The sequence below is a fragment of the Oxalobacteraceae bacterium OTU3CAMAD1 genome (genome assembly GCA_024123915.1).
GTDB lineage: Bacteria > Pseudomonadota > Gammaproteobacteria > Burkholderiales > Burkholderiaceae_D > Rugamonas.
In genome coordinates, this window is the sequence record CP099650.1 from 6,216,180 (window position 1) to 6,273,850 (window position 57,671).

The window sequence follows — 57,671 nt, forward strand, 5'->3', positions numbered from 1 at the left end:
CACGTTTTTGTTAACGAACGGCTAACCCGAGCTGTTTTTGTGTGAGATTTTGATAGATTTTACACCTATTTCTTATGCTAGTAAGAAATTTGTTGCAAGAAAAGGTATAAAACATTGTAAAGATTTGTAGCAACTCAGTTGGAACGGCTGAGGCCGGAGGCGAGGAAACACCATTCGACGGCCATCAAAGTAGCCAGTTGCGCAATGGTGCTTGGGAGGAAGATCGTCGAGGTCGAGCCGAAGCCCGCACTGCTGGACGCGCAGCGCCAGCCCAACTGACGACGGATTTCTTCCGGCGTCGGTGGCGGACGGCGGTCGCACTCACGCAACTGCATGTAGGCACGGACCTGCTCTTTGGTCGGATGCAAAGTGGCTGGCATACGCGAGCTCCTCTTAGAGATAACAACAATATCGCATCAAGCGCCGCTTTTTTTGATGCGCGTCAAGCAAGTCATCTTAATAGTTTGACACAGAAAGCTGACATCGGGCTTGCACTGGTATAAGTCTCAGTCTCTTTTTACACCTTTTTGCTGGGCAACTACAAGCGCCGCCCCGCTACTATGTGCGAGTACCAACGCTCGACATGATCTGGTCGTTTAAAATGACGTTTTTCCCGCCTCTGGCCGGACCAACAACCGCAATCCAACAACACTAAGGCGCCCATGACCTACGAAGAATTCCTCGATGAGGTAACCACCCTGCTGCACGAGCTCTACGACCTCGACGACGCGGCCGCGATCAAGCTGGTGGTCGACGCCCAGGACGCCGATTATTTTGTCGCGCACGACGACAAGGAAGAGATGCGCACGGTTGAACAGGCGAAGAAAGACGCCACCGCGCTCTACGAAGCGAAGCAAAACCGCAATCAGACCCAGCGCAAGCAGCAGTTGCGCAAAGTGCAGCAGAAGAAGTAAGCAAAAGTACGCAAAAACCGGGCGGCCATGCCTTGTCCACCTTGCCGCCCGCCGACCTCACATCCCCGCCAGCATCCCCGCCACCGTCGGATAACGCAACCGCACGCCTAATTCCCGCTTGATGCGTCCGTTGCTCAGCCTGCGCGACTCGGACATGAACGACAGCAGCGCCGGCGTGATCACCTGTTGCAATTCAGCACGCGGCAAACGCGGCGGACGTTGCATGCCGAAAGCGTCCGCCACCGCGTCGAAATACTCCGCCATCTTCATATCGCTGTCATCGACCGCGTGGTAGATACGGTTTGGCAAGCCGCCAAACAGCGCGCTGACGATGATCGTCGCCAGGTCGTCGGCATGGATATGGTTGGTATATACGTCCTCGGCGGCCAGCAAGGCCGGCGTGCCCTGCTGCAAGCGCTTGATCGGCAGCCGCTCGGCCCCATAAATCCCCGGCACGCGCAGTATGGACAGGTCCGAACCGGCACGCACGGCCCAGCGCCGCAGCACGGCCTCGGCGTCGACCCGGCGCGTGGCCCGGGGGTTGCGCGGCGCCACCGGACGGCTCTCGTCAAACAACGCTCCGCCGCAATCGCCGTACACCCCGGTGGTGCTGACATAAACCATGCGGCCTTGCTCAGGTAAAATGGCGGTCAGGTTACGCGTGCGTCGGTCCAGCGCGCCCTCGGCCGGCGGCGGCGCCAGGTGCACCACGTATTGGGCCAGCCCGGCCAGGCGCCGCAAGCTGGCGGGATGGTCGAGATCGGCCACCAGCGGCACGGCGCCCAGCGCGCGCAATTCGGCGCGACGCTCGGGCTGGCTGGTGGTGGCGAACACGCGGAAATGGCGCCGCAGCAGCGGCACCAGGCGCATGCCGACGTCGCCGCAGCCGACGATCAGCAGACGCGGCCGGTTGAATGCGTGGGAATGTAGTTCGTGATTGATTAGCTTGATGTTTTTCATCTGAAGGATTGTATGACGTTTCAAATTACTGTACAGCCTAGCGGCCACCAATTCAGCTGCGAGGAAGACGAAACCGTCCTGGCGGCCGCCATCCGCGCCGGTGTCGGCTTGCCTTACGGCTGCAAGAACGGCGCCTGCAGTTCCTGCCGGGGCAAGGTTTTGTCCGGCTCGGTGACGCACAAGGCCCACCAGGAACGCGCGCTGAGCAAGGAAGACGAAGCAGCCGGCTACTCGCTGTTCTGCTGCGCCACCGCGCACGCAGACCTGGTCATCGAAGCGCGCGAAGTGGCCGGCAGCGACGACTATCCTATCCGCAAGATGCCATCGCGCGTCGCGACCCTGGAAAAAGTGGCGCCGGACGTGGTCGTGATGACCCTGCAATTGCCGGCCAACGAGACGCTGAAATTCCGCGCCGGCCAGTATATCGAATTCATGCTGCGCGACGGCAAACGCCGCAGCTACAGTATCGCTTCGCCGCCGGACCAGGGCCAGCCGCTGGCCCTGCACATCCGCCACATGCCGGGCGGCCTGTTCACCGACCAGGTGTTCACGACGATGAAGGAGCGCGACATCCTGCGCTTCGAGGGCCCGATGGGGACCTTCTTCGTGCGCGAGGATACCGACAAGCCGATGGTGCTGCTGGCCTCCGGCACCGGTTTCGCGCCGATCAAGGCGATCGTCGAGCACCTGCGGGCGCAGGACTCGCAGCGTTCGATGACCTTGTACTGGGGCGGCCGCCGCCCGCAAGACCTGTACATGGACGCGCTGTGCCGCCAGTGGGAAGCGATCCTGCCCAACTTCAAATACGTGCCGGTGATCTCGGCCGCGCTGCCCGAAGACAACTGGAACGGCCGCACCGGCTACGTGCACGCGGCCGTCATGGCCGACCTGCCCGACCTGTCCGGCCACCAGGTCTACGCCTGCGGCGCGCCGGTGATGGTCGACTCGGCCAAGCAGGACTTTGTCGCGCAGTGCCGTTTGCCGGAGGAGGAATTCTACGCCGACGCCTTTACAACAGAAGCCGACATCAACAAACCGTAACAGCATCCAACCGGGAGCGGACTGGGATGCGGAGTCCCAGGACCCGCATCCCAGAAAGCCCCAATGTCCGACAGTTCCGCCTCTTCAAACGCTGGCAACGGTTTCAGCGTTCTGCGTCACCGCAACTTCACCCTATACCTCAGCGCGCGCACCCTCGCCACCCTCGCAGTCCAGATGCAAAACGTCGCCATCGGCTGGCAGGTGTATTCGATGACGCACAATCTGTTCGACCTTGGCCTGATCGGCCTGGCGCAGTTCGCGCCCTTCCTGCTGCTGATCCTGATCGCCGGCCACGCCGCCGACCGCTACGACCGCCGCAACCTGATCGCCATCGCGCTCGCCGCGCAACTGCTGTGCGGGCTCACCCTGCTCGCCTTCACCATGGCCGGCCTGAGTACCGTGTGGCCCGTGTTCGCCGTGCTGGTGCTGTTCGGCAGCGCGCGCGCCTTCATGGGGCCGGCCACGCAGGCCATCCTGGTCAACCTGGTGCCGCCGGAAAGCTTCAGCAAGGCCGTCGCGCTGAGCTCGTCGAGCTTCCACGTGGCCGTGATCCTCGGGCCGACCCTGGGCGGCCTGTTCTACCTGGCCGGCCCCAAAACCGTATATATCATTTCCTCGGCGCTGCTGGTCGCCGCCGTGGTCATGATGTGCATGGTCAAATCGGTCAAACAGCCGAGCAACCGCGAACCGGCGACATGGCACACGGTACTTGAGGGCCTGCGTTTCGTGCGCTCGCGGCCGGTGGTGCTGGGCGCGATCTCGCTCGACCTGTTCGCCGTGCTGTTCGGTGGCGCCACCGCGCTGCTGCCGGCGCTGGCGCACGACGTCCTGCACGTCGGCCCGACCGGCCTGGGCATGCTGCGCACCGCGCCCGGCGCCGGCGCCGCGCTGTGCTCGATCGCGCTGGCCTTCTTCCCGATCACGCGCCGGGTTGGCCAGTGGATGTTCGGCGGCGTGGCCGTGTTCGGCATGGGAACGCTGGTGCTCGGCGCCACCTCCACCTTCATCGTCGCGCTGGTGGCGCTGTTCCTGATGGGCGCCGGCGACATGATCAGCGTCTATGTGCGCCACCTGCTGGTGCAATACGAAACGCCGGACGCGATACGCGGCAGGGTCAGCGCCGTCAACTCGGTGTTCATCGGCGCATCGAACGAATTGGGCGAGTTCGAATCGGGCGTCACCGCCGGCTGGATGGGCCTGACGCGCGCCATCCTGTTCGGCGGCGCCGCCACCCTGGCCGTGACGGGACTATGGGCCTGGCTATTCCCGGTCCTGTCGCGCATGGACCGCTTCCCGCACGAGGATAAAAAATGACGCTCCTGTCGAAATTCCTGCCCAAGATAGCGCACAGCCGCCCCCACCTGACCCTAGCCATCGTGATCGGGGCCGTGGTGCTGCCCTTGCTGCCAGGCCATTGGCGCTGGCTCAGCCGCGTGCTGACGGCGTGGGACGTGGTCGTCTGGGTCTACCTCACGACGATGGGATGGATGATGCTGCGCGCCGACCAGCACGACATCAAACGCGCCGCCTGCCGCCAGGATGAGAAGGGACCGGTGATCCTGGCGACCTTGTCGATTGCCGTGATGATCAGCCTGGCCGCCATCGTCTCGCAGCTGACCACGCTCAAGGACGCGCCGCATGCCGACCTGGCGATGCACTACGGCTTCGTGGTGCTGACCTTGACGGGCTCCTGGTTCATGGTGGGCGTGATGTTCTGCTCGCACTATGCGCACCTGTATTACACCCATCCCGGCGGCGAGCCGGCGCTGGGCTTCCCGGACCGCCACCTGAAACCGAACTATTGGGATTTCCTATACTTCTCGTTCACGATCTCGGTGGCGGTGCAGACCTCGGACGTGACCGTGCGCTGCCGGCGCATGCGCAAGGTGGTGCTGGGCCAGTCGGTGCTGTGCTTCTTCTACAACCTGGCGATTCTCGGTCTTTCCATCAATATTGCAGCGTCTCTCATCAACGGTTAGCTACTTAACGAGAACCTAAGGCAAAAAGGAGTAATATTGATTCGCAGTTCAACAACACAGGAGCAAGCATATGCAGATCAATATTAATTCCGACAAAACCATCGATCGCAACGCGGGTCTGGACGAGCATGTGCAATCAGTCGTGAACAACGCGCTTCATCGCTTTGGTGAGCAGATCACCAGTGTGGAAGTGCACCTGAGCGACAACGTGGGTCAAAAATCAGTGGATGGCGACAACCGCGTCCTGATGGAAGCACGGGTTACCGGATACAAGCCGATCGCCGTGAGCGATCACGCAGCCACCTTGCACCAATCGATCGGCGGCGCCGCCGACAAGCTCAAACGCGCGCTCGACAGCGCCCTGGGCCGCCTGCACGACAAGGACAAGCGCCACGCGGCCGATCCTGTGGTCGCCACGGCCGATACGGACGAAGACGAGCAATAACCACGGAAACACGTAGGGCGGATTAGGCGGAACGCCGTAATCGGCCATGCATATGCCGCATGCGGCGCATACATGGCCGATTACGCTACGCTAATCCGCCCTACGTGTTTAAGACTATCTCACGAGCCGCTAGCGAGCGCGCGCAAATACCGCAGCCCCTGCACCGACCGGCTGCCATACCACGACATCATCTCTCCATCGACCAGCAGCACCGGCTTGCCCAGCTGCTTTTCCAGCGCAAACGCATGAGCTTCAGTGAATCGATACGGTTCGCTCGACAGCAGCACACCGTCGATGCCGGCCACCAACTCCGGAGACCATGCGAATTGCGGATACCGCACCTCGCCCAGGTCCGGCACGCTCCAGCCGATCTCTTCCAGCATGCGCGCGATATACGTATCGCGCGAAATCGTCATCCAAGGGTCCTGCCAGATACAGTACAACATCGTCTGCGCCGGCCCTTTCGGCGCCGCCTGCAACAACGCATACTCCGCCTCGAACGCCGCGCACCAGCGCTCCGCAACCTCCTCCCTGCCGAACACCCCGCCCATCAAGCGCGCCAGCGCCAGGTTGTCGCGCGGCCGCACCGGATGCGTGACGACGATATTGGGAATGAACTCGGCCAGTTCCTCGACGGTCGGCTTTTCGTTCTCGTCGATATTGACCACAAGATGCGTCGGCGCCAGCTTGCGAATCTTTTCAACGTTGACATCCTTGGTGCCGCCCACCTTGGGAATGGTCTGCACGACGTCGGCGGGATGGATGCAAAAACCGGTACGTCCCACCAGTTGCCCGGCCAGCCCGAGATCGCACAACAACTCTGTAATCGACGGCACCAGCGAGACGATGCGCGCGTTCGGGTCCGCCGGGTGCTCAGTGCCAAGCGCATCGATATAGGTCATGAGGTTTTCCGTCTTGATAGCAATGGCAATATTGAAGCACTCCACACCACAACACGCAACAACTACGTGACCCGGCCCCCTCGTTTGGGTATGATGTTTGAGTATCATAAGAATGCCTGCCAGCATAAATCGCTGCGCTATTGAAAGATTATCTTGAAACAGATCAGCACCTTCGGCACCTCCACCCACCAGATCGGCGACTTGCAGCTGCTGCGCAATGCGAATGATGACGCCGCCATCGCCAAACTGCTGGCGCACTGCCCCATCATGCGGCTGGACGCGGACGAAGCGGTCACAGACTCGAGCAAGGCGCGGCTGTATATCGTGCTGCGCGGCGCGCTGTCGGTGGCCACCGACACCCGCACCGGCATGGCCGACGGCACCGTCAGCAAGATCCTGCCCGGCGAAAGCGTCGGCGAGCAATCGGTGCTCGACGAGGAAGCCAATCTGTCGAGCATCACCGCGCTGGAGGAAAGCGACGTGCTGGTGATCGAGGCGGAGATCGTCTGGCAATTGATCGACGAATCGAACGTGCTGGCGCGCAATCTGCTGCGCCTGTTGTCGTTCCGCATACGCGCCGCCAACGCGCAGTTGCGCCGGCGCCAGAAACTGGGCGAGTTCTATCGTCAGTTGTCGATGATCGACGGCCTTACGGGCCTGTACAACCGCGCCTGGCTCAACGACCTGCTGCCGACAATGATCACCACCGCGCACGGCTCGAATTCGCCGCTGGCGCTGATCATGATCGATCTGGATCACTTTAAACGTTTCAATGACAGCCACGGCCACCTGGCCGGCGACCAGGCCTTGCGCTCGGCCGCGCAGGTGCTGAGCGGCGCGTTGCGCCCGACCGATTTCGCCGTGCGTTACGGCGGCGAGGAAATGATGGTGCTGCTGCCGGACACGCAGCGCAAGGTGGCGCTGGCGGTGGCCGAGCGCTTGTGCGAGCGGATGCAGCAAGCGGTGGTGTTCAGCGACATGCGCGCGCCGCTGCCGCACATCACCGCCTCGTTCGGCGTCGCGATATTGCAGCCTCAACAGAACGAACAAGACCTGATCGCCGCCGCCGACGCCGCGCTCTACCGCGCCAAGGAACTAGGCCGCAATCAGGTGGTGCAGGAAGAACTGGCGTAGTCCTTACTGCGCCGGAGCGATCAGCTCCACGTACTCATACAACTCCGCCAAAATCTGCTCGGCCCGCTCATCCGCATCCTGCTGCAGATGATCGATCTCGCCAAAGAACTGATCGATGCTGCGCGCACCGCCGGCCCCATCGTAAAACCGCGCCGCCCGATGCTGCTCCCAATGCTCCATCTCCGGCTCGGACAAGGTCTCCGGGAAGTTACGCGCGCGATATCGGAACAGCAATTCCACCAGGCGCGGATCATCGAACGACGGCGACGCCACCGCCAGTTTCGCCGGCGCCTCCTTGCGCAAGGACTCCAGCAAACGGCGATCCTCCTTGCCGATAAAGCCGTTATACAAATCCTCATCGACATCGAGCTCGGCGCCCGGCGGACGATAAAACACCTGCTCCCACTCGATATCCATATTGCGCCCGGCGGCGGCCAGCGCGGCAAACGCCTTGCCCTGCTCCAGATCGATACCCCACTGGGCCGCCATGGCCGGCGACAGCGTCTTCAGGTTCGACACCAGCATCGGCGATTTGTTCAGATGAATGCTCTTGACCGGCAGCCGCGTCATGCCTTCCGGCAGCGCGTCGGTGCGCGTGAAGATGCGCGTGCGAATCGTGTCCGCATCCAGGGTGAACAACTCGGTCGGATCGTAGGTGCAATCCCAGACAATGACTTCGTTCTTGTTGGTCGGATGCGTCGCCAGCGGCCACACCAGCGCGATGCAGCCGCGCTCGGCCGGGAACATGCCCGACACGTGCAGGAACGGCGCGCGCAGCTGCGGCGCCAGGTGCATGCCGATCTCGTCGGCTACGCGGTCCTTCTTGTGCAGCGCGAAGCAGAAGTCGAACAGTTTCGGCTGCTTCTGCTTGATCAGCCGCGCCAGCGCGATGGTGGCGCGCACGTCGGACAGCGCGTCGTGCGCGGCCTCGTGCAGCAGCCCGTTGGCCTTGGCCAGGTCTTCCAGCCGGAAGCTGGGCTTGCCGTCGGCCTTCTTCGGCCATTCGATGCCTTCCGGACGCAGCGCATACGTCATCCGCACCACGTCCAGCAGGTCCCAGCGGCCGCACTGGTTCTGCCATTCGCGCGCGTACGGATCGATCAGGTTACGCCAGAACATGAAGCGGGTGATCTCATCGTCGAAGCGAATCGTGTTGTAGCCGACGCCGACGGTGCCCGGCTTGGCAAACGCCTGCTCGATGGTGGCGGCGAACTTATGCTCCGGCACGCCCCATTCCAGGCACTGCTGCGGCGTGATGCCGGTGATCAGGCAAGATTGCGGATCAGGCAAGAAGTCATTGGCCGGCTTGCAATACAACATGATCGGGTCGCCGATCTCGTTGAGGTCGGCGTCGGTGCGGATCGCGGCGAATTGCGCCGGGCGATCGCGACGCGTCTGCGCGCCAAAGGTTTCGTAGTCGTGCCAAAGAAAAGTCTGTGTGGTCATAGAAGCGCATTCAGGGGTGCTACAGTTATTCTAAAAACTGCCGATAATTCAATGGTATTCCAACCGGAGCAACATCATGGCTACTCCCGTCTCAGTTACATCAGGCAGCACGGCCGCCAAGGCCGCACCACTCCAGGCGAAGGACGTCCAGGCCAAGGACGAGAGCACGATGTCGGTCGGCGCCAAGGCCAAGGCGCAACTCAACGCTTCCATCGTACAAGCTTCTTTGACGGTATCATTGAAATCTTCCAACGAACCGATGTCGGTCGTGCTGAAAACGGCGCTGACCGGCATTAACGAGGCGCTCAAGGACGACTTCGGCGACAACGCCATCCAGAACGCCGTGTCGCAGGACAATACGCCGGAAGGCACCGCGAGCCGCATTGTATCGCTGTCGACCGCATTTTACGACGCGTTCAAGCAGCAGAACCCAGGTGTGGATGAAGAGACGCTGCTTAACAAGTTCGTCGATACCTTGAAAAAGGGCGTCGACCAAGGCTTCGGCGAGGCGCGCGACGTGCTGGAGGGATTGAAAGTGTTGGGTGGCGAGGTCGCCAGCAATATCGACAAGACCTACGAACTGGTGCAGAAGGGGTTTGAGGATTTCATCGCCTCGCGCCTGGCGAAGCCGGCGGAAACAGAAAAACCGTAGGGCGGATTAGGCGGAACGCCGTAATCCGCCATTGCATGCGTCATCGGCGGCGCATGCAATGGCGGATTACGCTGCGCTAATCCGCCCTACGTATCTCCGTGAGCTGCACGCTCTGCGGCCAAATTAATCGCGATGCAAATTGATCGCGTCACGCGTTTCCAGCGCCACACGGCGCGCTGCGGACGCGAAATCCTCGCCCGCCTGCGGCGCCGCATACAAAATCTCTCGCGACGAGTTAATCATCATGCCAGCGCCAGCCGCCGTCTTGCCCGATTTAACGGTGGCCGCGATATCCCCGCCTTGCGCGCCGATGCCCGGCACCAGCAATGGCATATCGCCAACAATCGCCCTCACCTGCGCCAGTTCCTCGGGGAAGGTAGCGCCGACCACCAGGGCGCATTGACCATTGGCGTTCCACTTCTCCGCCACCAGACGCGCGACGTGCTGATACAGCGGCTTGCCGTCGACGTTCAGGAACTGCAGATCCGAACCGCCCGCATTCGAGGTACGGCACAGCACGATGATGCCGCGATCCGCCCACTCCATATACGGTTCCACCGAATCCGAACCCATATACGGGCTGACGGTGACCGCGTCGGCGCCATAGCGGTCGTAGGCCTCGCGCGCGTACTGGCGCGCGGTGGCGCCGATGTCGCCGCGCTTGGCGTCCAGGATCACCGGAATATGCGGATAGTTCTCACGCGCATAGGCGCAGATTTTTTCCAGCTGGTCTTCCGCGCTCAGGGCGGCAAAATAGGCGATCTGCGGCTTGAACGAGCAGGCCAGGTCGGCCGTCGCATCGATGATCTCGCGGCAGAAATGATAAATACCTTGCGGGTCGTTCTGGAACTGGGCCGGCAGCTTGGCCATGTCCGGGTCCAGGCCCACGCACAGCAGGGAGTCGTTGGCCGTCCACGCGGCAGACAATTTGTTGATGAAATTCACGACGCACCTTTTAATCTGTTGCAAACCCTCTATTGTAACGCGCCGCCAGCGGGCTGTTAAAATTTGCCCTCCATCCCAGAACGCTCAGAAAGCACTCCTATGAAATTATCCCAAAAAGTCGCTATCGTGACCGGCGCCACCCAAGGCATAGGCTTGGCGTGCGCCCAACGCCTGATCACCGAAGGCGCGAAAGTCATGCTGGTCGATATCAAACCGGAGGGCGAGCAAGCCGCCGCCGCGTTGGGCGAACAGGCCCGCTTCTTCGCCGCCGACGTCAGCCAGAAGGCCGATGTGGACGCGCTGGTCGCCGCCACCATGGCGGCGTTCGGCCGTATCGACATCCTGATCAACAACGCCGGCGTCACCCACGCCGCCGATTTCCTCGACGTCACCGAGGACGATTTCGACCGCGTCATGCGCATCAACCTGAAATCGATGTTCCTGTGCGGCCAAGCGGTCGCGCGCGAGATGGTCAAGCAGCAAAGCGGCTGCATCATCAATATGTCCAGCGTCAACGCCGAGCTGGCGATCCCTAACCAGGTGCCCTATGTCGTATCCAAGGGCGCGATCAACCAGTTGACCAAGGTGATGTCGCTGAACCTGATCCCGCACGGCATCCGCGTCAACGGCATCGGTCCCGGCACCATCCTGACGGAACTGGCAAAGAAAGCGGTGATGTCCAGCCCGGAAGCGCGCAACACCATTTTGTCGCGCACGCCTATGGGTCGTTGCGGCGAGCCGGAGGAAGTGGCGTCGATCGCCGCCTTCCTCGCCAGCGACGACGCCAGCTATATGACCGGGCAAACCCTGTATGTCGACGGCGGCCGGCTGGCCTTGAATTACACCGTCCCCGTCAAATAAACCGTCTCAAATATTGAGTTATGCGCCTGCCTGATGTCTGGTATCTGAAACAACAATTAGACACATATCTGATGGAGTCCCATAATTACACCTGTCTCCACTATTCTCCTCCAAGAAAATAGTTTTAAGCCCGCTTTAACCAGCGGGCTTTTTTTTGCCCTTTTTTCGCTGGTATTGTTTTTTGTCATGGCCGCGTCATATTGCCGCCCTATACTCATTACATCTTAAGTACATGCAACCGATAGGCATGACTGAAGAAAGGTGCACCGGGAACCCGGTGCACCACTCCCCATTTCGCGCAGTGCGTGGTATTGTCTGGCTTATGATCAAGCAATTACTTCTGACTTCATCCCACGCCAAACTGCGCTACCGAACTGCCATCTGCCTTTATCTGCTGATTCTGATTTTTGGCTCGATTCCGGGCGCCCGCCAGGATATCGGCGAGGTCGCGTCCGGCGTCATACTGCATTCACTGGCGTACGCCGGCCTGGCCTTCCTGATCTTTACCGGCGGCACGGGCAGCCCGGCACAACGCGCCGGCAAGGCCGTTCTCACGATCGCGGCCATGGGTGCCGTGGACGAGCTGGTGCAAAGCTTCCTGCCCTACCGCCACGGCGCCGTTTCCGATTGGCTGGTCGACTGCAACGCCGCCATTCTGACTTCGCTGGTCATGTGGGCCTTGTGGACGCGTTTCCGTATCCAGCCGCAAACTTAATATCGGGACTGACGTCAGCGGGAAAGCTTCTCCCGCCGCCGGTGGCCGACTCCACATCCAAACGCATTTGCTGCAATTGCTCGGCTTGGGCCACGCGTACCAATCCGTGCAATGCATGAGTGAGCAAATGCCTGCAGCGGGGATCCTGCTTTTCCCCACAGGCTAGAGTGATTAACTCTTCGATAATAGTATCTGTCACGCGTGTCAACATATCGATGTCCTTTAAAGTGATACCGAACAATTATTGTCTGTAGGTAGCATGTTTCAATTGATGTACATCAATTGTGGCGGGATAGTCCGGAACAAAAAAGCATTGCGCCTCTCTCACCCAAGTGGCTGGCCCACTTTGATTAACCAACGGGGAGGCAAAAAATGTACATCACTAAGCAAAATAAATGGGTTGCAGTTGTATGCATGGCGGCGTTGGCCGGATGCGCTTCGGACCGGATGTCCGACAGCTCGTCCAGTGCCAACACCGGCTATACCGCGCCGGGCACCACGGCAACGTCAAGCACCGCCGGAACCGGCAGTCCAAGTAGCACGGGGACCGGCGAAACCGGCAGCAGCACCGCTGGCACGGGCACGGGCAGCATGGGAAGTACCGGCAGCATGGGCAGCAGCGGTAGCAGTGGTGGCACGGGGAATTTGGGAAGCACTGGCGGCAGCACGGGAAGCACCGGGAGCACCGGCACCCTGGGCGGCACGGGTAGCAGTGGCAGCACTGGCACGATGGGTAGCACGGGCACGATGGGTAGCACCGCCAGCGCGGGCGACACCAGTTCCGCGCAAACCTCTTACGGAACGGTGCAGGCCATCGACCAGATGCAGCGTCAGGATGTGGGCGCGGGCGCAGTGGGCGCCGCGGCGGCGGGCGGCACCATGGCCGGTTCGCCGACCGACCGCGTGTATCGCGTCACCGTGCGGATGGACGACGGCAGCAGCCAGTTGGTGGTGGTCGATTCCATGCCTGGCTACAAAATAGGTGACCGGGTCCGCTACAACAACGGCACCCTGACGCCCTATTAATACAACTGTTCGACCTGATAGCCGCGCCGCTTGAGCAACTGCGGCAGGCCATCGTCACCCACCAGATGCAGCAGGCCAACGCCGACAAAGGCTACTTTGTCCTGCTGCATGATGCGTTCGATATTGGCGGCCATCTCGGGATTCCGCTTACCCAGCAGCACCCGCTGCATGAAGCCGGCCGAAATGGAATCGCCGGTGGTGGCCGAGTGCCACGCCGCCTTGATGCCTGGCGCGTCGGCCGAACTCCACGCGTCGATCAACGCCTGCGACTTCTTCAACGACGAACCGCTGGCCAGGTCGGCCAGGCTTTCCACCAAATATTGCTCTTGCTGGCGCGCGTCCAGCGTGTCGAACAAACCCAGCTGATATTCCGCGCTTTCCAGTTCCTGCACGGTCTTCTCCTGCTTCTGGGCGGCCGCCAGCAGCGCGTATTCCACCGCCTGGCTGCGTTGATATCCGTGCAGGTCCAACTCCGTCCCGACCAGCAGATTGGCGATCAGCCATGGCTTGTAGTGCTGCACCGATTGCAGCGACAAACCCGCCTTGGCCAGCGCCGCGACCATTTTGTTCAAAGTGGCCGGGCTCAAATGGTTCTGCACCACATCGCCGTCCGGATAGCGGCCATGGCGGGCCAACGCCTTCTGGAATGGCAAATCCTGGCGAATATCCAGTTCGATCACTAAAGTATTCGAATCAAGCAGCGCCCGCGACGTTTGTGCATCGAGCGGGTAAAAACCATCCTTGCCGACATGGATAGTGCCAAACAAATAACTTACTTTACCTTCATGACTAATCCGGTACAGCTGGCCACGACGCTGCGAACTTGTCTCGCTCACGCCCGCAGCGAACACAGCTTCGCTGACAAAACTGAGTAACAATGCAAACAAGATGACAAGTTTCTTAGGCATGCGAATTCCCGACGATAGCAGGAGATGCCATCGAAATAACATTATTTAAGAGGAGTGGGAGCAGCTCGGCGTGGCGCTTTACTGTTTCCAATAGTAAATCAGGAAGGCGCTGGAGAAAAACTTTTTGTGAAATTTGGCGCGACTGTCGGCAAATTAAACACACTTAAATAGCAGGGAAATAATAAAAGAGCTGTGCAAATATAAACAGTTTGTCGGTTTAACATTGGTTCAGTAAAACCACATCCGCTCCAAGGGCTTCATTGAAAGCTGTGCGGTTGGCCCGATATGTTATTCATGATCCCATTTTCCATACTCGACCTCGCCCCGATCGCCGAAGGCAGCAACGCTTCCGCATCGTTCCGCAACACACTCGACCTCGCCCAACACGGCGAGCGCTGGGGTTATCAGCGCTACTGGCTGGCCGAACACCACGGCATGCCGGGCATCGCCAGCGCCGCGACCGCCGTGGTCATCGCGCATGTGGCCGGTGGCACATCGACCATCCGCGTCGGCGCCGGCGGCATCATGTTGCCCAACCACGCGCCGCTGGTGATCGCCGAGCAGTTCGGCACCCTGGAGGCGCTGTATCCAGGCCGCATCGACCTCGGACTGGGCCGCGCGCCCGGCTCCGACCAGACCACGGCCCGCGCACTGCGCCGCACCCTGGAAACGGACGCCGACGCCTTCCCTCAGGACGTGCTGGAGTTACAAGATTACATGTCCGACACGCCGCGCCAGCGCGTGCTGGCCGTACCCGGCAAAGGCGCCAAGGTGCCGCTGTGGATACTGGGCTCCAGCACCTTCGGCGCGCAGCTGGCCGCGCACATGGGGTTGCCGTTCGCCTTCGCCTCGCACTTTGCGCCGCAGATGATGATGCAGGCGTTGACCTTGTACCGCGCCAACTTCCAGCCCTCGGCGCAACTGGCCAAACCTTATGTCATGCTGGGCTTTAACGTCTTTGCCGCCGACACGGACGAGGAGGCACGCCTGCGCGCCACCTCGATGCAGCAAGCCTTCGTCAACCTGCGTACCGGGAAGCCATCACGGCTGCAGCCTCCGCGACCGGGCTATCTGGAATCGCTGGGACTGCCGGAACGCGCGATGCTCGATTCCGTCCTGTCGTGCAGCGCGATCGGCGCGCCGGAAACGGTCGGCCGCCAGTTACAGGAGTTCATCAACCGCACCGGCGCCGATGAATTGATGATCACCTCGCAGATCTTCGAGCACGAGCATCGGCTGCGCTCGTATGAAATCACGGCCGAGGTGCATCAGTCACTGAAGCGCGCGGAAGCGGGGCTTTAATGAACCACGTAGGGCGGATTAGCGCGTAGCGCGTAATCGGCCCTACGTGTCTCCGGGGCATAGCTCAGTCCGACAAATCCCTCACGCTCAGCAGCATTTTGCGATCGCCGGTAAAATTGCCGCCTGCAAAATGAAGGAGCACCCGTGAGCCAGTCCCACGCCCAGCAAGATCTCTCCCCCGGCATGGTCTGGCTGTTCGCCGTCGCAACCGGTCTGATCGTCGCCAACCTGTACTACGCGCAAACCCTGATCGGCCCGATCAGCCGCGCCACCGGCCTCACCCCGAGCGCCGCCGGCCTGATCGTCACCCTCACGCAAGTGGGCTACTGCGTCGGGCTGCTGTTCATCGCCCCGCTCGGCGACCTGGTCGAAAACCGCCGCCTGATCTTCATCGCGCTGCTGACCAGCGCGGTCGCCCTGCTGGCCGCCTCCGCCACCAGCAACCCCAACCTGTTCCTGCTGGCCGCCTTCTGCATCGGCCTCGGCACCGTCGCCGCGCAAATCGTCGTCCCGTTCGCCGCCCACATGTCGCGGCCCGAAACGCGCGGGCAAACGGTCGGCAAGGTCATGAGCGGCCTGATGATGGGAATCATGCTCGCCCGTCCCGTCGCCAGCCTGATCGCCGACGCGTTGAACTGGCATGCCGTGTTCGTCATCTCCGCCGTCACCACCACCGCCCTCGCCTTCCTGCTGCGCGCCCGGCTACCCCAGCGCCATCCGAATTCCGGCCTGCGCTACTTTGAGCTGCTGGGTTCGATGTGGCACCTGCTAAACAGCACCCCGATCCTGTGCCGGCGCGCCGCCTACCAAGCCTGCATGTTCGGCGCCTTCAGCCTGTTCTGGACCAGCGTATCGCTCGAGTTGACGGGGCCGTACTTCCACCTCAGCCAAACCGGCGTCGCCATTTTCGCGCTGGTCGGCGTCGCCGGCGCGGTCGCGTCGCCGATCGCGGGCAAGCGTGCCGACCAGGGCAAAAGCCTGTCGACCACGTTTATCGCGTTCTCGCTGGCCGCTGTGGCGTTCCTGCTGCCGCTGGCGATACACGCCAACCGCATCGTCGATCTGGGCGTGCTCGTGCTCACTTCGATCTTGCTGGACATGGGCGTCTCGGCCAATCTGGTGACGGGACAACGGGCGATTTTCGCGCTGCCGGCGGAGGTCCGCGCGCGCCTGAACGGGCTCTACATAGCGTTGTTCTTCATGGGCGGCGCGATCGGCTCGTCGCTGGGCGGCTGGATGTTCGCCGCGCACGGATGGCGCGGCGTGTTGTGGGCGGGATTGGTGTTCCCGCTGGTGGCGTTGTGCGTTTTCGCCACCGAACCCGGGGTCAGGTTGATACGTCGGGAAAACACGTAGGCTATTATTTACGGTGCATTTTTCCGTCGGCGCTGTATTCGATTTCCTGTACCAGGATCGAGCGGCGATGGTCGCCGCCGCCGGGCAGCACGCTGTCGTGGTAGAACAGCAGCGTCTTGCCGTCATGTTCCAGGATTGCCTGGTGATTGGTAGATATCTTCAGGAAGTCGATCAGCACGCCGCGATATTCGAACGGTCCCAGCGGCGACTTGCCGGTCGCGTAGACGATCTGCCCCGGCCAGCCGGTCGAGAACGAGAAGTAATAGACGCCCTTGTGCTGATGCAGGAACGGCGCTTCGCCGTACGCGGTCTTGGCCGGGAACTTGTCCACCACCACATTCTTGATGCCGCCCACCGCGCTCTTGAGGTCGGCGGACAGCTCGACCACCTTCGGCACGCGCGTGCCGAAGTACAAATAGATACGCTTGTCCTTGTCGATAAACACAGCGGGATCGATCGGCTCGTCGCCGGCATTGGCGTCGCGCGGCGTCTCGACCAGGGGCTTGCCGATCAAATCGACAAACGGCCCCATCGGGCTATCGCTGACGGCCACACCGATTTGCTTGCCACCAACCGGCGCGAAGAAATAGTATTTTCCGCCGTGCTCGACCGCCTCCGGCGCCCACGCCTTGGCATCCGCACTGGCCCACTTGAAAATACTGGCGGGCAAAGTCGGGCCGTGATCCTTCCAGTTCTTCAAATCGGGCGACGTCAGCACGCGCCATGAAGTCGAGTCCCAGTACTTGCCCGAGTTGTTCTGATCGTCGGTCGCGTAGACGACGTACTGTCCGGCGAAAAAGTGCGGCGAGGGATCGGCTGCGAAATTTTTCGTCAGCAAAGTTTGCGCGCTTGCGCAGGCGCTCGCTGCCAGCAGCACGGTGGCCAGGATAGTTTTCATGAAGTCTCCAATATTTTTATTGAGACGATGGTAAAACTGATAATGACCGCAGAGATATAACTTTATTGAGTTCTGCCATAAAAAAAGCGGCCCTAAGGCCGCTTTCCAGCAAAACAAGCCGACCTTACTTGACGTTACTTGACGTTGCGCGGCTTGGCGAACGCGTCGCCGGCCTTCCATTCAGGCAGCTTCGGGCTGTCGGCGATCATGCGGCCCAGGTTCAGCGTGTATTGCGCCATCTGCACCATGCCCGACAGGTCCCAGCTGGCGTCGTACTCGTCGCTGACCTGGTGGTAGCGCTTACCATACGCATCCGCCTTCACCTTGGAGCCGGCCGGGTCCTTGATGTATTCCCGGCCGCCGTCGATCGAAAACGCCGGCACACCCTGCTTGGCGAAACTAAAGTGGTCGCTCCGGAAGTAGCCGCCGGCCAGATCCGGTTCCGCCTTGGCGATATGCATGCCCATGGCCTTGGCGGCGGCTTCGGCCATCTTGCCCAGTTCGGTGCGCTCGCTGCCCTGGGTGCCGATGTCGCGCGTGGCGCCGACAAAGTTCAAGCTATCCAGATTCAGGTTGGCGGCGGTCTTCGCCAGCGGCCACAACGGCGCCGTCGCGTAGGCCGCGCTGCCCAGCAGGCCCTGCTCTTCGGCGGCGACCCACAGGAACATCTGGCTGCGCTTGGCCGGCGCGCGCACCGCTTGTTGCGCCATCGCCAGCAAACCGGCCGTGCCCGAAGCGTTGTCGACCGCGCCGTTGAAGATCGTATCCCCACTATCGCCCTGCTTGCCCAGGTGATCGTAGTGCGCGCTGTAGATGACGACTTCATCCTTCAGCTTCGGATCGGTGCCCGGCACCACGGCGGCAACGTTGAACTGCTCGACCTTGCGCACGGCGGCCTTCATCTCACCGCTCAGTTTGGCGGCCAGCGGCACCGGCTTGAAGTCCTTGCCCTCGGCGGCGGTGCGCAGCGCGTCCAGATCCTGCCCGGCGGCCTTGAACAAGGCGCGCGCCGTGTCGTCGGTGATCCAGCCCTGCAGCTCGGTCCCCAGGGTGCCGGCCGCCAGCTGGAAGCGCTCCACGCCGGACCAGCTGTTCTGGATCACGCTCCAGCCGTACGACGCGGTGGGCGTCGTATGGATCAGCAGCACGCCGGCGGCGCCCCGGCGCTTGGCTTCCTCGAACTTGTAGGTCCAACGGCCGTAGTACGTGAGGCCCTTGCCGTTGAAGCGGTTCGGCTGCTCGGCGCTCGGCTGCGGGTCGTTGACCATCATGACCAGGATCTTGCCCTTGAGGTCGGCACCCTTGAAATCATCCCACTGCTCGTCCTGCGCGGTGATGCCGTAGCCGACGAACACCAGGTCGGCGTTGAAGCTGTGCGCGGCGGTCGCGTCGCCAGGCGCGAACACCCAGTCCTTGCCAAAGCTGATCGGCAGCGCCTGGCCGCCCGCTTCCAGCTTGAGCGTGCTCTCGGCCGGCAACGTTTTGACGCCGGCGATCTGCACCGCCTGGCGATAGCTGTCGCCGTTACCGGGTTTCAAACCCAGCGCCAGCGACTGCGTTTCCAGATAGGAGACGGTCAGGTCGGCGCCGCGCTGGCCGGTGCCCCGGCCCTCCAGCAAATCGCTGGACAGGAAGGCGAGGTGCGCGCGCAGCGGAGCTTCCTGCACCACGGCAGCGGTTTTGCCGCTGGCCGCGTGTGCGGGGAAGGCCAGCGCCAGGCTGATGGCCAAGGCGGAGGCAACAAAGGATGGGGTCATTTTTTGCATGATGTCCTGAAGGCGTGGATGATGAATGCGGCCAAATTGGCGCGCGCACATTGTAAGACATTTGCCGAGGCCGCCGAACGCCATCCATTGCGCAGCGCAGCATAGGCCGCCGCGTTAAAATGACAGCATGACCGATCGCATCAACACCGCTGACAACTACATAGGACGCTTCGCGCCCTCCCCCACCGGCCCACTGCACATCGGTTCGCTGGTGGCGGCCATGGCCAGCTACCTGGACGCCAAGGTACACAACGGCCAGTGGCTGGTGCGCATCGAGGACGTCGACGGCGACCGCAACGTCCCCGGCGCCGACCAGCACATCCTGGCGTCGCTGCAACGCAGCGGCATGCGCTGGGACGGCGAGGTCACCTGGCAAAGCCGGCGCACCGGCCTGTATGAGCAAGCGCTGGCGCGGCTCGGCGACCTGGCCTACCCCTGCGGCTGCTCCCGCAAGGAAATCGCCGATTCGCAACTGAGCCTGACCGGCAGGCAGGCGCAGGCGCTGATTTACCCCGGCACCTGCCGCCACGGCCTGGCGCCCGGCAAGAGCGCCCGCGCGCTGCGCCTGAAAGTGCCGCAATCGCCGCATTGCGTGATCGGCTTCGACGACCGCTGGGCCGGCCACGTCAGCCAGGACCTGACCGACGAGGCTGGCGACTTCGTCATCAAGCGCGCCGACGGCTTCTGGGCCTATCAACTGGCGGTGGTGGTCGACGACGGCGATCAGCGCGTGACCGACATCGTTCGCGGCGGCGACCTGCTGGACTCCACGCCGCGCCAGATTTATCTGCAACAAGCGCTCGGCCTGCCGCAGCCGCGTTACCTGCACGTGCCGGTGGTGGTCAACGAGCTGGGCGAAAAATTATCCAAGCAAACCGGCGCCCTGGCCTTCGACAACGGCGCGCCGCCGGACCTGCTGCTGCAACAGGCGCTGCTGCCGGCCGCGCGCTTCCTCGGCATGGATTTCCGCGCCGACACGATCGAAGCCTTCTGGCGGGTCGCCACGCCGGCCTGGGCACAAGTTCTGCGGAATCCGCCTATTTCGCGGTAGTCTCGACCTCGCTCAAGCCCGGCAGAGCCGTGCGCCGCCCGCCCGGATTTTTCATCTACACTGGCGCCATGGAAGTCGAACTCAAACTATTACTCGCCCCCGCCGACAACGAGGCGCTGATGCGTCACCCGTTGATCGCCGCCCACGCCAGCGGTCCCGCGCGCGCGCAGCGGATGACTGCGCGCTATTTCGATACGCCGGATTTGCATTTCCTGCACCACGGCGCCGGCCTGCGCGTGCGCAAGGTCGGCGAGGAATGGATACAGACAATGAAGGCCGGCGGCAGCGTGCAAAGCGGCTTGCATAGCCGCAATGAGTGGGAATGCCCGGTGGACCGCGCCTGGCCGCGCCTCGGCCGCCTGCGCAAGCTGATCGGCAACGACCCGCAATGGCGCGACATGCTGGACCTGCCGGACCTGAAGGAGCGGCTGGAGCCGCTGTTCCTGGTGGAGGTCGAGCGCCACACATGGGATCTGGAAATCGAAGGCAATTCGATCGAGCTGGTGCTCGACCAGGGCCACATCGAGCGCCACGGCCGCAAAACCGACATCAACGAAATCGAACTGGAACTCAAGGAAGGCGAACCGGCCGCGCTGTACGCCTTCGCGCTGGAACTGCACAAGCAGATCCCCCTTCGGCTCAGCAACATCAGCAAGGCCGAACGGGGCTATCTGCTATGCCGCCAAACCGGCACCGCGCCCTACCGCGCCCAGGCGCTGAGCCTGGCCCCGGACAACACCGTCGGCGAAGCGCTCAAGGCCATCCTCGACAACTGCCTGCAACACATCCAGCGCAACGAGGAGGCTGTCATCCATGGCGACGATCCCGAGACCTTGCACCAGATGCGCGTCGGCCTGCGCCGCCTGCGTTCGGCCTTAAAACTGTTCGACGCCGCCGCCCCCTGCCCGCAAGCGCTGGCTGGCGACATCGCCTGGCTAGGCACGGAACTGGGCGGCGCCCGCGACGCCGACGTGTTGCTGATGTCGACCTTGCCGCGCATCCAGTCCAACCCAGGCGGCAAGAACGGCCTGCTGGAACTGCAGGCGCTGGCGCTGGCCGCCGCGCGCGGCTACCGCAAAACAGCCGCGAAAGCGCTGCTGTCGCCGCGCTACACGCAACTGTTGCTATCGATGGGCGTATGGATGCAGCACATCTCCACGGATGTTCCCGACAGTCCGCTGCCGAAATTCGTGCACTCCACGATGCAGCGGCTGCACAAGCAATTGATCAAGCGCGCCAACCGCATGGACGACGATGACGCCGACTCCATCCACCGCACCCGCATCGCCGCCAAGCGCGCCCGCTATGCGCTGGAATTTTTTCACTCGCTGTACCGGCAGAAAGGCTCGCGCCAATATCTGAAGACGCTGGCGGCGATCCAGTCGGAGCTGGGCCAGCACAACGACCTGATCATCGCCGACCGGCTGTTGCAGGAAATGGCCGAGCAGCATCCGGACGCGGCCGACACCATCGGCTACGCGCGCGGCTACTTGCAAGCGCTGCAGTCGCAACAGCCGGTCGACCTGGACCAGATCCGCGACACCTTGCACCACCTCAAGCTGCCGCACTGAACCCAAACCCGTTTCCCGCATCGATACGCGTGCCTCACCACTTAGGGGTCGTACCCCAAAGGGTACGACCCCGTATGGCTGTGCGGGTTACCTTACCGCGCCGCGCCGCTGGCGGCCGGCACCGGCTTCGACGTCACCGTCCAGGCCAGCGTGCCGGTGCACTTGGCCCGCACCACCGCCGACAACGTCTCGTCGGCCTCCTCGCTCGCCAGCGGATATTCCTTGGTCCCCTCGATCTTGAAATGCAGATCGGGCATGGTGGAACTGGCGGTCTTCGACAGCACCGGCGCATAGCCACGCTCGGCAAGGATCTTACGGCAAGGCTCAAGACCCTTCAAATCGAACGATTCCAGCTTGACGCTGAACACCCAGCGCTCCGCCACGCCGCGCGCGGCCAGCACGGGGTCGGGCAGCATCAGGTTCGATGGCAAGGTGGCGGCGCCGGCATGGGCGGCAAACGCGGAGGCGGCCAGCAAAGCGGCGCGGACGAAGGAGGAAACAAGACGGCGATACATGGACATTCCTCAAAATTCAAATCGAGCCGCCATGGTATCAGCCCACGAGAATTGGATACAGCGTGGCCACCAACAACAGCGCCATCACCACGTTAAAAATGCGCACCGAGCGCGGGTCCTGCAGCAGGCGGCGCATGGCCACGCCGAACATCGCCCACGCGCCGACGCCGAAGGTGCCGACCGCGTTGAACACCAGCGCCAGCTGCGCCACGTCGACGGCACCGAACCCCTGCGGCAGGTAGGTGGTGATGGCGCTGATGGACATGACCCAGGCCTTGGGATTCACCCACTGAAACGCCGCCGCGCCGACAAACCCCATAGGTTTGGACCGCGCCGCCGGCTCGGCGTTCATCGGCGCCGCGTTGGCCAGCTTCCACGCCAGCCACAGCAAGTAAATCGCGCCGACATACTTCAGTATCAGCTGCAACATCGGAAACCGGACGAACACCGCATGCAAGCCCATCCCGGTGGCGAAGATCATAAAGGCGAAACCGAAGGTGATGCCGAACAAATGCGGCAGCGAGCGCTTGAAACCATAGTTCAATCCCGAGGCCATGATCATCGCGTTGTTCGGCCCGGGGGTGATCGACGTGACGGCGGCGAAGGTGCACAAAGGCAGCAAGAGTTCGGGCGACATAAATTTTCCAGTGACAATCGATGGTGGGAATCAACGGCTTTATTGTAGACGCAACTGTGCTGGCGCGTACCAGTACAGTTACGCACACTTTGCACCCACGTGTATTGGTCACTTGGCCGATACGACCTTGGCAGGCCTCGCTTTCGCCGCCGCCCGCGCCGGCTTGCGCTGGCCGCCCAGCAGCTTGTAGAAGCTCTCCAGCTCGCGCCGCACCAGGTCCTGGCCGTTCTCGATGACGAAATCCTGGAACGAGGCGGCCACTTTCGGAATCGGCTGGCCGCTCAGGTGCATGATGTGCCAGTCCGCCTCCACCGGATTTTCCTGCATCGGCAGGATCGCCAGCAAGCCGGCCTCGAACTCCAGCCCGCAGGCGTGCACCGACAGGAAGCCCAGCCCCAGCCCGGCCGACACCATGCGCTTGATCGCCTCGTTGCTCGACACCTCGGAGCCGAATTCCGCCGGGTGCCCGGCCTCGCGCAGCAGCTTCTCGACCGCCGTGCGGGTACCGGAGCCGCGCTCGCGCACCATCAGGTTGGCAGCCATGACGTCGTTGAGCGTGATTTTTTTCTTCTTCATCAGCGGATGCGCGGGACTGGCGACGAACGCCATCGGATGGCGCGCGAACTTGGCCGCGTTGGTGCGCAGCTCGCGCGGCGGCGTGCCCATGATGGCCAGGTCGATCTCCTGGCGCGCCAGCATGTTGACGATCTCCGAGCGGTTCCCCACCTGCAGCTTGAGGCGAACGTCCGGCCGCTTGATCGTGAACGGCACCAGCATCGGCGGCAGCAAATGCTCGGCGGTGGTGACGGCGCCGATGCGCAAGGTCCCGCTGGTGACGCCCTGCAGCGCCGCCAGCTCGTCGCCGGCCTGCTCCAGCAACCGCAGGATGCGCTCCGAGAACGTGGCCATCACCTCGCCGGCGGCGGTCAGCTGGATGTTGCGTCCCACCTTGCGCGTGAGCGCGATGCCGGCGATGTCCTCCAGCGTGCGCAGTTGCAGCGAAACGGCCGGCTGCGTGACGTGCATCGCCTCGGCCGCGCGCGACACGCTCTCGTGGCGGGCCACCAACACCAGCGATTGCAGCTGGCGGAAACTGGCGTGATACATAAGCTCTCCCTTATCAACTATCGAATATCTTTAATTTTTCTTTTGTAGATTCTACCGTTATATTTACGTCAATGCGATGTCCATGCGATAGATCAAGTTTTTTAAAGTGAGTCGCACAAGATCAACCCCGGCACTGTTTAGCGAGAACGATATGAGCATAGACGTGATCTTCCTTGGCCTCGACGGCGTACTGTTCGACACCGAAGCGCTGCACCTGGCAGCCTGCAACGCGGCCTTCGCCAACGCCGGGCTGTCGATACGCTGGACCCTGCCCGCCCTGCGCGCGGCCGCCGCCACCCACGGCTATGCACGCGCCATCGGCACCGTCATCACCCGCGAACTGTTCGGCCGCGGCAAAGACCGAGGCCGCGCGGCCGAACTGTATGCCGACAAGCACCGCCAGTTCCACCAAGCTATCGCCGACCATCCACCGGTGGCGCTGCCGGCGGCGCTCACGCTGATCGACGACGCCATCGCCGCCGGCTGCAAGATCTGCATCCTCACCGACCTGCCGGCGCCCGCCACCTCGGCGCTGCTGGCCAACAGCTTCGGCGCGCACGTCAACAGCGTGTTCACGGTCGTCACCGGCGGCGCAAGTTTCGACGGCCCGTCCGGCACCGGCCCCTACGCCAAGGCGCTGCACGCGATGGGCGTGACCCCGGGCGACGCCATCGCCATCGATACGGCCGTCCCAAGCCTGCGCGCCGCCGAAGAAGCCGGCCTGTGGACCGTATCGGTCGCCCCCTACGGCGCCGACGTGGTGCGTCCCCGCCAATTCATCACCTTCGAAGCGCTGAACGAACTGCGCTCCAGCCCCTACACGCCCGACCAACAGCAACACCAGCAACAAGCAGCATGACCACGGAGACACGTAGGGCGGATTAGCGCAAAGCGCGTAATCCGCCAAGCTCCGCCACGAGCGCAAATCGACTCACCAACCTGGAGAAAAAAATGGAAACGATCGTCATCGTAGGGGGAGGTGCGGGCGGACTGGAACTCGCCACCCGTCTTGGAGACACACTGGGCGCCGGCAAGCGCGCCCGCATCCTGCTGGTGGACCGCTCGCCGGGCCACTTCTGGAAGCCGCTGCTGCACACCGTCGCCTCGGGAAAATGCGACCCGCAGGTCACGGAACTAGCCTTCACCGCGCAAGCCCTGGACCACGACTTCGAATTCATGCAAGGCGAAGTACTGTGCGTGGACCGCGCCCACCAAACCATCACCCTCACCCCGCGCGGCGGCCGGCAGGACGACGGCGTGTGCCGCACCATCGGCTACGACAAGCTGGTGCTGGCCCTCGGCGCGGTCACCAACTTCTACAGCGTGCCCGGCGCGGCCCGCCACGCGATGACACTGGACAGCGTGGCCGACGCCGAAGCCTTCCGCCGCCGCTTCGTCGACGGCTGCATCAGCGCCGGCGAGCGCAAGGAACAACTCAACGTCGTCATCGTCGGCGGCGGCGCCACCGGCGTCGAACTGGCGGCGGAGCTAAGCAACAGCGCCCGCGCGCTGGCCGACTATCGCGTGCACACGCTCGATCCGGAACGCGACATCCGCATCACCGTCATCGAGCGCGGCGAGAACCTGCTGCCGCACCTGCACCCGCTGCAATCGCAGCGCGCCGCAAACCATCTGCGCTCGCTCGGCATCGACGTGCGCACCGCGACCGCCGTCGCCCATGTCACCGACAACGCGGTGATCGACGCCGCCGGCGCAGCCCATCGCGCCGACCTGACCTTATGGGCCGCCGGCGTCGAAGCGCCGGAATTGTGCGCCACGCTCGGCCTGACGCTCAACCACATCCGCCAGATCGTGGTCGACTCCAGCCTGCGCGCCGCCTGCGACAGCCGCATCTACGCCTTCGGCGACTGCGCCAGCTACGTCTGCCCGATCAAGGGCGCCGCGCCGCCGCGCGCGCAGGTCGCGCATCAGCAGGCGATGTTCCTGGCCGAGCTGCTGTCGCGCCGCGACGACGGGCCACGGCCGGAGTTCCGCTACCACGACTACGGCTCGCTGGTCTCGCTCGGACCGCAGGCGGCGGTCGGCGTGCTGACCGGCGCCCTGACCGGCAAGAGCATCCGCGTTGGCGGCGCCGCCGCGAGCCTGCTGTATGCGCTGATGTACCAAAAACACCTGCTCCAGCTGCATGGCAGCTTGCGCATGGCGGCGCAAACGCTGGTGGACTGGCTGCGCGGGAAAATCCTGCCGCCGGTGCGATTGCATTAGCGCCAAACCCGCACTGCCATACGGGGACGTACCCCTCGGGGTACGTCCCCTAAGTGGTAACGCTGGCGTATCGCTAAAGGCATTCCGGGTTGATGGTGCCCGGTGCCCAGCGCCGTGGAACCGTTCTATAATGGGTTCATGACGACCATCACCTCGCTAACCCGGGACACGGCCGCTAACGCGGCGGCCGGCGCCACCGCATCGACCTCCCGCTTCTCTTCCCCGACCACCGGCGGCCCAGCCGCCGTCACCGGTTCCGGCGGCGCGTCGACCATGGTATCGCTCAGCGGCGGCCAGGATGCCCGGCAGCCCAAGGCGGTGGTCTGGGAAAACCGCACCAGAAGCGCCTCCAGCACGATGATGGCGCGGAACTTCGCCGATCAGCCGGTGGCGGGTCGACTCAAAGGCCTCGGCGGCGAGCTGCTGAAACAGGTCGCCTACGACGGCGAGGATTTCTCGCAATCGATCCAGCAAGCCCCCACTGGCGTGCAAGCCGATACCTACGACATGCTGGTATCGCCGTCGCAGGTATCGCAGCACGGCATGGGCGACAACCGCGTCGGCCTGACGATCACCACCCGCAGCGGCGTCACGGTCGAACTGTCGCTGGACGCCGGCGACAACAGCATCGCGGTCGAAGCCAAAAGCAGCGGCAAGCTCACCGAAGTGGAACGCAAGGCGCTGGGCAAGTTGTCGGAAGCCTTCCAGAAAGCCGTCGACGGCTTGACCGAAGACCCGCCGCGCGTCGACCTGGCCGGCCTGACGCAGTTCGATAGCGCGGTCCTGTCGTCGGTCGATCTGAAGGGCGAGATCAAGCTCAATCCCAAGGAAACGCAGCGGCTCGAGTTCCATGCCGACAGCGGCAAGCGCACGGTCAGTTTCAGCGGGCCCGATGGCGTGGCCAAGATCGGCGTGGACCTCAGCCAGCCCGCCAGCTGGGGCAACAAGGAGCAGCAGGCCAAGGCGCTCAACCGCTACCTGCAGCAGGTCGACCAGGCCGGCATGCGCGGCCAGGGCAATGCCGCCATGCTCACGATGTTCAAGGACGCGCTGGTCGATATGAACAGCGACTACGGCACGCCCCCGGTGGCGCCGCGCGACATGCTGCTTACCGACCGCGATCGCGCGACCACCACCGGCCTGGCCGACTTCACCGCTTCCGTCTCGCAAACCGAGGTGGCGTCCAATCCCGCCAAGTCCACCGAGAAGGACAGCTTCGCCTACGAGTTGTCGCAAAAGACCAAGATCTCCGGCCGCTCGCAAATGGACCTCGCGCTCTCGCAGCAACAGCAGTCGCACCTGAAGGCGCGCTACCACGCGCCGGTCGCCCCGACCGCAACCCTGGCGCTGGACCTGGAGCCGCAATCGCAGAACTACAAATACATGATGATCGACGAATCGGCCAGCAGTACCACCAGCATCGAATACGACAAGGGCAAGCTGGTGAAGGCCTCACTGGAGATGCAGGCCAGCCGATCGACTCGGGTGCTGGAATACATGTTCGGCAAGCTCAAAGACGACCACACCACGCCGTCCGGCAAGGCGATCACGCGCGACCTGTTGCCAACGCTGGAGCCGCAAGACGGCGGCCAATCCATGGGCGATTTCGAACGCGCACAGATGCTGTCCAAGGTGAACGACGCCATCTTCCTGCAATCGAATCCCGACGCGATAGCAGCTGAGTGAGCATATGAGCACACCCGAACATTTCGTCCTGTTGGCGAGGTATAACGCCGACATGAACCGCAACCTGTACGCGGCGGCGGCCAAGCTGCCGCCCGGCGAACTGACGGCGGACCGCAAAGCCTTCTTCGGCTCCCTCGCCGGCACCATGAACCACCTGCTGGCGGGCGACACCATCTGGCTCAAACGCTTCGCCACGCACCCGGCCAATTTCCCGGCGCTGGTCACGATGGACGGCATGCCGCAACCCGGCGGGCTGGCGCACAGCTTCAGCGACGACCTGCCCACCCTGCGCCGCCACCGCGAGCAGCTGGACGCCATCATCAGCGACTGGGTACCGCAGCTCACCGCCGCCGACCTGGCGCATGCATTCGAATACCGCAGCACCAAGGGGGACGTCTACCGCAAGCACTTCGGCAGCGTGCTGGCGCACTTTTTCAATCACCAGACCCACCACCGGGGACAGGCCAGCACCTTGCTGACCCAGGCGGGCGTCGACATCGGCGTTACCGACCTGCTGCTGTGGGTACCCGACCTGGAACCGACAAGTCCATGAAAATCGCCGTCTACAGCGCCCAACCCTACGACCGCCGCTTCCTCGACGAGGCGCGGCTTGAAGCGGTGGAAGCCACGCCAGCGTCGCCGATCGACGCCATCTACTTCGCCAACCGCCTGACCATCGACACCGTGCCGCTGGCGCACGGCTGCGCCGTGGTCTGCGTCTTCGTCAACGACATCCTCGATGCGGAGGTGCTGGAAGCCTTGCACGCGCTGGGCGTGCGCGCCGTGCTGCTGCGCTGCGCCGGCTTTAACAACGTCGACGTGCAGGCCGGCGAGCGGCTCGGCATGTTCATGGCGCGCGTGCCCACCTACGCGCCCGAAGCGGTGGCCGAACACGCGCTGGCGCTGGTGATGACGCTCAACCGCCGCACGCACCGCGCCTACGCGCGCGTCCGCGAGGGCAATTTCGCGCTCGACGGCCTGCTCGGCATGACCTTGCACGGCAAGACCGTCGGCATCGTCGGCGCCGGCCAGATCGGCACCGCCGCCGCCCATATCTTCAAAGGCATCGGCTGCACGGTGCTGGTCAGCGATCCGGCGCCGCAGCTGCAGCTGCAACTGGGCGCCATCGCCGCCCGCGTCACGCTCGACCAGCTACTGGCGCAATCGGACATCGTCTCCCTGCATTGCCCGCTGGTGGACGCCACCCGCCACCTGATCAACGCCCACAGCCTGGCGCTGATGAAGCCCGGCGCGATGCTGGTGAACACCTCGCGCGGCGCGTTGATCGACACGATGGCCGTCATCGCCGCGCTCAAGTCCAAGCAACTGGGGGCGCTGGCGATCGACGTCTACGAACAGGAAAGCGACCTGTTTTTCCACGACCATTCGAGCGACATCATCGACGACGACGTCTTCCAGCGGCTGATGACGTTCCCGAATGTGCTGGTCACCGGCCACCAGGGTTTCTTCACCATCGAAGCGATGCGCGAAATCGCCGCCGTCACCTTCGTCAACCTGGCCGCCTTCATGCAGGGCGAGCCGACGGCCAACGCGCTGGCGGCCCACGCGCCACCGACTTAGCATCGCAATCCTCAAAAAAGTGATCACCGGGTGCCGTTTTCCCCGGTAATATCGCTAGTAACATCACCCGTACGCATGACCGCCATGCGCACTGCGCGGTTGTGGCCGCGCCGCGCCTGGCTTATACTGCACTGCAACAATCCGGCTTTTCTATAACTAATAATACCGATCCACCGGAGAAGGTCATGTCCCTCGCTTACCGCGCCACCGCCGATTTCGCCAAATTGAACCACCCGATGCGGGTGCCGCTGTCGGCGGAGATCCACTCACGCCCCTTCCTGCAATTGCAGGCACCGGAAAGCCTGACCCATTTCGCGCTCTACGTGCAGCAGGATCAGCCCTCCCAAAAATACCATCGCGGCACGCAGCACCAGATTTTGCAGCAGCTGTGCACCCACTACGGCGTGGCCGGCCCGCATCCGCAGGCGCGCTACTTCTTCCATGACTTCGGGCGTTTTCGCCTGAAGTGGGAATGCCACACCGAGTTCGCCACCTACACCTTCGTCGAGCGCGGCGAGCCGGGACTGGACTTCCGCACGGCGTTCGACCGCATGCCGCTGCAGCACGTGCCGCAGGAATGGCTGGCCGGCCTGCATGGAAAAATCATCGTCGCCTCGCACGTCGTGCTGCGCAACGGCGATAGCGCCGGCGCCGACGAACAAGCCATCGCCGAACTGTTTCAAGGTAAATCGATGGTCGGCAGCAGCGTAGGCAGCGGCGCGGAAGTGTGGACCGATTTCCTGATCCAGCCCGATGGCTTCAGCCGATTCATCGTGCGCGATCTGGGCCTGCGCGAATTCCAGGCCGGCCGCCTGGTCGGGCGCCTGCTGGAGATCGAGAACTACCGCATGATGGCCCTCCTCGGCCTGCCGCACGCGGAGGCCTCGCAGCCGCTGTTGAACGGCATCGAAAACGAGCTGGCCGACCTCACCGCGACGCTGGTTCAGGCGGACATGCCGCAGTCGCTGGACGCGCGCGGCCCGGACGCGCACGAGGAACAGAACCTGCTGCACCGTATCACCAGCCTGGCCGCGCGGCTGGAGAAGCTGTCTGTCAACAACAGCTACCGCTTCTCCGCGTCGCAGGCGTATTTCAGCCTGGTGCAGGCGCGCATCCAGGAGCTGCGCGAAGTGCGCATGACCGGCATTCCGACCCTGGCCGAATTCATGGGCCGCAGGCTGGCGCCGGCGATCCACACCTGCACCTCGGTATCGCAGCGGCAGGAAGCGCTGGCCAAGCGTATCGCCCGCAGCAACGACCTGCTGCGCACCCGCGTCGGCATCGAGCAGGAACGCCAGAACCGCAAGATCCTGCAATCCCTGGACGCGCGCGCGGCCCAGCAACTGCGGCTGCAACAGGCGGTCGAGGGATTGTCGGCAGTGGCGATTTCGTACTACACGCTGGGATTGATCGGCTATGCCGGCAAAGCGATGAAGGCCGGCGGCCTGCCGGTCAACCCGGACATCCTGCAGGGCATCGCCGTGCCGGTGGTGATTCTGGCCGTGTGGATGGGACTACGCCGGGTGCACAAGCAGCTGACGGCGCGCGGCACGACGGCCGCGCAACGCCACGCCGCCTGATCACAACTGGACGGTGACCGGCTGGCCGGGTTGGTCCGGCTGGACCGGTTGCAGCAACTGGCCGCTGAAGCGGCTCGCCAGGAAGGTGGCGATGCGCTGCTGCGTCGCCTCCAGATACGGAATGTTCATGTGGTCGGAATCGGGCACGATTTCGTCCGCATGCAAGGTGCCGAGTTTTTGCACCAGCAGATCGGTATGCGAATGCGGCACCACATCGTCGAACGCCGCCCGCAGCACATAAGTCGGCGCCTTGAGCTGGTGCGCGTACTTCACCGATTCGAATTTATGCCGCAGCACATACTCCACCGGCAGCGTCCTGAATTTGCGCTTGGCGATCGCCAGGATCGAATCGTAGGGGGTGATCAGCACGATGGCGCTGGCCTCGCGCTCCATCGCCACCTGCACCGCCACGCCGGAACCGAGGCTGCGGCCGACGACGGCGATGCGCGTCGGATCGACATGATGGCGTTCGCTGAGCCAGTCGAACAGCATGCGCCCATCCTCGACGAAGTGCGCCTCGGCCGGATCGCCGTGCGAATCGCCGTAGCCGCGATAGTTCACCGCCAGCACCGCCATGCCGGGAAACAGCTTGCCGGCGTCCCGTGCCACCCACGACACTTCCTCCGAACGGCCGCCGAAATACACCACGCCTGGCGTTTGCCCCGCCACCAGGGGCGTCATCAGCCATCCGGACAAACGGGTGCCGTCCTTGGCGCGGATCACGACGGGGCGCGTGCGGTGGCCGGTGCTGTAAGGCTTGAGCACCTCGCGGCGGCTGCCGAGAGGATTAAACAGCAGCCGTTTCTGGTTGGCCGCGACCGCCGCCGTCAATCCCATCCACAGCACGCTGACAATGCCGGCCAAACCGGCGACTTTTTTTGAATTGTCCATCCCTCTACTTTACCCTCGTCTTGACTCTCTGCTGTACGCCAGCGTACAAATACATTTGCCCGTGGCAAACACCAAATGCGGGCAGGCCGGCTGTTTCTCAAGGTAAACGGGGCGAACCGGTATAATCGGCGCTTCGTTTTGCTCTCCCGCCCCCTATGAAACCGGCCATCGTCCTGCTGCACAGCTCCATGAGTTCCAAGGCCCAATGGGCGACACTTGTAGAACTGCTCACGCCCGATTTCCGCTGCATCCCGCTCGACTTGCTCGGCTACGGCGCCGCGCCCTATCCACCGGGCGCCGGCCAGAGCGAAGCATACACCCATACGCTGGCCCACGAAGCGGACGCCGTCGCCGAAGCCATCGCCGCCCAGCTGGCGCCGGACGAAGCGTTCCACCTGGTCGGCCACTCGTTCGGCGGCGTCTCCGCGCTGCACCTGGCGCGCCGTATGCCGGAACGCGTGCGCACGTTGACCTTGTTCGAGCCGGTCGCCTTCCACCTGCTGCCGGAGCAGGACGCTGCGCGGGTGGAAATCGTCACCGTCGTCGGCGGCATCGTGGCATGCGCCTCCGACCGCGACGCCACCCGCATCTTCATCGACTACTGGAACCGTCCGGGCGCGTTCGACGCCGCGCCGGCATCGGCCCAGGACAAGATGATCGCGCAGATCGCCAAGGTCAAGCTGGACTTCCAGGCGCTGCTGGGCGAGCCGGTCTCCCTGGCCGATCTGGCCGTGCTGACGATGCCGGCGCTGGTGCTGTCCGGCCAGCTCAGTCCCGCCTCGACGCGATCGCTGGCCGCGCAGCTGGCGGCCGCGCTGCCCAACGCACGCGCGCTGCAAACACGCGGCGGCCATATGGGACCGATCACCCACGGCGACGCGATCAACCCCACCATTGCCGCCTTCCTGCGCGGTGAAGACCTGACCCAAGGCTGACATGCAAACCAATCTCCCATCGCGCGGCGTGTCCTCGCTCATTCAACGCGGCTTGCTGGCACTGGCGTTCAGCGGCATTGCCGCCCTGTCGCATGCCGCCGTCAAGCCGGTGACGGTGGCGCCGGAGGTCACCGGAGAATGGGTCACGCCGGATGGCGCCTGGGATGGCCGCACGGTGCTGATGCTGCACGGTTTCGCCGACGACCTGAATGGCGCCGGGGACCTGAGCAAGCGCATGTCCACGCGGCTGGCGGAAATGGGAATCGCGTCGTTGCGGATCAACTTCCGTGGCGAGGGTGGCCGCATGCGCAGCGACATCGATTCGACGCTCGACACGCGGGTCGCGGACACCGAGGCGGCGTATGCCTTCTTGCAGAAGCAGGCGGGCGTCAAGATCGCGCACAGCGCGGTGCTGGGATGGAGTTTGGGCGGCGCCACCGCGATGGTGGTGGGCAGCAAGCACCCGGAATGGTTCCGCAGCATGGTGGTGTGGTCCACGCCTAGCGGCGATTTGTATAAGTACTTCATGTCGAAGCCGACGCCGCAGAAAGCGGTGCGGGATGGCGTCGCCTCGGAGGTGATCCCGGGCTGGAAGACCATCACCACCAAGCGGGCGTTCTACGAGAGCTTCAAGGGTGTGGATCTGGACAAGGCGCTGGCCGGGTATCGGGGAGCGTTTTTGACGGTCCGGGGCAGCAAGGATTATCTGCCGCAGAGGGATTTTGATTTGATCAGGATCGCGCCGGGCAAACCGGCGCAGGCGGAGATGATCGATGGGGCGGATCATGTGTTCAACGTGTTCGAGGCCAACAGCCCGGCGGCCAAGCGCGTGATCGACATCACCGCCGCGTGGCTGGCCAAAACCCTTTGACAACGTAGGGCGGATTAGGCGGAACGCCGTAATCGGCCATCGATGAGCCGTCGACGGCGCACCGATGGCCGATTACGCTTCGCTAATCCGCCCTACGTGGTCCGACCGCTCTCACTTGCCGTCACCGATCACGATATCGATCGTATTCTCAAACCACGCCCCCAGGTTGGGCGTGTGCGCCCGCTGCGCCGACGGTCCCAGTTCATGCGGCGGATGGAATTTGGTCCCTATCGGCAGAATCGCGTTCAGGAACGAGATATCCCCCGGCGGGAATTCCATATGCGTCGCCTTCGGCTCGAAGCCTTCGCCGCTGGCCTCCCTCGGCGTAAACACCCGCAGCGCGATATCGTCGCTATGGTTGACGAACCTGATCGGCAGATTCCTCGTCGCCAGCTCCGCCCAATACACCTTGTCATGGAAGCCCTTAAACTCCGGATAATTCCACGACAAGCCCGTGATGGTGTCGTTGTAATCCTTCTGCCACACGTCGAACTCCACACCCTGCGTGCGGTTCTTCCACACGCGATAGGGACCGCGTCCCAGCCAGCGCATCGACTGCACCTGCGCATCCGGATAATCAAAGGTCACGCCCAACGCATCGGCAGGCTTGCCCCCCTCCATACCGTAGGCGTAGTTCACGCTCAACGTGCCCGCCGCATTCAAACGCCAGTTCACCTTGCGCAGGTTCCCCGTGTATTCCGCCTGCACTACCACGTCGTTGCCATCCTGGCGCGCGGCGATGCTCTTCAAGGTCGCCTTCCCCGCCACCAGACGCGGGCCGTTCGTCAACGGCACCACGGTATCGCCCTTCTTCAGCGAACGCAGATAGCCGGTGGTCTTGTCGATAACGGCATTCAGCGCGCCGGCCTGCAACTGGAAGCCGTCGCCCTCTTCCGTCAAGGTGGCTGCACCTGATGCCGCAGTCGCCGGTTGCATCCGCTGCGCCACCTGCTGCGCGTTGGCGATCATCCACGACCACGTATAGATTTCGCGGCCATCGCGGTCCGTCGCCGTGAAGTACAGCGCATCCTGCCGCGTCCAGTCGGCCGGCAAGGCGATGCTGGTGGTGCCGCGCATGCCGGCGGCGACATCCGGCGCCTTAGCGCTGCCTTTGGCCACTACCTTGTGGCCCGCCTCGCTGCCGAACTTCACCAACTGCCAACTCAGCTTCACCTGATTCAGATTGCTGATGTCATAGCGGTTCTCCAGCGTGATCTTGCCGTCGAAGCTAGGTGGCAGGAAGGCCATTTCCGATAATGGCAGATACACCGGCGTCCAGATCTTCTTCACGGCGAAGAAGCTGCCCTCTTTTTCGCGGTAAGGCCCGACGATGCCGTCCGGCGCCAGATTGCCGGCGACGTCGATGGCGCCATTCTTATCGTCGCGAACAATACCTTCATCCGCGAACGCCCAAAGGAAGCCCCCGGCGCTGAGTGGATTGGACAGCATATCCTTCCACCAGTCGTCCAGGCTCGCGCCGGCGCCGCCATCGTACAGGCCATGCAGAAACTCGGTCGGCATGAAGACATCGCGCCCATGGAACAGCGACGCCGCGCAGCAGTTGTAGGCCGGATAATGCGCGGTATCGATGCCGCCGAAGTTCGCCCACGGATGGATGACGGGACGCTTCTGCGTATCCCACTGCGGATACAGCTTGTCCAGGTCGTGATTGAACCCGCCCTCGTTACCGTTGGCCCAGAAGACGATCGACGGGTGATGCTGATCGCGCGTCACCAGTTCCTTCACCAGCGGCGTCGAGACATCGGTGTCGTAGGATTTCTGCCAGCCGGTCAACTCGTCGATCACGTACAGGCCCACTTCATCGGCCACGTCGAGGAAGTGCGGGTCCGGCGGATAATGGGACATCCGCACCGCGTTCATATTCATTTCCTTCATCAGCTTCGCGTCCTGGTAGCTCAGCGCCTTGCTGCTGGCGCGCCCCGACGTCGGCCAGATCGTATGCCGGTTCGATCCCTTGAAGCGCACCTTGTAGCCATTGACGTACACGCCATCGCGCGGGCGCAGTTCGATGGTGCGGAAGCCGATGGTCTTGCTCACCTCATGCACCACCTTTTTGCCGCTGACCAGCTGGAAATTGACCTTGTAACGCTGCGGATTCTCCGCCGACCAAGGTGTCACCCTGGCGACATTGCCCTTCAGCTGCGCCTTGCCGTTGACGACTTGCGCGGCCATCTCCCTACCGAGCGCTTTGCCGTCCAGGGTGGTCACGCGCGCGACGACTTTGCCGTCGTGCTGGCCGGCCAGGAAAACATCGGCGCTGAAATCGCCGTTGTGGCGCGCATCGAGGCTGATGCGGTCGATATTATCCTGTGGTTTGGCCTCCAGCCACACCGGCCGGTAGATACCGCTGAACAGCCAGAAGTCGCCATTGCGCTCCGCGCGGTTGACCGACTCGTTGGCGGAGAAACGATTGACCGTCACCTCCAGTTGGTTGCTCTGTCCAGGTTTCAGCAACTTGGAGATATCGTAGCGGAACTCGTAGAAGCCGCCCTGGTGGACGGCGCCCGCCGGCTGTCCGTTGATCTTCACCAGCGTATCGGTCATCGCCGCGCCGAACACGATGTCGATTTGCTTGCCCTGCCAGTCGGCGGGAACGTCGAACTTGTACCGGTACATGCCGGTGGTGTCCGGCGCCGGGTCCTTTCCCCAATCGACGAAGTAGCGGTACGTGCCGAAGCCCTCCATCTCCCAGTTCGACGGTACCGGTATGGTCTTCCACGATCCGCTATTGCGCCCGCCGTTGACCATGAAATCCCAGTTGACACGATGGTCCTTGTCCGTGCCGCTCAAATACTTAATTTGCGTAGCTTCCGCAAAAGCCAGTCCGCTCAATGCCAGCAGCAGCGTTCCAAGGACCTGTCGCATCATAGTTTTTCTCCCAGACGTTTGCTCTCCCCGACCTTGAGGTTGAGCGGTATGACCTTGTCGCCGTAACGTACCTTGCCGGCGCCCTCGCCCGCCGTGCGGCGTATCGTCGCCGATGCCAGCTTGCCGTTCTTCCACGCCAGATCGACCTCGTAGCCGCCGCGCGCGCGCAAGCCCTTGATCGAGCCGGTCGCCCAAGCCGACGGCAGCGCCGGCAGCAGGTGCAGCTCCCCCGTCTGCGACTGCAGCAACATCTCGCACATCGCGGCGGTGGCGCCGAAGTTACCGTCGATCTGAAACGGCGGATGCGCATCGAACATGTTGGCGTAGGTGCCGCCGGCGTTGTTCGATTCCGTGCCCTGGCCGCCCTGCTGCGCGGCGCGCGTGCCGGGCTTCGCCAGCTGCCCGCGCAGCATCTTGTGCGCGCGGTCGCCGTCCAGCAGGCGTGCCCAGAAAGCCGTCTTCCATGCCATCGACCAGCCGGTGCCGGCGTCGCCACGGCTCTCCAGCGACTTGCGGGCGGCGGCGGCCAGTTCAGGCGTCTTGGTCGGCGAGATCTGACGGCCCGGGAAGACGCCGAACAGATGCGACACGTGGCGATGCGTATCGCCCGGCTTGTCCAGCACCGGATCGTTCTTCTTCTCTTCCATCCACTCCAGCAGCTGGCCCCAGCTGCCGATGCGCGGCGCGGCCAGCCTGTCGCGCAGACCCGCTATCTGGTCGCGAAACTGAACATCACCCAACACATCCGCCGCATCGACGGTATTGTTGAACAAGTCCCAGATGATGGCCTGGTCGTAGGTCACGCCGTCCTCGATCGGGCCGTGCTCCGGCGACCATCCCAGCGGCGCGACCAGGCGGCCGTCGGGCAGCACCTTCAGATAGTCCTGCCAGAAGGCGACAGCCTCCTTCATCACCGGATAGGCGACTTCGCGCAAATACGTCTTGTCCTGCGTGTAGGCGTAGTGTTCCCAGAAATGCTGGGCATACCAGGCGTTGCCAGTCTTGTTCCAGATGTATCCCATGGCGCCGAACGGATTGGACTCGGTGCGCAAGGTCCAGCCGCGGACCGGCTTGCCGGCGGCGCTGACGAAGGTTTCCTCCTTCTGCACCGCCTCGCCGCTCAGGTCCGGCGCGGCCATCACCACGGAGGAAGGATCTGCGATCGCCTTGGCCGCCGTGTCGGCGATCAGCTGGCGATACACCGGCGCCACGCCCTGCACGAAGTTCAGGAAAGGCAGCGCGTGTTCCGACAGGTTGGCCGGTTCCGCCGGCCAGTAGTTCATCTGGACGTTGATGTTGGTGTGGTAGTCCGATCTCCACGGCGGGTTGAGGTTGTTGTTCCACAGCCCTTGCAGGTTGGCCGGCAGCGAGCCGCGCGAGCTGGAGATCAGCAGGTAACGGCCATACTGGAAGAACTGTGCCTCCAGCTCCGGGTCCCTGCCCTCGGTCGTATAGGTCTCGATGCGCTGATCGGTCGGCAGTGCGCGCCGCGCCGCCGTGGCCGCGCCGAAGTCCACGCTCACGCGGTTGAACTGCGCCTGAAAATCCTTGCGGTGTTCCGCCAGCAGCGCCGGCCACGGACGCGTCGCGGCGCCCACCTGGGCCGACACGCGCGCCAGCGGATGCTCGCCCTGGAACTTCTTCTCCGCATCGAGCACATAGCTGGTGCCGGCGCCGAGTATCAAGGTCACGGCGTCGCAGCCGGTGAAAGTGATCTTGTTGCCGTCAATGGCGATGGCGCCGCCCTCGTTCTGCACCTGCACCTGGCTGGCGTAGTCCATCGCGTTCGACGATGCATCGCCCTTGCCGCGCAGCGATCCGGTGGCAACGATGCGATTGCCCAGCGCGTTGATCTGCGCGTCGTGCATGTCGGTCAGTTCGATCGAGCCGGTGTACTGGCCGCGCTTGTCGGCGGTCAGCCGCACCGCGATCACCTGCGCCGGATAGCTGGCGAAGGCTTCGCGCTTGAACTTCACGCCCTTGTGCGTGTAGCTGACGCTGTGCAGGCTCTGGCCGATATCGAGCCGGCGCGAATAGTCGGTGGTGGCCTGGTCATGCCCCGGCAGGTTCACATACACGTCGCCGAACGGCTGATAGGAGCCCATGACCTTGTCGTCGCCGGTCCACAGCGTGATGTCGTTGAACTGGATGCGCTCGCGCGCCAGCTGGCCGAAGATCATGGCGCCGATACGGCCGTTACCGATCGGCAGCGCTTCGCGCTCCCACCCTTGCGGCGTATCGGGCGCCGCCTGTTTGTAGCGCAGCGTCAGATCCGGGGCCGCCGTCGCCGCGACGACGACCAACGCCGAGGATAAGAACAGTGTGGAGCGCAGCAAAATTTTCATGAATATTTTCTTGTAAAACGAAACAAAAACGGCGGAGGCGGCATGTACCGCCCCCGCCGTCATCGAGGAATCATCGTCAGTGCGGCAATCAGCGCTTGACGGTGACCGCCTTGCCTTCGTAGCTTACCGTCTTGTCGGCGGCGTCGAAGTTGTCCGAGCTCGAAACACCAGGCTTGATGAAGCGAACCTTGAACTCGCGCTTGGCGACCATGCCCTTGTACTGGCCAATGCGCTCGCCGATGGTGACGGTGCCGGTCTTGTCGTTGTAGCTCAGCGGAATACGCGTGAACTCGTTACGCATGTAGGCATTCGACACGCCGTCATCCTCGTACAGGCTGAACTTGCCGTCCGCGCCGGTGTAGATGTTCAGCGTGATCGGCGCGTCCGGCTTCTCGTCGACGTACTGCGTCACTGGACCCAGCGGCAGGATCGCGCCGGCTTTCACCAGCAGCGGCATGCGGGTTTCAGGCGCCTTGATCGAGGTCTTGGTGCCGCCTTTGTGCACTTCGCCGGTATAGAAGTCATACCAGTTGGCGCCCTTCGGCATGTAGACGCTACGCTCGCGCGCACCGTAGACGTACACCGGAGCGACCATCAGATTGTGGCCGAACAGGTACTGGTCGGCGATGTTCTTGACCGCGTCGTCCTTCGGGAAGTCCATCACCAGACCGCGCATGATGGTGCCCGATTCGTGGTGGGTGGTCGCGGCGGTCGAGTAAATGTACGGCATCATGCGATAGCGCAGTTTGTCGTACCAGACCATCGAGTCGCGCATCGGCGAGCCTTCAGGCGAAATCTCGTGGATCTCGCGCTTGACCACTTCGCCGTGGGAGCGGAACAGCGGCGACAACGCGCCGAACTGCCACCAGCGCAGATTCAGCTCGCGCCATTCCTTCATGTCCTCCGGCTTGGCTTTGACCGCCGCGACAGCGCGATTCTCCTGCGCGGTGCCGGTGGCGCCGTCCTGGAAGCGCTCTTCCTGCGCGTAGCCGCCGATATCGTGCGTCCAGTTCGGGATACCCGACATCGAGATGCTCACGCCGGCCGAGATCTGATCGTACAGATTGTTCCAGCGGCCGACGGTATCGCCGCTCCACAGGGCGGTGGCGTTGCGCTGGATGCCCGCGAAACCGGAACGCGACAGGATGAACTGGCGCTTCTCCGGCTGGTCGTTTTTCAGACCCTGGTAGAAGCCCTCGGTATGCACCAGGCTATACGGGTTGAAGGTGATTTCGCCGGCGCCGTAAACGGTCGGTCCGATCAGCTTCTTGAAGTCTTCCAGGCGGGTGTTCGACAGCACGTCAGGCTCGGTGTTGTCCATCCACCAGGCGTCGAAGCCCAGGTCGACCAGCTTGGACTTCATCTGGCGATAGTACATCTCGCGCGCGCCCTTGGTGTACGGATCGTAGTGGCTGTTCTTGTAGCCAGGGCCAACCCAGTCAAGATCGCCGTTTTCGACGTTCTTGGTCCACATGTAGCCCTTCGACGCGAGCTCCTTGTAGTTGGCGGTGTTGTCGTAGAACTTACCCCAGATCGAAATCATGATGCGGGCGTTGTTCTTGTGGACCTCGTCCACCAGGCCTTTAGGATCCGGGAAGCGCTGTTTGTCGAAGTCGTGCGAACCCCAGCCGTCTTGCGGCCAGTAGAACCAGTCCTGCACCATGGCGTCGACCGGCCAGCCCTGCTTGCGGTACTCCTTCAACACGCCGAGCAGCTGCTCCTGCGTCTCGTAACGCTGGCGCGACTGCCACAGGCCGTAGGACCACTTCGGCATCATCGGCGCCTGGCCCGTCAGATGACGGTAGCCGGCGATGACGTTGTCGATGCTGGTCTCGCCGTTGACGACGTAATAGTTGATGCTCTGCGCGACTTCCGACGAGAAGGTCAGCGAGTGGCGCTCAGGCGCCGGCAGCGGATCGTTGTGGGTCATGGCGATCATGCCGCCCGACGGTTTCCATTCCAGGTGCAGCTTGACCGGCTTGCCCGCTTCGAACTTCTGCTCGAAGTTGTGGTACCAAGGATTCCAGCTCTGGCGCCACACGTCCATGACTTCCTTGCCGTCCATGGTCAGCTTGGCGTAGTCCGACGAATACATCTGCATCTTGTGCACACCGGCCTTGTCGGACGTCAGCGTGCCTTCCCACACCACCTTGACGCCTTTGGCCGTCTTCGGATCGCCCGCTTCTTTCGGCCAGTTCTCGGCAACGTCCTTCAGGTATTGGAAATCGATGTCTTTTTCCTGGCGCGTCAGCACCAGTTTATCGTTGACGTAGTAGCGCGCGGTCAGGCCGCCGGCCTTGCCTTCGGCATCGACCAGTTTCAGGTCGCGGCTCAGGAAGCCGTATGGCTTGGCGTCGCCGAAGCGCGAGATCGAATTGTTATCCCACAAAACGCCGTAGTTCTTGTCCGAGACGACGAACGGCACCGCGATGACCATATTGTGCTGCATCAGCAGCACGTCTTCGCCGTTCAGGTTCATCTGGCCGTTCTGGTGCTGGCCCAAGCCGTAGTACGCGTCCTTGGTGCCGTGGTTGAAGCCCTGCTTGACCGCCATGAACGGCTTGCCGCCGACATCGACGGGCGACATGCTTTCCGAGGCCTGGCTCAGGAAAGCCTTGCCGGCCGCGTTGAAGAACTGCACCTGGCCGGTCGCCAGCGACACCGCCACCGAGATTTTCTTGGCCTTGAGCGTGACCTTGTCCTTGCCCGAAGCGGTGACGCTGAAGATACCGCTAACAGGTGCGGCCACCGTCATCAGCGATGGGGTCAGCTCCTTGCCTTCCTTGTCGGTCTTGACGACGTGGATGATGTTGTCGCTCATGACTTCCAGGCGCACTTCCTTGGCGCCCGAATCCGGCTTGACCACCACGCCGGTGGAGGTTTTCTCAAACGTGCCGGCCAGGGCCTGGCCGGACATCATCACCGCCAGGCACGAAGCCGCCGGTACTATCGCTTTGAATCGCATTCTCTATCTCCTGTTTTTTTTACTCAGTACGTACCGACTTTGACCTTCAACACCACCGGCTTGCCGGTCAGATTGAGGCCGTAGTCCGTCTGGTCGCCATTCCAGTTGCGTTCCATGATCCATTTACCGGATGGATCATAATACCCTTCCTCGACGCGCGCCCACATGGTTGGTTTGCCGTCCGCGTGGTCGATCTTTACGCGCGCATGCTGGCCGACGATGATGAACTCATTGTCGGCGATCTGTGCGATCGCCACGCCACCGTTGGGCTTCTCGGTGCCGGCCGGCAGGTCCTTCACTTCCTTGAAATACTCACGTTCGCCGAACTGCCATTCGCGGAACGAGATCGTGCCCTTCCAACCCTTCATCGCGATGGTCTGCGTCGCGCGGTCGTCGCCCTCGGCCACGCCGTAGGTGCGGCCCTCGAAGGCCCACTTGGACCACTGGCGCTCCATCGGCCGGAAGGCCGAATAGATTTTGCCATACGGCTCGACCATGGTCTTGTCGGTGGCCTTGTGACCGAGCGGGAAATTGCTGTAGTCCGCGTAGTCGATGCCGAACGGCGAGAAGTTGATCGCGCCGCGGCCAAGCACCAGGTAAGCGTAGCGCACGTACTCGGCGGCGTTGCTCATCTCCGGCACGGCCAGCGCATTGTCCGGACGCTGGAACTTGTCGAGCGTGGCGGCGAACTTCTTCGATTCCGGGTTGTAGATATCGGGCGCGGCGAAATCGATCGCCGGCGCCGCCGCTTTATAAATGTCGATCACGTCGAAGGTCGGGCCGCCGCTGGCGAAGTTCTTGTTCCACGGCTTGAGCGGTTCTTCCAGCGGATCGCGCACGGCGTTGTTGACGTACATCGGCAGGTTGTAGACCGCGCGGCCCGCCTTTGCAATGTCGCCGATGTAGCTCGCGATCGAATACGCGTGGAAGTACTCGTCGGCGTAGTCGCCGTAAACCTGCTTCCAGGTGCCGCTGGCGGCCAGCGCCACCGGCGATTTCTTACGTTTCAATACCGCTTCGGGCACCGGCTGGTTGAACAGCGCCTCGGCCTTGGGACCGTAGTCGCGCGCGAAGCCATAGGTGCCCACTTCATTCTGGACCTGCATCATGATGACGGTGCGGTGCGCCTCGTCGATCTTTTTGATGTGCGTCATCAGCGCGACGAACGCCTTCTTGTCGGCCTTTAGCGTCTCTTCGCCTTGCGGCGACAGGCAGTAAATCGGCTTGCCTTCCTTGTCCAGCATGCGCGGGAAGCGGGCGTTGTTGAACTTGACCCACTCCGGCGCGTAATTGGCGCCGGTGTTTTTCCAGGTGCCGAACCACAGCAGCACCAGGCGCACCTTATTCTTCCGCGCCTCGGCCACGAGGGTATCGACGTAACTGAAATCGAACTTGCCTTCCACCTGCTCGATCTGTTCCCATGCGACCGGGATCTCGAGGGTGTTGGCGTTCATGTCCTTGATCGCCGCCCACACCTTGTTCAGTGCAAGCGGATAGTTACTCGAGTTCTGCGCCTGCCCCCCGAACATGACAAAAGGCGCGCCGTCCACCATCAAGGCGTGACGGCCATCCTTTTGCACCAGTTCGGGGATAGGCGCGGCCGCCGCGCCAGCTGCGGCCAACATAACAAAACCAAAAGAGCTTACAAGCTGGCGGGCGGTAATCTTCATGCAGTCTGGTTTCCTTAGTCGAAGTTGTAGCTCACGCGAGCGGTGTAGCGCGGGCCCGACGAGAACCATGCGCGGCCCATCATACCGATGTTTTGCTGCATCAGGACCTTGTACTTGGAGTCGGTGATGTTCTGGGCTTCCAGACCGATCTGAATACGCTCGTTGATCTTGTACGACACGGAGGCATCGGCCTGGCCGTAGTCGTCCGCCCAAGTCGGCAGACCCCAGGCGACGTTACGCTGGCCGAAGGTGGCGCTGGCCGGATTGGTGTCCGTGCCGTCGGTACCCTGGGTGCCGTTCACGTTGACCGCCTGCAGGCTCTTCGAACGCCAGTTGTAGGCCAGGCGCGCCGACCATGGACCCTTGTCGTACATCAGGGCGATGTTGTACGAACGACGGGACAGGTTTTCCAGCGGCAGATTGCCGAAGGTGGTGCCGTTGGTGTCGCAACCGTTCAGGTTCAGGTTCAGGTTGGCCGCGCCACCGCCGCTGCCGGTGCAGTACTGCTGGAACACGCCGTTGTACAGGGTGCGCTCGCTGTCGACGAAGGTGAAGTTACCCTGCAGGCCAAGGCCCGACCAGGCGCCAGGCAACTTGTCGAAGTACTGCTGGTAAGCCAGCTCGAAACCACGTGCGCGGCCCTTGGCGCCGTTGACCGGTGCGGTGGTGATGAAGTTGTATCCCCGTCCGGTGACATCGGTCAGCTGGAACGCGGTGGTCTGGTTGACGATGACGTCCTTCAGGCGCTTGTTGAACACGGCCAGGGTGAACGAACCAACCGGCGAGAAGTACCACTCGGCGGTCAGGTCGAGCTGCTTGGCGGTGATCGGACGCAGGTTCGGATTGCCCTTGGCTTCACCGGAGTAGGTGATGCTGTTGACGGTGCCGTTGGCGGCGACGTCGGCGCTCTGGCTCAAGGTCGTGTAACCCTGCAGCTGCGACGGGTCCGGACGCGACATCGCGCCGGCGTAGGCGAAGCGGAACTGCAGCGTGTCGCTGGCTTTCATCCGCAGGTTCAGGCTAGGCAGCCAGTTGTGGTACGAGTTCTCGAAGGTGTCCGCGCGGGAGAAGCTATTGAACACCGGGATCGCCGGGTTGCTAGGCGCGGTCGAGTTGAACACCGTGTAGCCGCTGGCGGTGGAATCGGTCTTCACATAGCGCAGGCCGACGTTACCGTCGATCGGGAACTTCAGGTCGTCGAAGCCGAAGCGGGTTTGCGTGTACAGCGCCTTGGTCTTCTCGCTTTGCGAGTTGCGACCGGCCGGGTCGCCGCCGAAGGTGGCTGCCTTCCATGGCGTGCAGGTGTTGGTCTGCTGGCCGGCGGCGGCCAGCGTGGCGTTCTTCTCTGCGCACAGGATATCGTGGTAGGAGTGCAGCGTGGCGTAGCTCGATGGGTAGCCCTGCGACAGCGAGGAGTTCGGGAACACCACGGCCGGCACGCTCATTTTACCGTTGAAGAAGTTATCGAAGGCGTGGGTCGAGGTATTGCCCGAGAAACGCGGATCGCCCAGGTAGGCCAGACCACTGATCTCGCCCTGCCATGGCTGGGTGACGGCGGCCCAGTTGTAGCTCGGGTTGGAGTTCTCGGTGATCGAATCACGGTTGGTCATGCGCGCACCGAACTTGATGTCGCGGAAGATCGGGTGGTCGAAGTCGTATTTCAGATCGATTTTGCCCGCATCCGAATCGGCCTTGGCGCGATCCAGGTGCTCCATCGTGAACGCCCAGTAGTAGTTGTTCGGATTGGCCAGGTTGGCGCGGTCGGCTGCGTCGAAGATGATGTTCGGCAGGCTGCCCGACAGGTCCAGCTGTTCCTTCGGCATTCTCAGGCCGGTGGCCACAGTCGAATCGACGCTCTCGGTGTTGGCGCGGATGCGCTGCAGATCGGTGGTGATGGTCCAGCGATCGTTCGGGCGCCAGCGCATGTTCCACGACACGTCGGTGGTGTCGGACTTGCGCCACGCGGTACGGGTGTCATTGTTGAAGTTGATGCCGCCGTCGGCCGGATCGCTCAGCGTGCCGCTGATGAAGGTGCCGTTGTCGGCGTACTTGCCGTTCGCGACCTGGATGTTGTAAGGGCTCGACTGGGCGAAGATCGCCTGCTCGTCCCAGGTCATCTTGTACTTCGATTTGAAGTAGGTCAGGCCGGTGGTGATCTCGCTGTTCGGCTTCCACTGCAACGCGCCGTACGCGCCTTCGCGGGTGCGGTCGAAGTTCAGCGAACGCCATTGCGCGCCCTTCGGCACGTAGACGGTGCGGCCAGGCTCGATGTCGTTGCGCGGGTAGTACGGCTCGACCTGGATCGCGTCGGTGCGGGTGGCAGATTCCGAGTAGGCCAGGTCGATCAGGGCGCCGACTTCACCGAACGGGGTTTTCCAGCGGTTCGAGACCATGCCCGAACCCGATGGCGATGCTTTGCCCTTGCGCAGTTCGGAGTAGGTCTCCGAGCCGCTGATGGAGGCCTTGAAGCCCTTGTAATCGAACGGCATCGCGGTGCGCAGGTTGATCAGGCCACCGATGGCGCCCTCCACCTGTTCCGCCGACGGGTTCTTGTAGATGTCGACGCCGGCCATCAGCTCTGGCGGCACGTCTTCGAAGTTGAGCGAGCGGCCACCGTTGGCGGAAAACGAATCGCGGCCATTGAGTTCCGAGCGCACGTAGCTCAAGCCACGCACGGACACGCCCGAGCCTTCGACCGAGAAGTGATCCGGGTCGGCGCGCGACATGGCGCGGTCGATGGTCACGCCGGAGACGCGCTGCAGCACCTCGGTGACCGAGCGGTCCGGCAGCTTGCCGATATCGTCGGCGGAGATCGAGTCGACCACCTCGTCGGCGTTCTGTTTGATTTTCTGGGCCGACTGCAGCGCCGCGCGCTGGCCGGTGATGACCACGGCCACCGGCGCCGCGGCTGGCGCCGGAGTGTCGGATTGTGCGGCCGGAGCCTGGGCGGTCTGCGCGTGCGAAGCACCGCTGGCCATCATCGCCATCTGGGCCAGGCCCAGTGCGATCGCTGTCTTTTTAAACTGTTTCATGTTACGCTCTCCAAAAGGTATACGAATTTTTCATAGCTCTTAGGCTATTTGTTATTGGTGCTTTTCAGCGGCACTTGGGACTAGCCTGGGGTGGGTGATTCCGAACGCGGGACGAACGACACCCGCAGGCGCCACAAGGCGCGGTTGTTTGATCTTCATTGGGACGTCTCGCTCTTTAATATTTTTTTTCGTTCTGGCTTTACTGGCAGGGTGCCAAGGCCACACGATGATATGCAAACATTTTGCAAGTTACGCAAAAGTGTGGCAATTGCGAAATTCACCAAGCGGCGGAATGATAATCCGCAAGCGTCGCGTACTTTCGACAAACTCTCACACAAACCCGAACACACCCCCTCAGAAAACAACACCCGTAAACGACAACGCGGCCCGTCGTTGCGGGCCGCGTGCTGGTGAAACCGGACTCAGCTATTCAAACTCAACGGCGGCCCGAGCGCGTCGCCACATCGACCCACACCGCCAACGTCAGAATGCAGCCCTTGACGATCATCTGCCAGTAGGTGTCGACGTCCAGCATCGACATGCCGTTATCCAGGCTGGCCATCACCAGCGCGCCGATCAAGGCGCCGTACACGGTGCCCGAGCCGCCGCGCATCGAGGTGCCGCCGATGAAGCAGGCCGCGATCGCATCGAGTTCGCCCGAGGTGCCGGCCGACGGCGAACCGGCCGCCAGACGGGCCGTGTTGATCAAGCCGGCGAGTGCGCACATCAAGCCCATGATCCCGAAGATCCACAGCTTCACCGCCTGCACGTTGACGCCGGAAAGACGGGTCGCCTCCATGTTGCTGCCCACCGCGTAGATACGGCGGCCGAACACGGTCTGCGTGGCGACATAGCTAAAGATACCCAGCAGCGCCAGCAACAACAGCACCGGCAGCGGAATGCCCTCGTAGCTGTTCAAGGTGCGCACGAAAGCGAACAGCACCACGCCGATTGCCGCAAGGCGCAAACCGTCGCGCCACATCGGCGGCACCGGCAGGCCGTGGCGGGCCAGGCTGACGCGCTGACGCCAGGTCAGCACCGCGCCCAGGATGAACAGGCCAATGCCCAGCACCACGCCCATTTGCGGCGACAGGTAGCCCTGGCCCAGGTGCACCAGCGGCTCGGACACCGGCGCCACCGTCACGCCGTCGGTCACGCCCAGCACGATGCCGCGGTAGGCCAGCATGCCGCCCAGGCCCACGATGAAGGACGGTATATGTTTATATGCCGTCAGATAGCCGTTGAACAGGCCAAGCACCAGGCCACAGGCCAGCACCACCGCGACGGTGGCTGGCAGGGGCATGTGGTGCGTGACGTCGAGCACCGCCGCCACCCCGCCCAGAAGGCCGAGCAGCGAGCCGACCGACAGGTCGATCTCGCCGGCGATGATGACGAAAGCCATGCCGCAGGCGACGATGCCGGTGACGGCCATCTGGCGCATCAGGTTCGACAGGTTGCGCGGCGAGATGAAGCCGCCCTCCGTCTTCCAGCTGAAGAAGGCCCAGATGATGGCGATGGCGATCAGCAGCGCCAGGATCTTGTACTGCGTGAAGAGCTGTTTGAGATTTAAGGTTTTCATGGATTTCAAAGGTAAGTCATCACGAATGATCGAGTGCCGCCGACAGCAGCGTTTCCTGGGTCAGGTTCTGGTTGACGAAATCGCCGCGCAGCTTGCCCTCGCCCATCACCAGCACGCGGTCGGACACGCCCAGTACTTCGGCCAGTTCGGACGACACCATGATGATGGAGACGCCCTGGCTGGCCAGTTCCAGCATCAACTTGTAGATTTCGAACTTGGCGCCGACGTCGACGCCGCGTGTCGGCTCGTCGAGGATCAGCACCTTGGGGCGCGTCAGCAGCATCTTCGACAGCACCGCCTTTTGCTGGTTGCCGCCCGAGAGCGACGTGATCGACAGGAACGGGCTGGCCGTCTTCAGCGCCAGGCGCGCGATCTCCTCGCTGACCACCTTCAGTTCCGCCTCGCGGTCGATGCGGGTGAAATTCGAGAAGCGCCCCAGCACCGACAGCGTGATGTTCTGGCCGACGTCCAGGTCGCGCACGATGCCGTGCTGCTTGCGGTCCTCCGGCACCAGCGCCAGGCCGGCGCGGATCGCCTTGAGCGGGGTGCTGCTATCGATCCTGGCGCCGTTGAGCCATACCTCGGCTTCCGAACGGCCCGGATAGGCGCCGAACAGCGCCGACACCAGCTCCGTGCGGCCGGCGCCGACCAGGCCCGCGATGCCGAGGATTTCGCCCTTGCGCAGCGCGAAGGAGACGTTGTCGACCTTCCTGCGCTCGGGCTTCTCGACGTCGTAGCAAATCACGTTGCGCGCCTCGAACACGATTTCCTCGCTCGGCGCGCGCTCCAGCGTCGGATACAGCTGGTTCATTTCGCGGCCGACCATCTGCGCGATGATCTGCTTGACGTCCATCTTGTCCATCGGCGTGGTAGCGATGTGCTGGCCGTCGCGGATGACGACGATGGTGTCGCAAATCGCCTCGACCTCGTCGAGTTTGTGCGAGATGTAGACGCAGGCCACACCCTTGGCCTTCAGGCCGCGGATGATATTGAGCAGCACCTGGATCTCGGAGGTCGTCAGCGACGACGACGGCTCGTCCAGGATCAGCAGGCGCGCGTTTTTGTTCAGCGCCTTGGCGATCTCGATCAACTGCTGGTGGCCGCCGCCGTAGTTCGACACCGGCAGCACCACGTTGACGTCGGTCAGGTTCAATTCCTTCAGCAGCGCCTCGGCGCGCTGATTCATGGCCGAATAATCCATGCGGCCGCCCGGCAAGGTGATCTCGTTGCCGAGGAACAGATTCTCGGTGACGGACAGCTCCGGCACCAGCATCAGTTCCTGGTGGATGATGACGACGCCGGCGGCTTCGCTTTCGCGGATCGACTGCGCGCGCAGCGGCTTGCCGTCGAAGAGGATCTCGCCGTCCCAGGTGCCGTGCGGGTAGACGGCGGACAGCACTTTCATCAGGGTCGACTTGCCGGCGCCATTCTCGCCGCACAAGCCGATGCACTCACCGGCCCGCACTTGCAGGTCGATGCCGTCGAGCGCCGGAACACCGCCAAATTTTTTGACGATGCCCTTCATTTCTAGCAAATAGCCGGACATACTGGTTCTCGCAGAGGTGGTGGAACTCGCCACGCGCAAGCCGCTACACGGAGCGGAACAGGGCGTGGCGAAAGACAGTGCGAACGCACGGCGAGGCGTCCTAAGACGACGCCCCGGTCTTCATGAAGCGGCTATTACTTCGCAGCCGCGAGTTGGGCCTTGGTATAGAAGCCGTCGGCCACGACGACATCCATATTCGCCTTGGTCAGCATGGTTGGCTTCAGCAGCAGCGTATCGACTTGTTTGAAGCCGTTCTGATACTGCGAATTGAAGCCCGGCTTTTCGCCGCGCACCAGTTGGACCGACAGCTTGGCGGCCTCGGTGGCGATCAGCTTGAGCGGCTTGTAGACGGTCATGGTCTGGGTGCCGGCGATGACGCGGCGCACGCCGGCCAGATCGGCGTCCTGGCCGGAGACGGCCACTTTGCCGTCCAGCTTTTGCGAAGCCAGCGCCTGGATCGCGCCGCCGGCGGTGGCGTCGTTGGAGGCGACCACCGCATCGAGCTTGTTGCCGTTGGCGGTCAGCGCGTTTTCGACGATGGACATCGCCTCGGCCGGATTCCAGTCCTTGACCCACTGCTTGCCGACGACTTTGATGTCGCCCTTGTCGATCAGCGGCTGCAATACCTTCAGCTGGCCTTCGCGCAGCATCTTGGCGTTGTTGTCGGTTGGCGCGCCGCCCAGCAGGTAGTAGTTACCCTTTGGTTTGACGGCGACCACACCCTGCGCCTGCATCTCGCCGACCATCTTGTTGTCGAAGGAGATGTAAGCGTCGATATCGGCGTTGAGGATCAGGCGGTCGTACGAGATGACCTTGATCTTGGCCTTCTTCGCCTCTTTGACGGCATTGTTCAGCACCGTGGCGTTGTAAGGAACGATGACCAGCACGTCGACGCCGCGCGAGATCAGGTTCTCGATCTGGGCGATCTGGCGCTGCTCGCTGGCGTCGGCCGACTGCACGAAGACTTTGGCGCCCTGCTTTTCAGCGGCGGCGACGAAGTAGTCGCGATCGCGCGCCCAGCGCTCGAGGCGCAGGTCGTCGATGGAAAAGCCGATTTTAGGGTTCTTGGCGTCCGCCATGGCGTTACCGCCGGCGCACACCATCATGACCGCGATGGCGGCCGCACTCAGTAATTTCTTCATTTATTTCGTCTCCTGATTCGAATGCCGTTTTGCCTGACACAGGCCCTACATTTCTAGCTCGTTACTGCACAGGTCTATGCCCACTTTTACAGATTTTCGTAGGGCGGATTAGGCAAAGCCGTAATCCGCCATGCGCCGCCAGCGGCGTCACCTTTAATGATTATGCCGGGCCGGATTATCCACCACGCCCCGGTATGGTACAGCCAGTTCCATGCACGCACCGTTTTCCATTTGGCCCACGGTGCTGCGATAAATTTCTTGCCAAGGCGTCTGGCTGGCCGGAATGGCCGGCAGCGCGCCCTTCTTGCGTTCTTCCCACTCGGCCTGCGGGACCAGCGCGTCGCAAGTACCGGCGTTCAGATCGACGCGGATCATATCACCGGTGCGCAGCCACGCCAGACCGCCGCCGACGGCGCTTTCCGGCGACGCGTTCAGGATCGACGGGCTGTCCGAGGTGCCGGACTGGCGTCCGTCGCCCAAGGTCGGCAGCCAGTTGACGCCGCGCTTGACCAGCGCATCGGGCGGTTGCATGTTCACCACCTCGGCGGAACCAGGCCAGCCCACCGGGCCGGCGCCGCGAATCACGAGGATGCAATCCTCGTCGATGTTCAGCGCCGGATCGTTGATACGGTTGTGATAGTCGGTTGAACCGTCGAACACCACGGCGCGCGACTCGAACACGTTTTCCTGGCCAGGCTTGCTCAGATAACGCTCGCGGAAGGCCGGCGAAATCACGCTCGTCTTCATGATGGCGAAATCGAACAGGTTGCCCTTCAAGACGAAGAAGCCCGCATCTTCTTTCAGCGGCGCGTTGAACGGGAAGATCACTTCGCGGTCCTGCGTCTCTTTACCGGTCAGGTTGTCGCGCATGGTGCGGCCGGTGACGGTGGCGCGCTCCGAGCGCAACATGCCCTGCTGCTCCAGCTCCCACATCACGGCCGGCACGCCGCCCGCGCGGTGGAAACGCTCGCCGAGGAACTTACCGGCGGGCTGCATGTTCAGCAGCAGCGGCACCTTGTGGCCGAATTCCATCCAGTCGCTCGAATGCAGCTCGACGCCGGCGTGGCGCGCCATCGCGACGATGTGCTGCTGCGCGTTGGTCGAACCGCCGATGGCGGCGTTGACCACGATCGCGTCGAGGAAGGCGTCGCGGTTCAGGATCGAAGACGGCTTGATGTCCAGCTTTGCCATCTCGACGATGCGGCGGCCGGTTTCGTACGCCATCTGGCCACGTTCGCGGTACGGCGCCGGAATCGCCGAGCAACCGGTCAGCGACATGCCCAGCGCCTCGGCGATGGCGTTCATCGTCGACGCGGTGCCCATGGTGTTGCAGTGCCCCGCCGACGGCGCCGAGGCGGCGGCGATCTGCAGGAACTTCTCGTTGTCGATGGTGCCGGCGGCCAGCTGGCGGCGGCCTTTCCAGATCGCCGCGCCGGAACCGGCCAGTTCACCCTCGAACCAACCGTCCAGCATCGGACCGCCGGACAGCACGATGGCGGGAATATCCACCGTCGATGCGGCCATGATCTGCGACGGCGTGGTCTTGTCGCAGCCGGTGGTCAGCACCACGGCGTCGATCGGATAGCCGTGCAGGATCTCGACCAGTCCCATATAGGCCAGGTTGCGGTCGATCGCCGCCGTCGGACGACGGCAGTTCTCGAAGATCGGATGCAGCGGGAATTCCATCGCGATACCGCCCGCATCACGGATGCCGTCGCGCACGCGCTTGGCCAGCTCCAGGTGGATGCGGTTGCACGGGCTGATGTCGCTGCCGCTTTGCGCGATGCCGATGATCGGGCGGCCCGAGCGCAGCTCTTCCGGCGTGATCCCGTAGTTCATGAAGCGCTCGAGATAGAGCGCGGTCATGTCGATATGGTCTGGATTGTCGAACCAGTCTTGCGAGCGGTAGCGGCGTGGCTGCTGGTTGTTCATGTCATTGCTCATTTTGTTTAAGCGTCCCTGTGCTTCTTATGCGCCGTACCAGCCGGCATCGACGAAGTATTCACGACCGGAGCATGCCGAGGCGCTGTCCGAGGAAAGGAACAGCGTTATCGCCGCCACGTCGTCCACTTGCACGCGCTTTTTCAGGCACTGGCCGGCCAGGATGCGAGCTTCCTCGTCCGGCGTGTGCCACAACGCTTCCTGGCGCGGCGTACGTACGCCACCAGGAATAATGCAATTGACACGGATATTATCAGGTCCCAGATCGCGCGCAAGGCCACGGGTCATGCCTTCGATGGCGGCTTTGGCCATCATGTACAGGGTCAGGTCCGGCAGCGCCAGGTGCCACGAGATCGAACCGAAGTTCAGGATCACGCCGCCGCCCTGCTCGCGCATGCCCTGCGCCACGGCCTTGGCGCAGAAATATTGGTGACGCAGGTTGACCGCCATGCGGCCTTCCCAGTATGCCGGGGTGACGTCGGCCAGGTTGTGGCGGTCGTCGTTGGCGGCATTGTTGATCAGGATATCGACGGTGCCGATGTCGGCGAAGGTCTTGGCCAGCACATCGAGGTTGGTCAGGTCGCAGTGCAGGTACTTCGGCGGCACCGCCAGGGTCGACAAGGTCGCCTCCAGCGCGCGCGAATCGGCTTCCGCGATATCGAGGAAGGTCACCTGGGCGCCCTGGCGCGCATAGGCCTCGACGATGCCGGCGCCGATGCCGCTGCCGCCACCGGTGACGACCACGCGCTTGCCGGCCAGGCTAGGATAGATCGCCTGTTCCGGCTTGGTTTGCGCGGCCGGCTTGGCGGCCACTGGAGCCGAAGCGCGGGCGCGGTTCATCAGCGCGCGCACGCCGTAGGTCCACGGTGCGATCTGGTCGCTGCGCTGCACATGGTTGACCAGGGCGCCCAGCGAAGGCGTCGAGATGCTGACACGGTCGCCCAGGTGGTGGGTGAAACCGCCGCCGACGGCGTCGCGGTCTTTGATCGGCGAGAACATCGTACCGAGGAACAGCATGAAGCCGTCCGGGTACTGGTGATGGCGGCCGCACACCTGGCTGACCAGGTCCAGCGGATCGCGGCTGATTTCGCGCATGCGGCTGGCGCCGGCCAAACGGAAATCGTCGTCCCGGCCTTCGATCAGCATGCTCACTTCCGCGTTGCGGATGGTATCGATGGTGAAGTGTTCGTCGAACAGGCGGATGAACGGGCCGATCGAGCACGAACCGTTGTTGTCCTTGGCCTTACCCAGCAGCAGCGCGCTGCGGCCTTCGATGTCGCGCAGATTGACGTCATTGCCCAGGGTGGCGCCGAGCACCTTGGCCTGGCTGTTGACGGCCAGGACAATCTCCGGCTCCGGGTTGTTCCACTTCGAATCAGGGTGCAGGCCGACGTCGGCGCCCACGCCGACAGCGGACATCGGCTGCGACTTGGAGAACACCTCGGCGTCGGGACCGATACCGACTTCCATGTACGGCGACCACAGGCCGCGCTCGATCAGGTCCGCCTTCAGCTTGGCCGCTTCCGGCGAACCCGGACGGATGGCCGACAGGTCGGAACCGATGATGGTCTGGATTTCGGCGCGCAGGGCGTTGGCGCGCGACGGATCGCCGGCGGCCTGCTCTTCGATCACGCGTTCCAGCAGGCTGACCGCGAAGGTCACGCCGCAGGCCTTGATCGCCTGCAGGTCGCATGGCGCCAGCAGGCGCGGGATGCCGCCGTCGGCGGCGCCGCCGATAGCATTCGCCAGCAAGGCCTGCACGGGACCGAGCGATTCGCCGGGAGCGGAACGGGCCACTTCCAGCGCGTCGTCGCGCTCCAGCAAATCGGACATGGTCGGGGCGTGGCCGGTGATGTCGAACACCTCGCTGTTGCGTACGGCGACCACACAAGGACCATTGATGACGCCATCACGCCATACACGTCCCACCAGCACTGCGCGGCTTACATCGTCCGGCAGCATCGAATTTATATTATTTTCCAAGGTCTCTCTCTCCAAGCAGGCTAGCAAACTGCGTGGGAGATTTTCACCTTATTCAGGGGTGGGGGCAATTACGAAAACCACCAAGCACGGTCATGATTTACGCGTATTTTGGTCAAATACGTTAAACCTGCACGGCGATCCGCTGCGGGGTCGTACCCCAAGGGGTACGACCCCTCTCATGGGGTGCGGGTTTCAGGCGACGCTGCGCAAGGCGGGCGCAGCGCCCTCCGGCGCGGCTGCCGTCTCCGGGCACTTGAGCATGCGGTCCTGGTAGGCGCGCGGCGTGCAGCCCAGCTCACGCTTGAACACCGCGTGCATGTACTGGACGGAAGTGAAGCCGCAGGTCAGCGCCACCTCGGCGATGCTGCTGTCGCCGCGCGCCAGGCGCTCGGTGGCCGCATCCAGTTTAAAGCGCAGGATCACATCGTGCACGCTGCAATCAAGCTCCTGGCGGAAGTACGACTCCAGGGACGAGCGCGAAATCCCGACATATTCGGCCACCTGGTGCGTCTTGATGCCCTGGCAGGCGTATTGGCGGATGAAATGGCGCGCGCGCATCACGTGCGGATGTTTGGGCGCCTCGTGGCGGGTGGAGGTCTGGACGTTGATGCCGACCGGCGGCACCATCACGCGCGTGCCCTGCAGACGCACGCCGTGCAGCATCTGGTCCAGCAGGTGGGCGGCGGTGCGGCCCATCTCCTGGGCGCCCTGGATCACGGAACTGAGGGGAATGCGGGTGAGCATGCGCGCCAGCGGATCGTTGTCGATGCCGATCAGCGCCACCTGCTCCGGCACCTCGATATTGGCCATGATGCAGGCTTGCAGCAGCTGGCGCGCGCGCGCGTCGGTAACGGCGATGATGCCGACCGGCTTGGGCAGGCTATGCAGCCATTTGATCTGCTGCTCCACCGCCTCGTCCCACGAGGCGGCGCTGGTGCCCAGGCCGCGATAGATCTGCGGCTCCATCTTGTCGTCGGTCATCAGCTTGCGGAACGCCGTCTCACGCTCCTGCGCCCAGCGGTTTTCCTGCGCCTCCGGCAGGCTGAACATGGCGAAATGGCGCAAGCCCGCCTCGATTAGATGATCGTGGGCAAGTTTAATCAGTTTGAAGTTGTCGGTCGCGACGTAGGGCACGCCGGTCGGATAGTTGATCTCGCTGGCGTAGGAGCCGCCCACGGCCACCACCGGGATGCGGGTGCGCGACAACGCGGCGGCCACGGCCGGATCGTCGAAATCGGCGATGATGCCGTCGCCCTGCCAGTGCTCGATGCCGGGCAGGCGCAAGCGGAAGTCCTCTTCCAGGAACAGATCCCAGGACGCGCGGGTACTGCTCAAATGCGCGGCAATACCGGCGATGACTTCGCGGTCAAAAATCTTGTTTGCGTTAAATAACAGCGCAATACGGTGGGACTTCATCTGCATCTTCAACTACCTCAATCGGAAACGGCTCGTCTCATCGCACCCTCTCGGGGATGCGATTTGTATTGTGGCATGATTCCGTCACGATTTAGATGAAAAAGACGTTCCCGTCCGTAAATGACACCATCTATTCGGCTATTTTTCTCCTGTCATAGGGGTAGGTTTCCCAAATACAATGCCTCGGCCCGCCGTACTCATGAAAACGATGCCAAAAGTATTCATGTCACCGATAACGAATTGGGCATCGCCCGGGCCGCCGTATTGATGATCATCATCATTAATGCGCAGCCAGGTCGCTCCCGTGTCGGTTGAGCGGAACACGCCGCGCACGCCGCCGACGGTGCCCCAGATGTAGACGGCGGGATAATTGGCGCCCGGGGCGGCCTTGCCGAAGCCCACCGCCGCTGCGTAGGTGACACCCGGCAGGTTATTGAAGCTCTTGCCGGAATCGGTGGAACGGGCCAGGCCGGCGTCGTATTGCGGCGTCCAGATGTCGCCCTCGCGGCCCGGCGCCGCCCGTAGCACCGCGCGTGTGCGCTTGGCCGACGCCAGCGCGCCGGCCGGGGCGAAACTGGCGCCGCCGTCGGTGCTCACCAGCACATGGTCGCCGCCGATGGCGTAAAACTTCTTCGCGTCGACCGGATCGGCCACCGGACGGGCGCCGCCCAGGCCCTTGACCGGGTTCCAGCTGTCACCGCCATTCACGCTGACGTAGCTGGTGTCCGATTTCTCCGGGCTGTGCACGATCACCTTGCCGTCGGCGCTCAGGGCCAGCTGGCCTTTGGTGCCGTTCATGGACGCGGCCTTCTTCCAGCTCACGCCCATGTCGTTGGAGATGTAGATCGCGCTGCCGGCGCGCGCCACCACGTTGGGATTCTTGGCTGCGAAGTCCAGACCCCAGGTCGTGCCCATGGTCGGCGTATGGATCGGCGAGTATTTGGTCGGGTCGGTGTGGCGGAAGCCGTCATAGTCGCCGATCGCCGAGATCACCGGGCCGCCGGGAATGCTGACCAGGTTGAGCGGCACCGACTCCTCCAGGCCCTCGTCCTCGAACTTCCAGATCCCCGGCGAGGCGTTGATATCGGTCGAATTGAAGATGCCGTTGCCGGAAACGACCATCAGCTTTTTCGTGTCGAAGGGATCGAATTCCACGCTGGCCGCCCAGTGTATGAAGCTGCCGGCGATCCAGCTCACGCCATTGGCGTCGATCTTCACGCCCTGGTCGACGATGCTCTTCCAGCTCTTGCCGCCGTCCAGCG

Annotated in this window: 45 protein-coding genes and 1 pseudogene; 22 read left to right on the forward strand and 24 right to left on the reverse strand. The window is 63.1% G+C overall.

The genetic code is table 11. The annotated features are described in order from the left end of the window. Nucleotides 1-134 precede the first annotated feature (134 nt). Nucleotides 135-380, reverse strand: coding sequence for a hypothetical protein (locus NHH88_26555; GenBank protein USX13187.1), 246 nt, complete (start codon nt 378-380; stop codon nt 135-137). Between the two features lie 282 nt (nt 381-662). Between NHH88_26555 and NHH88_26560 the strand changes: the two genes are divergently transcribed. Beyond that, entirely contained in the window at nt 663-914 is a 252-nt protein-coding gene (locus NHH88_26560) for a hypothetical protein (protein USX13188.1), read from the forward strand. A gap of 57 nt (nt 915-971) precedes the next feature. Here the strand turns inward: NHH88_26560 and NHH88_26565 are convergent, their stop codons facing one another. Then, nucleotides 972-1,874, reverse strand: coding sequence for an SDR family oxidoreductase (locus NHH88_26565; protein ID USX13189.1), 903 nt, complete (start codon nt 1,872-1,874; stop codon nt 972-974). Nucleotides 1,875-1,886: 12 nt separating this feature from the next. On the opposite strand from NHH88_26565, the gene NHH88_26570 reads away from it, so the two are divergent. The 4 genes from NHH88_26570 (at nt 1,887) to NHH88_26585 (ending at nt 5,339) form a co-directional block, all read left to right on the forward strand. After that, a complete protein-coding gene (locus tag NHH88_26570) occupies nt 1,887-2,915 on the forward strand; it encodes a CDP-6-deoxy-delta-3,4-glucoseen reductase (GenBank protein USX13190.1) in 1,029 nt (342 codons plus the stop codon). Nucleotides 2,916-2,978: 63 nt separating this feature from the next. Continuing rightward, nucleotides 2,979-4,229 (forward strand): MFS transporter, encoded by a 1,251-nt coding sequence (locus NHH88_26575; protein ID USX13191.1) that lies wholly within the window; start codon nt 2,979-2,981, stop codon nt 4,227-4,229. Further along, nucleotides 4,226-4,894, forward strand: coding sequence for a DUF1345 domain-containing protein (locus NHH88_26580; protein ID USX13192.1), 669 nt, complete (start codon nt 4,226-4,228; stop codon nt 4,892-4,894). The genes NHH88_26575 and NHH88_26580 overlap by 4 nt, the downstream gene beginning before the upstream one ends. Nucleotides 4,895-4,964: 70 nt before the next feature. Beyond that, nucleotides 4,965-5,339: an HPF/RaiA family ribosome-associated protein gene (locus tag NHH88_26585; GenBank protein ID USX13193.1), complete on the forward strand. Its 375-nt coding sequence runs from the start codon at nt 4,965-4,967 to the stop codon at nt 5,337-5,339. A gap of 119 nt (nt 5,340-5,458) precedes the next feature. Here the strand turns inward: NHH88_26585 and NHH88_26590 are convergent, their stop codons facing one another. Further along, complete coding sequence (locus NHH88_26590; GenBank protein USX13194.1) at nt 5,459-6,241, reverse strand: helical backbone metal receptor; 783 nt, start codon at nt 6,239-6,241, stop codon at nt 5,459-5,461. 153 nt (nt 6,242-6,394) lie between these two features. Between NHH88_26590 and NHH88_26595 the strand changes: the two genes are divergently transcribed. After that, nucleotides 6,395-7,375 (forward strand): GGDEF domain-containing protein, encoded by a 981-nt coding sequence (locus tag NHH88_26595; GenBank protein ID USX13195.1) that lies wholly within the window; start codon nt 6,395-6,397, stop codon nt 7,373-7,375. A gap of 3 nt (nt 7,376-7,378) precedes the next feature. Here the strand turns inward: NHH88_26595 and sbcB are convergent, their stop codons facing one another. Next, nucleotides 7,379-8,821 (reverse strand): exodeoxyribonuclease I, encoded by a 1,443-nt coding sequence (gene sbcB / locus NHH88_26600; GenBank protein ID USX13196.1) that lies wholly within the window; start codon nt 8,819-8,821, stop codon nt 7,379-7,381. A 76-nt stretch (nt 8,822-8,897) separates the two neighbouring features. Between sbcB and NHH88_26605 the strand changes: the two genes are divergently transcribed. Next, nucleotides 8,898-9,473, forward strand: a complete 576-nt coding sequence (locus NHH88_26605) for a DUF5610 domain-containing protein (protein USX13197.1) — start codon at nt 8,898-8,900, stop codon at nt 9,471-9,473. Nucleotides 9,474-9,596: 123 nt separating this feature from the next. On the opposite strand, the gene pyrF is transcribed toward NHH88_26605, so the two are convergent. Beyond that, the gene (gene pyrF / locus NHH88_26610) at nt 9,597-10,418 is read right to left on the reverse strand and encodes an orotidine-5'-phosphate decarboxylase (protein USX13198.1); all 822 of its coding nucleotides are present in this window, start codon (nt 10,416-10,418) and stop codon (nt 9,597-9,599) included. A 99-nt stretch (nt 10,419-10,517) separates the two neighbouring features. Between pyrF and NHH88_26615 the strand changes: the two genes are divergently transcribed. The 3 genes from NHH88_26615 (at nt 10,518) to NHH88_26625 (ending at nt 13,020) form a co-directional block, all read left to right on the forward strand. Next, complete coding sequence (locus NHH88_26615) at nt 10,518-11,279, forward strand: SDR family oxidoreductase (protein USX13199.1); 762 nt, start codon at nt 10,518-10,520, stop codon at nt 11,277-11,279. 322 nt (nt 11,280-11,601) lie between these two features. Beyond that, entirely contained in the window at nt 11,602-11,994 is a 393-nt protein-coding gene (locus tag NHH88_26620; GenBank protein USX13200.1) for a VanZ family protein, read from the forward strand. Between the two features lie 645 nt (nt 11,995-12,639). After that, nucleotides 12,640-13,020, forward strand: coding sequence for a hypothetical protein (locus NHH88_26625; GenBank protein ID USX13201.1), 381 nt, complete (start codon nt 12,640-12,642; stop codon nt 13,018-13,020). On the opposite strand, the gene NHH88_26630 is transcribed toward NHH88_26625, so the two are convergent. Further along, entirely contained in the window at nt 13,017-13,787 is a 771-nt protein-coding gene (locus tag NHH88_26630) for a TraB/GumN family protein (GenBank protein USX13202.1), read from the reverse strand. The two genes, NHH88_26625 and NHH88_26630, sit on opposite strands and share 4 nt — an antisense overlap. A gap of 435 nt (nt 13,788-14,222) precedes the next feature. On the opposite strand from NHH88_26630, the gene NHH88_26635 reads away from it, so the two are divergent. Then, nucleotides 14,223-15,230 carry an LLM class flavin-dependent oxidoreductase gene (locus NHH88_26635; protein ID USX13203.1) on the forward strand — a complete coding sequence of 336 codons (1,008 nt, stop codon included), beginning with the start codon at nt 14,223-14,225 and terminating at the stop codon, nt 15,228-15,230. 183 nt (nt 15,231-15,413) lie between these two features. Then, nucleotides 15,414-16,586 carry an MFS transporter gene (locus NHH88_26640; GenBank protein USX17443.1) on the forward strand — a complete coding sequence of 391 codons (1,173 nt, stop codon included), beginning with the start codon at nt 15,414-15,416 and terminating at the stop codon, nt 16,584-16,586. Between the two features lie 4 nt (nt 16,587-16,590). Here the strand turns inward: NHH88_26640 and NHH88_26645 are convergent, their stop codons facing one another. Together NHH88_26645 and NHH88_26650 are read right to left on the reverse strand one after the other, a co-directional pair. Further along, the gene (locus tag NHH88_26645) at nt 16,591-17,484 is read right to left on the reverse strand and encodes a family 43 glycosylhydrolase (protein USX13204.1); all 894 of its coding nucleotides are present in this window, start codon (nt 17,482-17,484) and stop codon (nt 16,591-16,593) included. Between the two features lie 134 nt (nt 17,485-17,618). Further along, nucleotides 17,619-19,250, reverse strand: a complete 1,632-nt coding sequence (locus NHH88_26650; GenBank protein USX13205.1) for a M28 family peptidase — start codon at nt 19,248-19,250, stop codon at nt 17,619-17,621. 127 nt (nt 19,251-19,377) lie between these two features. Here NHH88_26650 and gluQRS point away from each other — a divergent pair, with 127 nt between their 5' ends. Together gluQRS and NHH88_26660 are read left to right on the forward strand one after the other, a co-directional pair. Next, nucleotides 19,378-20,301: a tRNA glutamyl-Q(34) synthetase GluQRS gene (gene gluQRS / locus NHH88_26655; protein ID USX13206.1), complete on the forward strand. Its 924-nt coding sequence runs from the start codon at nt 19,378-19,380 to the stop codon at nt 20,299-20,301. A 68-nt stretch (nt 20,302-20,369) separates the two neighbouring features. After that, entirely contained in the window at nt 20,370-21,872 is a 1,503-nt protein-coding gene (locus NHH88_26660) for a CYTH and CHAD domain-containing protein (protein ID USX13207.1), read from the forward strand. A gap of 92 nt (nt 21,873-21,964) precedes the next feature. Here NHH88_26660 and NHH88_26665 read toward each other — a convergent pair whose 3' ends face one another. From NHH88_26665 to NHH88_26675, 3 genes are all read right to left on the reverse strand, one after another. Beyond that, nucleotides 21,965-22,387, reverse strand: coding sequence for a hypothetical protein (locus tag NHH88_26665; GenBank protein USX13208.1), 423 nt, complete (start codon nt 22,385-22,387; stop codon nt 21,965-21,967). Nucleotides 22,388-22,424: 37 nt separating this feature from the next. Then, nucleotides 22,425-23,024 (reverse strand): LysE family translocator, encoded by a 600-nt coding sequence (locus NHH88_26670; protein ID USX13209.1) that lies wholly within the window; start codon nt 23,022-23,024, stop codon nt 22,425-22,427. Between the two features lie 108 nt (nt 23,025-23,132). Continuing rightward, nucleotides 23,133-24,131, reverse strand: a complete 999-nt coding sequence (locus tag NHH88_26675) for a LysR family transcriptional regulator (GenBank protein ID USX13210.1) — start codon at nt 24,129-24,131, stop codon at nt 23,133-23,135. 151 nt (nt 24,132-24,282) lie between these two features. On the opposite strand from NHH88_26675, the gene NHH88_26680 reads away from it, so the two are divergent. From NHH88_26680 to NHH88_26705, 6 genes are all read left to right on the forward strand, one after another. Continuing rightward, on the forward strand, nt 24,283-24,990 hold the full coding sequence (locus tag NHH88_26680) for an HAD family hydrolase (GenBank protein USX13211.1): 708 nt from the start codon (nt 24,283-24,285) through the stop codon (nt 24,988-24,990). 92 nt (nt 24,991-25,082) lie between these two features. Beyond that, nucleotides 25,083-26,357 (forward strand): NAD(P)/FAD-dependent oxidoreductase, encoded by a 1,275-nt coding sequence (locus tag NHH88_26685; protein ID USX13212.1) that lies wholly within the window; start codon nt 25,083-25,085, stop codon nt 26,355-26,357. A 138-nt stretch (nt 26,358-26,495) separates the two neighbouring features. Further along, nucleotides 26,496-28,043 carry a hypothetical protein gene (locus NHH88_26690; GenBank protein ID USX13213.1) on the forward strand — a complete coding sequence of 516 codons (1,548 nt, stop codon included), beginning with the start codon at nt 26,496-26,498 and terminating at the stop codon, nt 28,041-28,043. A 4-nt stretch (nt 28,044-28,047) separates the two neighbouring features. Next, nucleotides 28,048-28,596 carry a DinB family protein gene (locus NHH88_26695; GenBank protein ID USX13214.1) on the forward strand — a complete coding sequence of 183 codons (549 nt, stop codon included), beginning with the start codon at nt 28,048-28,050 and terminating at the stop codon, nt 28,594-28,596. Next, entirely contained in the window at nt 28,593-29,624 is a 1,032-nt protein-coding gene (locus tag NHH88_26700) for a 2-hydroxyacid dehydrogenase (protein USX13215.1), read from the forward strand. The genes NHH88_26695 and NHH88_26700 overlap by 4 nt, the downstream gene beginning before the upstream one ends. Before the next feature lie 185 nt (nt 29,625-29,809). Beyond that, entirely contained in the window at nt 29,810-31,204 is a 1,395-nt protein-coding gene (locus NHH88_26705; protein USX13216.1) for a DUF3422 domain-containing protein, read from the forward strand. Here the strand turns inward: NHH88_26705 and NHH88_26710 are convergent, their stop codons facing one another. After that, nucleotides 31,205-32,095 (reverse strand): alpha/beta hydrolase, encoded by an 891-nt coding sequence (locus NHH88_26710; GenBank protein USX13217.1) that lies wholly within the window; start codon nt 32,093-32,095, stop codon nt 31,205-31,207. 188 nt (nt 32,096-32,283) lie between these two features. Here NHH88_26710 and NHH88_26715 point away from each other — a divergent pair, with 188 nt between their 5' ends. After that, nucleotides 32,284-33,030: an alpha/beta hydrolase gene (locus tag NHH88_26715; GenBank protein USX13218.1), complete on the forward strand. Its 747-nt coding sequence runs from the start codon at nt 32,284-32,286 to the stop codon at nt 33,028-33,030. A gap of 1 nt (nt 33,031) precedes the next feature. Beyond that, nucleotides 33,032-33,901: an alpha/beta hydrolase gene (locus NHH88_26720; GenBank protein ID USX13219.1), complete on the forward strand. Its 870-nt coding sequence runs from the start codon at nt 33,032-33,034 to the stop codon at nt 33,899-33,901. Nucleotides 33,902-34,012: 111 nt separating this feature from the next. On the opposite strand, the gene NHH88_26725 is transcribed toward NHH88_26720, so the two are convergent. The 12 genes and pseudogenes from NHH88_26725 to NHH88_26780 all read right to left on the reverse strand — a co-directional run bounded on the left by NHH88_26725 (nt 34,013) and on the right by NHH88_26780 (nt 56,409). Then, the gene (locus NHH88_26725) at nt 34,013-36,790 is read right to left on the reverse strand and encodes a glycoside hydrolase family 2 (GenBank protein ID USX13220.1); all 2,778 of its coding nucleotides are present in this window, start codon (nt 36,788-36,790) and stop codon (nt 34,013-34,015) included. Beyond that, nucleotides 36,787-39,135, reverse strand: a complete 2,349-nt coding sequence (locus NHH88_26730) for a glycoside hydrolase family 95 protein (GenBank protein ID USX13221.1) — start codon at nt 39,133-39,135, stop codon at nt 36,787-36,789. The genes NHH88_26725 and NHH88_26730 overlap by 4 nt, the downstream gene beginning before the upstream one ends. A gap of 88 nt (nt 39,136-39,223) precedes the next feature. Further along, entirely contained in the window at nt 39,224-42,100 is a 2,877-nt protein-coding gene (locus NHH88_26735; protein USX13222.1) for a DUF5110 domain-containing protein, read from the reverse strand. A 23-nt stretch (nt 42,101-42,123) separates the two neighbouring features. Continuing rightward, the gene (locus NHH88_26740; GenBank protein USX13223.1) at nt 42,124-43,725 is read right to left on the reverse strand and encodes a DUF5597 domain-containing protein; all 1,602 of its coding nucleotides are present in this window, start codon (nt 43,723-43,725) and stop codon (nt 42,124-42,126) included. 59 nt (nt 43,726-43,784) lie between these two features. Then, nucleotides 43,785-46,802, reverse strand: a complete 3,018-nt coding sequence (locus NHH88_26745; GenBank protein ID USX13224.1) for a TonB-dependent receptor — start codon at nt 46,800-46,802, stop codon at nt 43,785-43,787. A gap of 436 nt (nt 46,803-47,238) precedes the next feature. Next, complete coding sequence (gene gguB, locus NHH88_26750; GenBank protein USX13225.1) at nt 47,239-48,381, reverse strand: sugar ABC transporter permease; 1,143 nt, start codon at nt 48,379-48,381, stop codon at nt 47,239-47,241. A gap of 19 nt (nt 48,382-48,400) precedes the next feature. Beyond that, nucleotides 48,401-49,927, reverse strand: a complete 1,527-nt coding sequence (gene xylG / locus NHH88_26755; GenBank protein ID USX13226.1) for a D-xylose ABC transporter ATP-binding protein — start codon at nt 49,925-49,927, stop codon at nt 48,401-48,403. 134 nt (nt 49,928-50,061) lie between these two features. Next, nucleotides 50,062-51,069: a D-xylose ABC transporter substrate-binding protein gene (gene xylF, locus NHH88_26760; protein ID USX13227.1), complete on the reverse strand. Its 1,008-nt coding sequence runs from the start codon at nt 51,067-51,069 to the stop codon at nt 50,062-50,064. A 153-nt stretch (nt 51,070-51,222) separates the two neighbouring features. Then, the gene (locus NHH88_26765) at nt 51,223-53,013 is read right to left on the reverse strand and encodes a dihydroxy-acid dehydratase family protein (GenBank protein ID USX13228.1); all 1,791 of its coding nucleotides are present in this window, start codon (nt 53,011-53,013) and stop codon (nt 51,223-51,225) included. Nucleotides 53,014-53,037: 24 nt separating this feature from the next. Then, nucleotides 53,038-53,823: an SDR family oxidoreductase gene (locus NHH88_26770; GenBank protein USX17444.1), complete on the reverse strand. Its 786-nt coding sequence runs from the start codon at nt 53,821-53,823 to the stop codon at nt 53,038-53,040. 27 nt (nt 53,824-53,850) lie between these two features. Beyond that, nucleotides 53,851-54,972: pseudogene (locus tag NHH88_26775) on the reverse strand (fumarylacetoacetate hydrolase family protein). Nucleotides 54,973-55,185: 213 nt separating this feature from the next. Continuing rightward, nucleotides 55,186-56,409 (reverse strand): DNA-binding transcriptional regulator, encoded by a 1,224-nt coding sequence (locus tag NHH88_26780; GenBank protein USX13229.1) that lies wholly within the window; start codon nt 56,407-56,409, stop codon nt 55,186-55,188. Between the last annotated feature and the right edge of the window lie 1,262 nt (nt 56,410-57,671).

Excerpts from the sequence above, each read along its gene's own strand:
- NHH88_26580 (USX13192.1), top strand. The coding sequence starts at position 4,226 with ATGACGCTCCTGTCGAAATTCCTGCCCAAGATAGCGCACAGCCGCCCC.
- NHH88_26570 (USX13190.1), top strand. The coding sequence starts at position 1,887 with ATGACGTTTCAAATTACTGTACAGCCTAGCGGCCACCAATTCAGCTGC.
- NHH88_26740 (USX13223.1), bottom strand. The coding sequence starts at position 43,725 with ATGTTGGCCGCAGCTGGCGCGGCGGCCGCGCCTATCCCCGAACTGGTG.
- NHH88_26590 (USX13194.1), bottom strand. The coding sequence starts at position 6,241 with ATGACCTATATCGATGCGCTTGGCACTGAGCACCCGGCGGACCCGAAC.
- NHH88_26620 (USX13200.1), top strand. The coding sequence starts at position 11,602 with ATGATCAAGCAATTACTTCTGACTTCATCCCACGCCAAACTGCGCTAC.
- NHH88_26685 (USX13212.1), top strand. The coding sequence starts at position 25,083 with ATGGAAACGATCGTCATCGTAGGGGGAGGTGCGGGCGGACTGGAACTC.
- NHH88_26700 (USX13215.1), top strand. The coding sequence starts at position 28,593 with ATGAAAATCGCCGTCTACAGCGCCCAACCCTACGACCGCCGCTTCCTC.
- NHH88_26730 (USX13221.1), bottom strand. The coding sequence starts at position 39,135 with ATGAAAATTTTGCTGCGCTCCACACTGTTCTTATCCTCGGCGTTGGTC.
- NHH88_26660 (USX13207.1), top strand. The coding sequence starts at position 20,370 with ATGGAAGTCGAACTCAAACTATTACTCGCCCCCGCCGACAACGAGGCG.
- NHH88_26780 (USX13229.1), bottom strand. The coding sequence starts at position 56,409 with ATGAAGTCCCACCGTATTGCGCTGTTATTTAACGCAAACAAGATTTTT.
- NHH88_26565 (USX13189.1), bottom strand. The coding sequence starts at position 1,874 with ATGAAAAACATCAAGCTAATCAATCACGAACTACATTCCCACGCATTC.
- NHH88_26650 (USX13205.1), bottom strand. The coding sequence starts at position 19,250 with ATGCAAAAAATGACCCCATCCTTTGTTGCCTCCGCCTTGGCCATCAGC.
- NHH88_26615 (USX13199.1), top strand. The coding sequence starts at position 10,518 with ATGAAATTATCCCAAAAAGTCGCTATCGTGACCGGCGCCACCCAAGGC.
- NHH88_26645 (USX13204.1), bottom strand. The coding sequence starts at position 17,484 with ATGAAAACTATCCTGGCCACCGTGCTGCTGGCAGCGAGCGCCTGCGCA.
- NHH88_26605 (USX13197.1), top strand. The coding sequence starts at position 8,898 with ATGGCTACTCCCGTCTCAGTTACATCAGGCAGCACGGCCGCCAAGGCC.
- NHH88_26585 (USX13193.1), top strand. The coding sequence starts at position 4,965 with ATGCAGATCAATATTAATTCCGACAAAACCATCGATCGCAACGCGGGT.
- sbcB (USX13196.1), bottom strand. The coding sequence starts at position 8,821 with ATGACCACACAGACTTTTCTTTGGCACGACTACGAAACCTTTGGCGCG.
- NHH88_26665 (USX13208.1), bottom strand. The coding sequence starts at position 22,387 with ATGTATCGCCGTCTTGTTTCCTCCTTCGTCCGCGCCGCTTTGCTGGCC.
- NHH88_26680 (USX13211.1), top strand. The coding sequence starts at position 24,283 with ATGAGCATAGACGTGATCTTCCTTGGCCTCGACGGCGTACTGTTCGAC.
- NHH88_26765 (USX13228.1), bottom strand. The coding sequence starts at position 53,013 with ATGAGCAATGACATGAACAACCAGCAGCCACGCCGCTACCGCTCGCAA.
- NHH88_26735 (USX13222.1), bottom strand. The coding sequence starts at position 42,100 with ATGCGATTCAAAGCGATAGTACCGGCGGCTTCGTGCCTGGCGGTGATG.
- gluQRS (USX13206.1), top strand. The coding sequence starts at position 19,378 with ATGACCGATCGCATCAACACCGCTGACAACTACATAGGACGCTTCGCG.
- NHH88_26695 (USX13214.1), top strand. The coding sequence starts at position 28,048 with ATGAGCACACCCGAACATTTCGTCCTGTTGGCGAGGTATAACGCCGAC.
- NHH88_26725 (USX13220.1), bottom strand. The coding sequence starts at position 36,790 with ATGATGCGACAGGTCCTTGGAACGCTGCTGCTGGCATTGAGCGGACTG.
- NHH88_26670 (USX13209.1), bottom strand. The coding sequence starts at position 23,024 with ATGTCGCCCGAACTCTTGCTGCCTTTGTGCACCTTCGCCGCCGTCACG.
- NHH88_26555 (USX13187.1), bottom strand. The coding sequence starts at position 380 with ATGCCAGCCACTTTGCATCCGACCAAAGAGCAGGTCCGTGCCTACATG.
- NHH88_26675 (USX13210.1), bottom strand. The coding sequence starts at position 24,131 with ATGTATCACGCCAGTTTCCGCCAGCTGCAATCGCTGGTGTTGGTGGCC.
- NHH88_26640 (USX17443.1), top strand. The coding sequence starts at position 15,414 with ATGGTCTGGCTGTTCGCCGTCGCAACCGGTCTGATCGTCGCCAACCTG.
- NHH88_26690 (USX13213.1), top strand. The coding sequence starts at position 26,496 with ATGACGACCATCACCTCGCTAACCCGGGACACGGCCGCTAACGCGGCG.
- xylG (USX13226.1), bottom strand. The coding sequence starts at position 49,927 with ATGTCCGGCTATTTGCTAGAAATGAAGGGCATCGTCAAAAAATTTGGC.
- NHH88_26705 (USX13216.1), top strand. The coding sequence starts at position 29,810 with ATGTCCCTCGCTTACCGCGCCACCGCCGATTTCGCCAAATTGAACCAC.
- NHH88_26635 (USX13203.1), top strand. The coding sequence starts at position 14,223 with ATGATCCCATTTTCCATACTCGACCTCGCCCCGATCGCCGAAGGCAGC.
- NHH88_26745 (USX13224.1), bottom strand. The coding sequence starts at position 46,802 with ATGAAACAGTTTAAAAAGACAGCGATCGCACTGGGCCTGGCCCAGATG.
- xylF (USX13227.1), bottom strand. The coding sequence starts at position 51,069 with ATGAAGAAATTACTGAGTGCGGCCGCCATCGCGGTCATGATGGTGTGC.
- NHH88_26710 (USX13217.1), bottom strand. The coding sequence starts at position 32,095 with ATGGACAATTCAAAAAAAGTCGCCGGTTTGGCCGGCATTGTCAGCGTG.
- NHH88_26715 (USX13218.1), top strand. The coding sequence starts at position 32,284 with ATGAGTTCCAAGGCCCAATGGGCGACACTTGTAGAACTGCTCACGCCC.
- NHH88_26575 (USX13191.1), top strand. The coding sequence starts at position 2,979 with ATGTCCGACAGTTCCGCCTCTTCAAACGCTGGCAACGGTTTCAGCGTT.
- gguB (USX13225.1), bottom strand. The coding sequence starts at position 48,381 with ATGAAAACCTTAAATCTCAAACAGCTCTTCACGCAGTACAAGATCCTG.
- NHH88_26720 (USX13219.1), top strand. The coding sequence starts at position 33,032 with ATGCAAACCAATCTCCCATCGCGCGGCGTGTCCTCGCTCATTCAACGC.
- NHH88_26560 (USX13188.1), top strand. The coding sequence starts at position 663 with ATGACCTACGAAGAATTCCTCGATGAGGTAACCACCCTGCTGCACGAG.